We start from the raw sequence: 56,990 nt of genomic DNA on the forward strand, positions 1-56,990 counted from the left end.
TCCGGCTCGCGTGGGTCGCGTTCCACCTGCGACTGTCCGAAGGCGACGGTGACGTCGCGGCGCTCTTCGAGGCGTTCGCCGGGTCGGCCCGGCCCCTCGCCCACGACGCACACGACCGGGTGGCCGCGCTGTGGGCGGCGCTGCGGGCGACCGGCGGCGGGCCGGCGCTGCCGGGCCAGGAGGCGGCCACCGCGGCGGTCGCGCGGGCGCTGCTCGTCGCGCTCGCCCAGGCGGGTGCGGAGAGCCTGCGGCCGCGGGCGGCCGCCGCGCCCGACGCGGGAGCCGCCGCGGTCCGGCTCGTCCTGCGGTACGTGCAGGACAACCTCGACCGCCCGCTGCCGGTCGAGGAGCTGGCCCGCCACGTGCACCTCTCGCCGCGGCAGCTCTCCCGGCTCTTCGCCGTCCACGTCGGACAGTCCCCGGCCGGATACGTGGAGCACACCCGGCTCGACCACGCGGCCGCCCTGCTGGTCCGCACCGACCTGCCGATCAAGCGGGTCGCGGCGGCGGTCGGCTACGGCGACGTGGCCGGCTTCACCCGCGCGTTCACCCGCCGGCTGGGCGCTCCCCCGGGCCGCTTCCGGGCCGCCGCCGACCTCCGGCCGGTGCTCTCCGTGTCCTGACCTGCCGATGTCCTGATCTGCCAATCAGGTGGCCGGCTGGTCCAAAGACGCCGGCCCGCTGGTGGCGCAGGCTTTCCGGCATGAGCAGACTGACCACTCAGCAAGCCGATCGGTTTCGCACCGACGGCTACGTCCTGTATCGCCAACCCGTCCTGCCGGCCGAGTCGTTCGCCCGCCTCAAGGCCGTCTTCGAGGAGCACCTGGCCGGCGCCTCCCGCGGCGACAGCGGCGAGCTGGACATGCCGCACCAGCGCGACCCGCGGCTGCTCGACTTCCTCCTCGCCGACGAGCTGCTCGACCTCGTCGAACCGGTGATCGGCCCGGACATCGGGCTGTTCGCAAGCGCGTTCCTGTCCAAGGAGGCGTACAGCGGGCGGGCCACGCCGTGGCACGAGGACTCGTACTTCTGGCAGGACCGCTTCGACCGCATGGACCGCATCGCCACGGTGTGGCTGGCGCTCGACCCGGTCGACCGGGAGAACGGCTGCATGCGCGTGCTGCCCGGCAGCCACCTGAGCGCGGGCCGCGAGTACGAGTTTGCCGATCCGGACACGAACTCCTTCGACCGCGTGGTCCAGGGCGACGTCGACGAGGCCAAGGCCGTCGACTTCGAGCTCGACGCCAACCAATGCTCGCTGCACGACGCCCGCATCATCCACGGCGCCACGGCCAACCGCAGCCCGCGCCGCCGGGCGGGTTACACGATCCGGTACTTCTCCCAGGAGCTGCGCTTCGACCCCGACCACCCGCGCAACAAGGGTCACCTGCTGTGGCACGCGCGCGGCCGCAACCTCGCCGGCAACCCGGTCCAGTAGATGGCGGCCGGCGGTGTCGCCGGCGACCTCGACGGGGCCCCGGCCGCCCGCCCGGGCCGATCGGCCGGGGCTTGTCGAATCGGGCACCGCGCCACTCGTCATCGGGTAGGAGGTAAACGATGTTCGACGAGATCTTCCCGATCCTGACCGCGCGCGACCTGCCCGCCGCGCTGGGCTTCTACCGCGACCTGCTGGGCGGCACGGTGACGTACCAGTTTCCGCCGGAGGGCGAGCCGGCTTACGTCGCGGTCGACCTCGGCCGCTCCCACCTGGGCATCGGCCGTCAGGACCAGCCGGGCGACCTGGTCAACGACCGGGTCACCCTCTGGGTCTACGCCGGCGACTGCGACGCGGCGGTCGACCGCCTCCGCGCCGCCGGTGTGCCGGTGCTCCAGGAGCCGGCCGACCAGCCGTGGGGCGAGCGCATGGCCACCGTCACCGACCCGGACGGCAACCGCGTGATCGTGGCGACCCGGGCACCGGCCGGGTGACGCTCACCCGTCCGGGCGGAGGACGAGCACGGCGGCACCCGCCAGCGCGAGCAGGCCCAGCGCGACGCCGCCGGCGGCGCGGCCGGCGCCACCGCCCGGGCGGCCCCGCTCGCGCGCGAACGCGACGACCCCGGTGACCACGGCGGCCAGGCCCAGCGGGATGCCGAGGCCGAAGCAGAACAGCGTCGGGATGGCGACGGCGCCGAGCCCGAGCGACACCACGGCCAGCGGTGGCCGGCCGGAGGGAGCCGGATTGGTCATGGCGTCGACGGTATGGGCGGGTCACGCTCGCCCGGAACGCCCCGCGGAGGTATCCCGCTGTCCCCCCGCGGGAGGACGGACCGCGGCGGTGACCTCCACCTCCAGCACCGCCCCGGGCAGGAACAGCCGGCTGACCTTGACCGTGGTGCTGGCCGGCGGGACGGTCGCCGGCGCGGCCGGGAAGCGGGCGCGCCGGACCGCTCCGTACGCGGGCAGGTCGTCCAGGTCGGTCATGAACGTGCGGATGTGCGCGACGTCGGCGAGCGAGGCACCGTGTGCGGCGAGGATCCCCTCGACGATCTCGAAGATCCGCTCCGCCTGGGCACCGGCGTCGCCGGGCGCGACCACCTCGCCCGCGTCGTCGACGGCGACCTGGCCGGCGAGCATCAGCAGCGCCCCACCGCCGCCGGTGTCCAGGCGGGCCACGTGGGCGAAGCGGTCGCCGAACGGCGCGCCCACGCCGTCCGGGTTGTCCAGGGTCAGGTTCACGGCGACCACGCTAGGGCGGCCGCCCGCATGCGTCCAACGAATGTCTAGCATCACTGCCATGCGCGGCTAGCATGTGTGCGTGGAGACGCGGCTGCTGGAGGTGTTCCGAGCGGTCGCGCGGCTCGGGTCGATCACCGCCGCCGCCCGCGAGCTTCGCTTCACCCAGTCGGCCGTCTCGCGCCAGATCGCCGCGCTGGAGGCGGAGGTCGGCGCGCGGGTCTTCGACCGGCTGCCGCGCGGCGTGGCGCTCACCGAGGAGGGGCGGGCGATACTCCCGCACGCGGAGGCGGTCCTCGACCGGCTCTCCGCCGCGCGGCGCGACCTCGACGCCCTGCGCGGCCTGGGCGGCGGCCGGCTGCGGGTCGGCGCGTTCCCCACCGCCGTCGCGGCGCTCGTCCCGCGGGCGCTCGCCTCCTTCCGCACCGCTTTCCCGGAGGTGGCACTGTCCCTTGTGGAGGGCTTGACGCCGGTACTCCTGGATCGGCTGGAGGCCGGAGACGCGGATGTGGCGGTCGTGAGCTCGTCGCCCGCGGGCCTGGCGCCCGGATCCGGTTTCGACCTGCACCACCTGCTCGACGAGCGGCTGCTCGTGGCGGTCCCGCGCGACCACCGGCTGGCCCGGCGGCGCACGGTGCGCCTCGCCGACCTGGCCGGCGACGCGTTCGTCGTGGGCTCCGCGACGGCCGAGGAGACGCTGCTGCGGGCCAGCCTGCCCAGCGGCTTCCGGCCGCGGATCGACCTCGTGGCGGCCGAGTGGACCGGCAAGCTCGGCCTGGTCGCCGCCGGCCTCGGCGTCGCGCTCGTGCCGGCCCTCGCCGTCCGCGGCACACCCGCCGACATCGCGCTGCTCCGCTTGCACGCCGCCGACGAGTCGGTGCGCCGGGTCTACGCCGCGACCCGCGCCGGCCGCGGCGTCCCGCCCGCCGTGGAGCGGTTTCTCACCCACCTCCGCGCGGCGGCCGATGAGTTCGCGGGCGCCGGGCCGTCTAACCCGGCAAGCTCACGAAGGAGAAATCATGAACAGCCCTGAGACCCGCACCGTCGACGCGCCCGGCGCCACCGTCACCTACGACGTGCGCACCGCCGCGGCGAGCACCGAGCCGCCCCTGCTGATGTTCGGCTCACCGATGGACGCCAGCGGGTTCGCGGCCCTGGCCGACCAGTTCCCGGACCGCACGGTCGTGACCTACGACCCGCGCGGCACCGGCCGCAGCCAGCGGACGGAGAGCGGCGAGTGCACGCCCGAGCAGCACGCCGACGACGTGCGCCGGGTGATCGCCGCGGTCGGCGGCGGGCCGGTCGAGGTCTTCGCCAGCAGCGGCGGCGCGATCAACGCGCTCGCCCTGGTGGCCCGCCACCCGGAGCAGGTGCGCACGCTGGTGGCGCACGAGCCGCCGGCCGCCCAGCTGCTCGAAGACCGCGAGGCGGCGCTGGCCGCCATCCAGGACGTCCGCACCACGTACCTGCGGGACGGTTTCGGCCCGGCGATGGCGAAGTTCATCGCTCTGACGATGTACGACGGGCTGGTGCCGGCGGACTACACCGAGCGCCCCGGGCCGGATCCGGCCACCTTCGGGCTGCCGACCGAGGACGACGGCACGCGCGACGACCCGCTGCTCGCCCAAAACCTCATCACGTGTACCCACTACCAGCCGGACTTCGACGCGCTCGCCGCCGCGTCGACGCGGATCGTGGTCGCGGTGGGCGCCGAGTCGGGTCAGGAGCTGGCCTGCCGCGGCGGCCTGGGTGTGGCGGCACGACTCGGCACCGAGCCGGTCACCCTCCCCGGCCACCACGGCGCCTACCTGCCGCCGGAGTTCGGCATGGGCGGCGACCCGGCCGGCTTCGCCGTGGCCCTGCGGAAGGTGCTCGGCGAGAGCTGATGCCCTTGACCTGATCTGCGGATCGGGGTTATGTCAGGGTCATGGAGGAGCTGACCGTACAGGACACTAACGGCATCCTCCGCCAGCCGTGGGTGCGTCCCTCGCGCACCAGCTCGGGCCTGGGTTGGGAGCACCTGTACGTCTCGACCCAGTGCGAGCGTCCCTACCGGGCGTCGTTCGACGGTGCCCGCAGCCACCTGGTCATCCTGCACCTCAACGGGCCGGTGACCGTGCGCCGCGGGCACCTCGGGCTGACCCGCTCGCGCACGGTCCCGCCCGGCGGCCTCTTCGTGCACCCGGCCGGCAAGGACCTGACCGTCGAGCTCGGCGGCCAGCTCGACACCGTGCACGCGTACCTCACCGACGAGACGCTCCAGGAGGTGCACGACGGCGCGGCGGCGGTCGAGCTGGCCGAGGAGCTGGGCAGCCTCGACCCGCTGCTGGAGCAGCTGCTGCTGACGCTCGACGGGGTGCTGCGGCACTGGGAGCCGTCCGCGCGCACGTACGTCGACCACCTCGGGCACGCGCTCGCCGCGCAGCTCGCCCGCGCGCACAGCGTGACCCCGCGGCCCGGCCCCGTGCCGCCCAGCCGGGCCGGGCTGAGCGAGCGGCAGTGGGCGGCCGTGCGCGACCTCGTGGAGGCGCGCCTGGGCCAGCCGGTGCCGCTGCGCGCGATGGCCGGCGCGGCGGGGCTGAGCGTCAGCCAGTTCGCCCGGCAGTTCAAGACCCGCACCGGCCTCACGCCGCACCAGTTTCTCGTCCGGCGGCGCGTCGACGCCGCCTGTGAGCTGCTGCGCGACACCGTCGTGCCGATCGCCGAGGTGGCGCTGCGGTGCGGCTTCTCCCACCAGGAGCACCTCACCCGCGTCCTCAAGGCCCACCTGCACACCACGCCGGCCGCGATCCGCCGCGAGCGTTTCGTGCAGTGACGACAGCGGAAACATGCAGGACCGCACCGCCACGCCCGTCGCACACTGAGCCATGCGGTCGTTCGAGTTCACGGCGCATCCGGCCCGGGTGGTCTTCGGCGCGGGCACGCTCGACCGGCTGCGCGCCGAGGTCGAACGGCTCGGCGGCACCCGGCCGCTGATCCTGACCACGCCGGAGCTGGCCGCGGTCGCGGACCGGGCGGTTGGGGTGCTCGGCCCGCTCGCGGCGGCCCGCTTCGACGGCGCCGCCATGCACACCCCGGTGGAAGTCACCGAGCGGGCCCTCACCGTGGCGCGCGAGCACAGCGCCGACTGCCTCGTCTCGATCGGCGGCGGCTCCAGCACCGGCCTCGGCAAGGCGCTCGCCGACCGCACCGGGCTGCCGCAGGTCGCGGTGCCCACCACGTACGCCGGCTCGGAGATGACGCCGGTCCTCGGCGAGACCGCCGGCGGTGCCAAGACCACGCGCAGCTCGCCGGCGATCGTGCCGGCCGCCGTCGTGTACGACGTGGAGCTGACGCTCGGCCTGCCGGTGGCGCTCTCGGTCACCAGCGGCGTCAACGCGCTCGCCCACGCGGTCGAGGCGCTCTACGCCCCGCAGGCCAACCCGGTGGTGGACACCTACGCGCTGCGGGCGGTGGCGCTGATCGCCGGCGCGCTGCCCCGGATCGCCGACCGGCCGGACGACCTCGACGCGCGGGCGGACGCGCTCACCGGCGCGTGGTTGGCCGGCATGTGCCTCGGCACGGTCGGCATGGGCCTGCATCACAAGCTCTGCCACGTGCTCGGCGGCTCGTTCGGCCTGCCGCACGCGGAGACGCACACGGTGGTGCTGCCGCACGCCATGGCCTACAACGCGCCCGCGGCGCCGGACGCGATGCGGCGGATCGCGTCCGCTATGGGTGTGGCGGACGCGCCGGCCGGCATGTACGACCTCGTGGCAGGCCTGGGCGGCCCGACCTCCCTCGCCGCGCTGGGGCTCGCGGAGCCGGACCTGACGGCGGCGGCCGAAGAGGCGACCGGAAAGCCCTACCCGAACCCGCGCGAGGTCACGCCGGCCGGCGTCCTCGCCCTGCTGACCGCCGCCTGGCGCGGTACGCGCCCGCCGGCCGTGACCGGACAGCTCACCGAACAGGTCGTGGCCAGCTTCGCCAAGGCGCCCGACCGGCGGGTCGGCGAGCTGCTCGGCGCCCTGGTCCGGCACCTGCACGCGTACGTCCGGGAGAACGACGTCACCGAGGCGGAGTGGCGGGCCGCGATCGACTTCCTGACCCGCACCGGACAGGTGAGCGGCCCGACGCGGCAGGAGTTCATCCTGCTCTCCGACACGCTCGGGGTGTCCAGTGTGGTCGACGTGCTCACCAACTCCCGCACCCCGGACACCACGCCGTCCGCCGTGCTCGGTCCGTTCTACGTGGACGGTCCGCCGGAGGTGCCGCCCGGCACGGACATCTCGGGCGGGCTGCCCGGCGTGCCACTCTGGACGGACGTGCGGATCGCCGGCCCGGACGGCGCGCCCGTGGCCGGCGCGGTCGTCGACGTGTGGCAGTCCAACCAGGACGGTTTCTACGACGTGCAGCTGCCCGACCTGGAGGGTCCGGTGCTCCGCGCCCGCCTCCGTAGCGACGGGTCGGGACGGGTCACCTTCTGGTCGATCCTGCCGTCGGAGTACCCCATTCCGGACGACGGGCCGGTCGGGCAGATGCTCCGGGTCACCGGCCGGCACCAGTACCGGGCCCCACACCTGCACTTCATGATCTCCGCACCGGGCTACCGGCGGCTCGTCACCCAGCTTTTCGTCGCCGGTGGCGCGTACCTCGACTCGGACACCGTCTTCGGCGTCAAGGACGACCTGATCGTCGACTTCGCCGCGCGCCACGGCCCCACCCCGGACGGCCGCGCGGTCGACGGGGAGTGGCGGAGCGTGGAGTTCACCTTCCACTTAGGAGTTTCCGATGCCCGCTGACGTCGAGACCGACGTGCTGGTGGTCGGCAGCGGTCCGGCCGGCGGCGCCGCCGCGCTGCTGCTGAGCACCTACGGCGTCGCCAACATCGTGGTGACCAAGTACGGCCAGCTCTCCGACACACCCCGCGCGCACATCACCAACCAGCGCACCATGGAGGTGCTCCGCGACGCCGGCATCGAGGACAAGGTGGTCGCCAAGGCCACCCCGCAGCACCTGATGGGCGACACGGTCTTCTGCTCCAGCCTCGCCGGCGAGGAGCTGGGTCGGCTGCGCACCTGGTATACGCACCCGCTGCGCCAGGCCGAGCACGACCTCGCGTCGCCGAGCGCGATCTGCGACATGCCACAGCACCTGATGGAGCCGGTGCTCGTGGAGAACGCGATCGCGCGCGGCACCTCGTTCCGCTACCAGACCGAGTACCTGTCGCTGGAGCAGGACCCGGACGGGGTCACCGCGACGGTGCGCGACCGGCTGCGCGGCGACGAGTACCGGATCCGCGCGAAGTACCTCGTCGGCACCGACGGCGGCCGGAGCAAGGTGGCCGAGGACATCGGGCTGCCGATGGTGGGCCGGATGGGCGTCGCCGGCAGCATCAACATCGTCTTCGAGGCCGACCTCACGAAGTACACCGCGTACCGCCCCAGCACGCTCTACTGGGTGCTCCAGACCGGCTCGGACGTCGGCGGCATCGGCATGGGCCTGGTCCGCTGCGTGCGGCCGTGGCACGAGTGGCTGATCGTGTGGGGCTACGACATCGACGGCGCCCCGCCGGACCTCACCGAGGAGTACGCCCGCCGGATCGCGCACCACCTCATCGGCGACGACTCGGTGCCGGTCACCATCCGCTCGTCGTCGACGTGGACGGTCAACCACCAGTACGCCGAGACGTACCACCGGGGACGGGTCTTCTGCGCCGGCGACGCGGTGCACCGCCACCCGCCGTCGAACGGGCTCGGCTCCAACACGTCCATCCAGGACGCGTACAACCTGGCGTGGAAGCTCAAGCTCGTGCTGGACGGCGCGGCCGGCCCGGAGCTGCTCGACACGTACTCGGCCGAGCGGGCCCCGGTGGGCCGGCAGGTCGTCGAGCGCGCCAACCGCAGCATCGGCGAGACCGCCCGCATCTTCGAGGCGCTCGGCCTGCTCTCCACCGGCGACCACGCGCAGCTGCGCCGCAACATGGACGCCCGCAAGCTGCCCACCGCGGACGCGGAGAAGCAGCGCCGGCAGCTGCGCGAGGCGATCGAGCTCAAGAACTACGAGTTCAACACGCTGGGTGTCGAGCTCAACCAGCGGTACGCCTCGACCGCCGTGGTGCCGGACGGCACCCCGCCGCCGATGAACCCCCGCGACGACGAGCTGCACCACCTGGCCACCACCTGGCCCGGCGCGAAGGTGCCGCACGCCTGGGTCGGCCGCGACCGCACCCGGGTATCCACACTGGACCTGGGTGGGCGGGGCCGGTTCACGGTGCTGACCGGCGTCGGCGGCGAAGGCTGGGTGGCCGCCGCGGCGGCGGTCGGCGCCGAGCTCGGCGTGCCGGTCGCCGCGGTGACGATCGGGCCGGGCGCCGACTACGAGGACCTGTACGGCGACTGGGCCCGGCTCCGCGAGGTCGACGACGGCGGCTGCCTGCTGCTCCGCCCCGACAACCACGTCTGCTTCCGCGCCCGCGCCGCCGCCCGCGACGAGACGACTACCCTCCGTGACGCCCTCCGCCAGGTACTCAGCCTGGGTCCGTGACGGATTGGACGGATCGGCCAGCGGGTATCCCTCCGGTAAGCGACGCCCGTCAGGGCTTCGACGACGGAAGGGGCAGGCCATGGGCCTGGACGACAAGATCGACAACAAGACCGAGGAAATGGGCGGCAAGGTCAAGGAGCACGTGGGCAAGGCCACGGACGACGAGGACCTCGAGGCCGAGGGCAAGGTGGACCAGAGCGCCGCCGACCTCAAGCAGGCCGGCGAGAAGGTCAAGGACGCCTTCCGCGACTGAGCACGCCCACGGAGAGGGCCGCGGCGCTGGCCGCGGCCCTCCGTCGTGCGGTGACTTGGCCGGCCGACTAACCCGAACGGATCAACCTGGGTGGGCCATTGGGCCAGGTTCCGGGCGCCGGCCCGGCCGCCGGCCACCGCATTGACCTCGTGAAATGCGTCGATCCGGCGGGTCGACCGGGCCGACCGCGCGGCGTTGACAGGCCCTCACCCATGGCTAGACTGCTGTCTACCGCAAGCTATGGGAGCGCTCCCACACGGCTCCCGCGTGGGCGCGACACGAGGGGGCCTCTACATTGGACGAACTGTGCGTTGCCGTGGCCGCCAGCTTCACGGCAGACCCGGTCGACGAGTCGCTGCGCCACTGGTGGGACGAGCTCGGCGTGCCGGCCCGCACCGCTTTCGCGCCGTACAACCAGGTCTTCCAGGCGCTGCTCGACGGCGACGGACCCCTCGCCGCCAACCGGCACGGCGTCAACGTGGTGCTGGTCCGCCTCGACCGGTGGCGGGACGCCGAGGCCGACGACCTCGCCGCCGCCGTGCGGCACAGCGCCGGCCGCGCGCCGGTACCCCATCTCGTGGTCTGCTGCCCACCCCCGCCCGGCACCTCCGCCGCGGCCGCCGAGACCCGCCTCGCCGCGGCCCTCTCCGCCGACCCGCGCGTGCGGGTCGTGACCAGCGCCGACCTGGCCGCGCTCTACCCCGTGGCCGACTACTTCGACGCCTACGGCGAGCGGTCCGCGGACGTGCCGTACACGCGGGCGATGTTCGCCGCGCTCGGCACCGTGGTGGCCCGCGCGGCGCACGCGTGGCTCACACCACGCCCCAAGGTGATCGCGGTCGACGCCGACAACACGCTGTGGGACGGCGTCGTGGGCGAGGACGGCACGTTCGGCGTGCGGGTCCCGGCCGCCCGCCGCGCGTTCCAGGAGCTGCTGCTCGCCCAGCGGGCCGCCGGCCGGCTCATCGCCATATGCAGCAAGAACACCGAGGCCGACGTGCTCGCCGTGCTGGCCGACCACCCGGACATGGTGCTGCGCCCCGAGCACGTGACCGCGCACCGGATCGACTGGCGCCCCAAGTCGGCCAACCTCGCCGCGCTCGCCGCCGAGCTCGACCTCGGTCTCGACGCGTTCGTCTTCCTCGACGATAACCCGGTCGAGGTCGCCGAGGTGCGCGCCGCCCACCCGGAGGTGCTCGCGCTCACCCTGCCCCTCGACGGCGTCGCCGACTACCTGCGGCACTGCTGGCCGCTCGACCACACCGCGGTCACCGACGATGACCGCGAGCGGGCCGAGCGCTACGCGGTGGAGGCCCGCCGCCGGGCCGCGCGCACCGCCGCGCCGTCGATGGCGAGCTTTCTCGACGGGCTCGGCCTCGTCGTCGACGTGCGGCCGATGGCGCCCGCCGACCTCGCCCGCACCGCGCAGCTCACCCAGCGCACCAACCAGTTCAACCTCACGACGGTACGCCGGACGGCGGCCGAACTGTCCACGGTGGACGTGCTCGTGGTCGACGTGGCGGACCGGTTCGGCTCGTACGGCCAGGTCGGCGTCGTCGTCCACGAGGTCTGGGGCGACCGGCTGGCCGTGGAGACGTTCCTGCTGAGCTGCCGGGTGCTCGGGCGCGGCGTGGAGCACCGGGTCCTCGCCATGCTCGGCGCGCACGCCGCCAACTGGGGGCTCACCGAGATCGCCCTCGCCTACGCACCTACCGACCGCAACCGCCCCGCGTACGACTTCCTGACCGGGCTGCCCGGCGTACGCCGCGAGGGGGACGCGTTCGTGCTGTCCACCGTGGACGCGCTCGGGGCACGGTACGAGCCGCCCGCGGCCGCGCCGCCGGCCGCCGTCGAGTCGACGGCCGTGCCGGGCCGGCCCGCCGACGCCGAGCGCGTGCACCGGATCGCGAGCGGGCTCACCTCCGCCGCCGCGGTGCTGGCCGCGATCGACTCCCGGCACGCCGCCGCCACCGTCGAGACCGACGACCCGACCGAGGCGCGGGTCGCCGCGATCTGGGCCGAGCTGCTCGACTTCCCGCCGACGTCGGTGCACGACAACTTCCACGAACTGGGCGGCCACTCGCTCGCGCTGGTGCGCTTCGCCGTCCGGGTCCGCGACGACTTCGGCGTGGAACTGCCGGTCGACGCGCTGTTCACCGACGCGTTCACGGTGGCCGACATCGCCCGCACGATCAAGCGGCACGAGTCGGCCGGCCTCGACGACCTGCTCGCCGAGCTGGAACAGCTGTCCGACGACGAGGTCCGCGCGCTGCTCGATGCCGACCGCTGAACCATGGGCACGTTCCTGGTAACCACGTACGGCACGAACGGCGACGTGCTGCCGTTCATCCGGATCGGGCAGGCGCTGCGCCGGCGCGGCCACGAGGTCGTCCTGCACACGCACGCGTACTACGGCGCCACCGCCCGCGCGGCCGGCCTCGACTTCGTGGCGGTGGACACCGAGGAGGAGTACGCCCGCACCCTGCACGACTCCCGGCACCTGCTGCTCGACGTGCTCGCGGACGTCAACCACCTGGCCGAGTTCTACGAGCGCAACGGCCTGTGGGAGCAGATCCGCCGGGAGTACGAGTCGATGGCCGCCCTGGCCCGGGCGCGCGAGCTGGGCCAGGTGGTGGCGGTGAGCCGGCACACCTCCGGCCTGTCCGCGCTGATGCTGCGCGAGTCCCACGGCGTGCCGGCGGCCTGGCTCGCCCTCTCCCCCACGCTCTTCATGGCCGTGCCGCTGACCGAGCGCCTCTTCCCGCAGACCCTCGCCGGTCCGGCCGGCCGGGTCCGCGCCGCCGTCGGGCTGTCCACCGTGGACGACTGGGCGACCTGGCTCTCCTCGGCCGACCTCCAGATGGGGCTCTGGCCGGACTGGTTCGACACGGCGGGCGAGCCGGCACCGGCCGGTGCGGCGCTGCCCGGCTTCGTGACGCACGACGACGCGGAGACCGGCGACCTGCCGGCCGAGGTGACCGCCCTTGTCGAGTCCGGCCGCGGCCCGGTGCTGCTGACCGGCGGCTCAGGGCAGCTGCTGCACCGGGAGTGGTACCGGGTCGCCGCCGAGGCCTGCGCGCTGGCCAGCCGGCCGGGCATCCTGGTCTGCCGCCACCGCGACATGGTGCCGGACCCACTGCCCGAGGGCGTGATCTGGCAGCCGTCGCTGCCCTTCCGCACGTTGATGCCGCGGGTCGCCGCCGTCGTGCACCACGGCGGGGTGCTCACCTGCGCGCGGGCGATCGCGTCCGGCACGCCGCAGGTGATCCTCGCGCACGGCACCGACCGGCCGGACAACGCCGCCCGGCTGCGGCGGCTGGGCCTCGCCGAGTGGCTGCCGGCCGCCCGCTGGACCCCGGACGCGGCCGCCGGCCTCATCCGGAAGGTGCTCGACGACCCCGGGTACGCGGCCCGCAACCGGGATCGGGCACCGCTCGTCGACTCGACCGCCGCCGTCGAGGCGGCGTGCGACCGGCTCGAAGGTTTGCTCGGGGCCCGGGTGACGGCGGCACCGGTCACGACCGCGAAGGAGGCATCCGTGCGCGACCGGATCCAGCGGCTCTCGCCCGAGCAACGCGCCGCGCTCCTCAAACGCCTGCGGCCGGTGCCGCGTCCACCCAGGACGGAGGGCGAGGAGGAGTTCGAGTGCTCGTACCACCAGCGGCGCGCCTGGCTCGCCGCCCAGGTGGACCCGGACGGCGCGAGCGCGCACGTGGCGACCGCGATCCGGCTGCGCGGGCCGGTGGACGTGGCCGCCCTCGCCGCCGCCGTCGACGAGGTGGTGGCCCGGCACGACGGCCTGCGGACCGTGCCGGTGCCCGGCGCGGAGGAGCCCCGGCAGCGGGTCGTCGGCGGCCTGCGCTCCCCGCTGCGGGTGGAGTCCACGGTGGACGTCGACGCCTTTCGCGCCGAGCCGTTCGACCTGCGCGACGGGCCGCTGGTCCGGATGGGGCTGCTCAAGGACGGCGTCTTCGTGCTGGTCGGCCACCACTTCGTCATGGACGCCGCGTCGCTCGGCATCGTCGCCGGCGAGGTCGCGGCCGCGTACTCCGCGCGGGTCACCGGCGCCGAACCGGCGTTCGACGGGCCGCCGGTGCAGTACCCGGACGTCGCCGTGCACCAGCGCCGCCGGCTCGCGGGCGGCGGGCTGGAGCGGTCGATCGCCTACTGGCGCTCCACTCTGGACGGAGCCGGCCCGCCCGCCGCGCTGCCGCTGCCGCCGCCCGCCACGCCCCGGGATGGTACCGGCGAGGCGGTCCGCATGCTCGCGCCCGACCTCGCCAAGCGGCTCGCCACCGCGGCCGGCGGCGCTGGGCGGCTCAGCCTGGCACCGATCCTGCTGACCGCGTACCAGCTGCTGCTCGGGCGCTACCTGGGCCGCCACGACGTGCCGATCGGCGTCTTCGTCGGCGGGCGCACCGAACCCGGCGCCGAGCGGGTCGTCGGCGACTTCACCAACATCGTCGCGGTCCGCGCCGACCTCGGCGGCGAGCCGTCGTTTCCGGACGCGGTGCGGTGGGTCGGCGAGGCGTTCGCCGGGGCGCTGGCGCACCAGGACGCGCCGTTCGAGGCGGTCGTCGCCGCGCTCGCGCCGCCGCGGGTGCCGGGGCGGCCACCGCTCGTCGGGTTCGGCTTCAGCATGCAGGACCACCGGCTGCACGACATCCCGTGGGCCGGACTGACCGCCGAGGTGCTGCCCGTGGCGGCCGGACACTCCCATGTGGACCTCACGCTGATCGCGATGCCGACGGCCACCGGCGAGGTCAAGCTCGTCTTCGAGTACCCCGCCGGCCGGTTCGCCGCCGAGCCGGTGGAGGCGCTCGCCACCCGCTACCACGACCTGCTGCGGCTGCTCGCCGGCGGGCCGGACCGCATCGTCGACGAGGCGGTGCTGGCGAGCGTGCCCGAGCCGGTGGCGGTGCCACTGGCGGCCGCCGCTCCCCCGCCGCTTCCCGTGGAGTACGTGCCGCCCCGCACCGAGGGCGAGGAGCTCGTCGCCGGCGTGGTCGCCGAGGTGCTCGGCCTGGAGAAGGTCGGCACCCACCACGACTTCTTCGCGCTCGGCGGCCACTCGCTGCACGCCATGCGGGTGATCGGCCGGATCAACGCGGCGACCGGGCTGGACGTGCCGGTCCGGCTGCTCTTCACCCACCCGACCGTCGCCGGCCTGACCGAGGCCCTCGAGGAGCTGGCCCGATGACGTCGGCGCTGGCGCGGCGCTGGAAGGCGGCCGCCCCCGCCATCACGCGCGAAGGCGGGCCGCCGCCGCTTTCCTACGCCCAGGAGCGGATGTGGTTCCTGGAGCAGTACTCCCCGGGCACCGCGACGTACCACATGTGGCTGCCGCTGCGGGTGTCCGGCCCGCTCTCCCTGCCCGCCCTGCGGGCCGCGCTCGACGCGCTCGCCGCCCGGCACGACAGCCTGCGGATGCGTTTCCCGTCCACTGTGGATGGCCAGCCGCTGGTCGAGGTGGCCGCGCCCGCGCCGGTCCCGCTCGACGTCCTGCGCGCCGACGGCGAGGCGGAGGCCCGCGCGGTACTCGCCCGGGCGGTGGCCGCGCCGTTCGACCTCGCGGCCGGGCCGCTCTTCCGCGCCGCGCTCGTCCCGCTCGCCCCGGACGACCACGTGCTCTGCCTGACGATGCACCACATCGTCAGCGACGGCTGGTCCACCGAGCTGATCCTGGACGAGCTGGGCGCGCTCTACGACGCCGCGCGCACCGGCGTGCCGGCCGGCCTGGCCGAGCTCTCCATCGGGTACGGCGACTGGGCCCGCTGGCAGCGCGCGCTCGGCTCGACCGAGCGCGACCTGGCGTACTGGCGGGAGCGGCTGGCCGGCGTGCCCGCCCTGGAGCTGCCCACCGATCGGCCCTACCCGCCGGAGCAGACGTCGTCCGGGGCGGTGCACACGTTCCGGCTCGACGCCGCGCTGACCGGGGCGCTCGCCGCCGTCGGCCGGGCCGGCGGCGCGACCCCGTTCATGGTGCTGCTCGCCGGTTTCCAGGCCCTGCTCGGCTGGTACGCGGGTCAGGACGACTTCGCCGTCGGCGTGCCGGTCTCCGGGCGCGGGCAGCCGCAGGCCGAGGGCCTCGTCGGGCTGTTCGTCAACACCGTCGTGTTCCGCGCCGACCTCGACGGCGACCCGTCCTTCGCCGAGCTGCTCGGCCGGGTGCGGGAGGCGGCGATCGACGGGTTCGCGCACCAGGAGCTGCCGTTCGAGCGGCTGGTCAGCGAGCTGAAAGTGACCCGCGACGTGCGGCGGCCGCCGGTCTTCCAGGTCAGCTTCGCGATGCAGAACTACACCAAGGGCCGGGACGGGCGGCTCGGGTCGCTCGCGGTGGCCCCGTTCGACGTGGCGCCGTCGACGACCCGGCACGAGCTGGCGCTGTACCTGCACCACGACGGCGACGACCTGACCGGCACCGTCACCTACAACACCGACCTCTTCGACGCGGCGACGGTGGCGACGCTCTTCGCCCGCTACCGCGCACTGCTGCGCCAGGTCTCCGCCGCGCCGTCGGCACCGCTGTCCACACTGGACCTACTGACCCCCGCCGAGCACGAGCGGCTGGCGTCGCTCTCCGGCGAGCCGGGAGAGGCGCCGCCGCCGGCCCTGCTGACCGACCGGTTCGACGAGTGGGTCGCCCGCACGCCGGACGCGCCCGCCGTGGACACGCTCACCTACCGGCGCCTCGACCGGCTCGCGAACGGCCTCGCGCTACGGCTGCGCGGGTTGGGCGTCGGGCCGGACGCGCGGGTCGGCATCTGCCTGGCCCAGTCGACCGCCTCCGCGGTGGCCGTACTCGGCGTGCTCAAGGCCGGCAGCGCCTACCTGCCCCTCGACCCGGAGCAGCCGCCGGCCCGCCTGGCGTACCTGCTCGCCGACGCGGGCGCCGAGGTGCTGCTCACGTCACCGGACCTGGCCGGCCTGTTCGAGGCCTTCGGCGGCACGGTCCTCACCGACGTGACCGGCGGCGAGTCCGGGCCGCTCCCGCCGGTCGCCCAACCCGACAACCTCGCCTACGTCATCTACACCTCCGGCTCGACCGGCCAGCCCAAGGGCGTCGCCGTCCAACACCGCCAGCTCGTGCGCTACCTCGACGGGGTGCGCGAACGGCTGGACATCGTGGACGGTGCCGCCTACGGGCTGATGCAGTCGCTGTCGTTCGACTTCGCGGTCACGATGTTCTACCTGGCGCTCGCCACCGGCGGCCAGGTGCACCTGATCCCCCGCCGGGCCACCGCGCAGGAGGTGGCCGCACACCTGGCCGTCGCCCGGATCGACTACCTCAAGCTGACCCCGTCGCACCTCGCCGCGCTCGCCGCCGAGGTGCCGGCCCGCGACCTGCTCCCGCGCCGGGCGCTGCTGCTCGGCGGGGAGGCGTCCCGCGCCGACTGGACCCGGGAGCTTGCCGGCCTCTCCCCCGCAGCGGTGGTCAACCACTACGGACCGACCGAGGCGACGGTCGGCGTCACCACGTACGAGGTGCGACCCGACGTCGACCCGGGCTCGGTCACCACGCCGATCGGCCGCCCGCTGCCACACGCCCGCGTGTACGTGCTCGACCGGCTGCTGCGGCCGGTGCCGGAGGGCGCGGTCGGCGAGCTGTTCCTCGGCGGCGACCGGCTGGCCCGCGGCTACCTGGGCCGCCCCGAGCTGACCGCGTCACGGTTCGTGGAGACGGCGGCGTACGGCCGGCTCTACCGCACCGGCGACCTGGCCCGCTGGCTGCCCAGCGGCGACCTGGAGTTTCTCGGCCGGCGCGACCACCAGGTGAAGCTCCGCGGCTACCGGATCGAGCTCGGCGAGATCGAGGCCGCCCTCGCCGCCCTGCCCGAGGTGACCCAGGCCGCCGTCGTGGTGCACGGCGAGCGGCTCGTCGCCTACCTGGAGCGGGCCGGCGCGACCGAGCCGCCGATCAGGGAGCGGCTGGCCGGCACGCTGCCGGAGTACATGCTGCCGGCCCAGGTGGTGTGGCTCGACGCGCTGCCCCGGATGGCGCACGGCAAGGTCGACCGGTCCGCGCTGCCGGCGCCGTCCGCGGCGCCAGGCGCCGCGTTCGTCCCGCCGGACGGACCCGTCGAGGAGGCGATCGCCGAGGTCTGGCGGGATCTGCTCGGCGTCGAACGGGTCGGCGCGCACGACGACTTCTTCGCGCTCGGCGGGCACTCGCTGCTCGCCATCCAGGTGGTGAGCCGGCTGCGCGGGCGGCTGCCGGCCCCGGTCACCGCGATGGACCTGTTCAAGCACCCGACCGTGCGCGGGCTGGCCCGCCTCGGCTCGCGATCGGGCCCCCGCCCGCTGCTGCACGAGCTGACCCGCGGCTCAGCGGCCGCGACCCGGTCGCTGGTCTGCGTGCCGTACGGCGGCGCCAGCGCGGTGGTGTACCAGCCACTCGCCGACGCGCTGCCGGACGGCGTGCGGCTCTGGTCGGTCGCCGTGCCCGGCCACGACCTCGGCGTCGCGGAGGAGGCGCAGCCGCTCGACGAGGTGGCCGCGCGGGTGACCGAGGAGGTGCTGAGCCGGGTCGGCGGCCCACTCGTCCTCTATGGACACTGCGGCCCCGGCGCCGCGCTGACCGTCGAGGTGGCCCGCCGGCTGGAGGCGGCCGGCCGCACCCTCGACGCGGTCTTCCTCGGCGGCGTCTTCCCGTTCGCGCGCCCCAAGGTGGCCTCGCTCTTCCGCTTCGAACGGCTCCGCTCCGACACCGTCTACGCGAACTGGCTCCAGTCGATGGGCGCCGACGTCGGCGCGCTCGAACCGGACCAGCGCCGGCACCTGATCCGGGCCATGCGCCGCGACGCCGAGGAGGCGGAGGCGTACTTCACCCGCCTGCTCGCCTCCAGCGTCGCCCCCCTCGACGCCCCGATCGTCTCCGTCGTGGGTGAGAAGGACCCGGGCACCGACTACTACCAGGAGCGCTTCCGGGAGTGGGGCTTCCTCTCCCCGCGCACCGGCCTCGTCGTGCTGGACGAGGCGGGGCACTACTTCCTGAAGTACCGGGCGGCCGAGCTGGCCGGCATCGTGACCGGCGAGGTGCCGGTAGCGGCCTCGGACGTGCCGGCTGTCGCGGGACCGCGGCCGAGCATGGGCCGCTTCCTCGCCGTCGCCGCCGGCCAGCTCGTGTCCATGACCGGCACCGCACTGACCGAGTTCGCGCTGCCCATCTGGGCCTACCTGGAGACCCAGTCACTGCTGCGCTTCGCGCTGTTCGCCGTGGCGGGCGTACTGCCCGGCATCCTCGTGGCACCGGTCGCGGGCGCGCTGGTCGACCGCGGCGACCGCCGCCGCGCGCTGATCGGCGCGAGCGTCCTGGCCGGACTGATCCAGGCCGCCCTCGCGGTGCTGCTCGCCACGGGCGCGCTCGGCTCGGCCGTCCTCTATGGACTGCTGGCCGCGCTGTCGGTGGCGCTCACCTTGCAGCGCCTCGCGTACACGTCCGCCGTGCCCCAGCTCGTGCCCAAACACTACTTAGGACACGCGAACGGGGTGGTGCAGCTGGCGACCGGGGCGGCGCAGTTCCTGGTGCCGCTCGTCGCGGTGGCGCTGCTGCACTCGCTCGGCATGCTCGGCATCCTGCTGCTCGACGTGGCCAGCTACGCCGCCTGCGTGGCCGTACTGCTGGCGATCCGCTTCCCGCGCACGATGGCGTGGCGCCGCCGGGAGACCGTGCTCGCCGAGATCCGCGGCGGCTACCACTACTTCTTCCGCCGCCCCGGCCTGCGCGCGATGCTGCTCTTCTTCGTCGGCCTCAACGCACCCCTCGCCGCGGTACTCGTGCTTGTCTCCCCACTCGTGCTGGCCGTCGGCTCACTGGCCGACGCCGGCCGCGTGGCGATGGTGTCGGCGGCCGGCGCGATCGCCGGCGGCCTGGTGATGGCGCTGTGGGGCGGCCCCAAACGCCACCGGATGCGCGGCCTGCTGTGGGCGGCGGCCGGCATAGCCGCGGCCGCCGCGGTGACCGGCCTGCGCCCGTCGGTAGCGCTGATCGCCGCCGGCACGTTCTGCCTTTCGTTCGCGCTGGTGCTGGTCAACGGCGCCTGGATCACGATCATCCACACCAAGGTGCCGCAGCGCTTCCACGCCCGCGTGATCGCCCTCAACCAGATGGTCGCGCTCTCGGTGCTCTCCCTCGGCTACCTGCTGGCACCCCTCGCCAGCGCCGCGCTGCAACCCCTCGTCGCCCCGGACGGCCTCCTCGCCGGCTCGGTCGGCGCGCTGATCGGCACCGGCGCCGGCCGCGGCACCGGCCTGCTCTACCTGCTCTGCGCGGTCGCGATGGCCACACTCGTCGCGGTGTCGCTGCGCACGCCGGTGCTGGCCCACTTCGACCGCGACGTCCCCGACGCCGAACCCGACGACCTCGTCGGCCTGGCCGCCCTCTCCAACCGCACAACGCCCCACTAGATCTTTCGGTGTCGAGGACGGCCAACGGCGGACGGGTGAGGCCGCGGGAGCAGCGGTCTGGACCACGACGGACATCGCGGTAGCTCAATCTCTCTCCAAATGAGGGATTCGATGGTCGAAGCCACCCCGGCTCCGAATCTGGCGGCGCCTCTAGGGTGAGGGCTGACGAGGGGGCGACCGATGATCGTGGTGTCGAAGGACGGGACGCGGATCGCGTACGAGCGGGCGGGGAGCGGCCCGGCGGTGATCCTGGTGGGTGGGGCGCTCGACGACGGTGCGGAGAACGCGCCGCTGGTGCCGGCGCTGGCGGGGCGCTTCACCGTCTACAACTACGCGCGCCGCGGCCGGGGTGGGAGTGGCGACACGCCGCCGTACGCGGTCGGGCGGGAGGTCGAGGACCTCGGGGCGCTGATCGCCGTGGCTGGCGAGCCGGTCCGCCTCTACGGTGTGTCGTCGGGCGGCATGTTCGCGCTGGAGGCGGCCGCGGCCGGGTTGCCGGTCGCGAAGCTCGCGCTCTACGAGGTGCCCTACGACCCGTCGCCGGGCGCGGCGGCGCGCTACGACGAGTACCGCGCGCGGCTGGCGGAGGCGCTTGGCGGTGGGCGGCGGGACGAGGCGTTGGCGTTGTTCATGCGGCTGGCCGGCTCGTCGGACGCGGACGTCGAGGGTGCGCGGCGTTCGCCTTACTGGTCCGGCCTCGAGGCGCTCGCGCCGACGCTCGCGTACGACGCCGCCCTCTACGGGCCGCCGCCGGCCGCGCGGTTGGCGGCGGTCACCCAGCCCACGCTCGTCGCGACTGGGGGCGGCGACGAGTTCTTCGGGTACGCGGCCGACGCGGTCGCCGCGCTGCTGCCGAACGGGGTGCGGGCGACGTTCGCCGGGCAGGGGCACGTCGCGGATCCGGCCGCCGTCGCGCCGGCGCTGGTGGAGTTCTTCGGCGATTGACAGGGCGTTGGTGAGCGGCGCCGACGTCGCCGTGACGAACCTGAGCTGGAACGGTGCGCTCGCGGCCAACGCGACCACGACGTTCGGCCTGACCGGCGGCTCGAGCGGGACGCCGGTGACGCCCACACCCATCTGCCGCGTCACGTAGGCGCGCCCGAGCGCGTCACGTGGGCGCGCCCGAGTGACCGCTCGGCGAGTTGTCGATCTAGAAAGCGCGATACTTCGATTTATCCGTAGTATGGTCCGGCTATGTCCGAAAGGCGGGACGCCGCACCCCGCTCTGCCGACCCGCCCGTGTCCATAGTGGAAGACGGGCGGCCCGGCGAGCCCACCGTCGTGTACGACGACGAGGAGCGACCCGCGCGGCGGCTCACCGGGCCGGTCGAGCGCGGCGTGGCCGTCGTGGCGTTCGCGGTGGCGGTGCTCGTGCTGTGGCAGGTCTTCCGGCCGCTCGCCCAAGGCAGCCAGTTCTACCTGATCATCTTCCTGGCCGGGGTGCTGCCGCTCGTCTTCCTCAGCTACCGCAGCGGCATCCCGCTCCCGGCGCGGCTCCGCCGGGCGAAAGACGCGGACCGCGCGGGAGACCTCCCCACGCCCGTCGACTGGGCGCTCGCCGCCGTCACGCTCGCCGTCTGCCTGTACCCCGTCCTGCCCTTCGCCAGCGGCGGATACGACGCGTTCCTGGACCGCCAGGCGCTGCTGGACCCCGCGGACATCGCGATGGGCGGGGTCCTGCTGCTGCTCGTCGTCGAGGCCTGCCGCCGCACCACGGGTTGGGTGCTGCCGGCCGTCTGCCTCGCCTTCCTCGCGTACGGCTACTACGGCGGCCTCCTCCCGCAGACCTGGACGATCGCGCACGCCGGCCTCGACTTCAGCCAGATCGTCGACGCGCTCTACAACTCCGGCAGCGGCTTCTACGGCACCCCGCTCGACGTGGCCGCCTCGTACGTGGTGCTGTTCACGATCTACGGCGCGGTGCTCGACCTCTCCGGCGCCGGTCGGTTCTTCGTCGACCTCTCGGTCGCGGCGTTCCGCCGCTCCCGCAGCGCCGCCGGGCGCACGGCGGTCGCGTCCGGCTTCCTCCTCGGCACGGTCTCCGGATCGGGTACCGCCACCGCCGTCAGCGTCGGCGCGGTCACCTGGCCGATCCTGCGGCGCGCGGGGTACCCGGCCGAGCAGGCGGGCGGCATGCTCGCGGCGGCCGGGGTCGGTGCGATCCTCTCCCCGCCCACGCTCGGCGCGGCCGCGTTCATCGTCGCCGAGTACCTGGAGGTCTCGTACCTCACCGTGCTCGGCTGGGCGATGATCCCGACCGTCCTGTACTACCTCGGCATCCTGCTCGCGGTCGAGATCGACGCACGCCGCTTCCGGGTCCGGCCGGTGGACGTGGCGGTCGACTCGCCGTGGCGGCTGCTCGCCCGCTTCGGATACCACTTCTCCTCGCTCGCCGCGATCGTCGTGCTGCTCGCGGTCGGCGTCAGCGCGACGAAGGCCGTCGTGTACGCCACCGTGCTCGCCTTCGCGCTGTCCTTCTTGGACCGGCGCGGCCGGCTCACCCCGCGCCGCCTATTCGAGGCGCTGTCGGCCGGCGTGCGCGGGGTACTGCCGGTCGCGGCCGTCTGCGCGGCGGCGGGCGTCATCACCGCGGTCACCACGAAGACCGGCCTCGGCGCGCAGCTCGCCTCCCTCCTGGTACGCACCGCCGAGTCGCTGGCCGACAACCGCACCGCCGTGCTCGCGCTGACGGTGGTGTTCGCGGCGGTCGCGCTCTCGCTGCTCGGGCTGGCGGTGCCGGTGACCGCGTCGTTCATCATCGGCTGGGTCATCATCGGCCCGGCGCTGCTCACGCTCGGCGTGCCCGGTCCGGCCGCGGCGATGTTCGTCTTCTACTACTCGGTGCTCTCGGAGGTCACCCCGCCGACGGCGCTGGCCGCGGTCGGCGCCTCCGCGGTCACCGGCGGCCGTCTGGTGCCGACGATGTGGCAGGCGCTCAAGTACGCGCTGCCCGCGTTCCTGGTGCCGATCACGTTCGTGCTCACCGGACCCGGCGAGTACCTGCTCGGCCGCGGCCCGGTCTGGGGCGTGGTCTGGACGACCGCCGTGGCCTGCCTCGCCGTCGCCGCGCTCGCGATCGCCACCGGCGGCTGGGTGCTCGGCCTCGGCCCCGCCGCCGTGCCCGAGCGGACCGTCACCGCGGTGGCCGGTCTGCTGTTGCTCTACCTGCACCCGGTCACCATCACGGCCGGTTGCGCACTGCTGGCGGCGGCGCTCGTCGCGGTACGACTGCGCCGCCCACCCCTGGGGAAGGAGTCGACATGAGAGCTGTACTCGCTTTGGTCCTGGTGGCCGCCGGCCTGACGGCGTGCGGCGGGCGGCAGGACGCCGCCGGCACCGACACGGGCGGCGACGTCACCTGCGAGGTGGCCGGCGACGTGCGGGTCGGCATCGCGACCGGCAACGCCACCGGCGTCTACTTCGCGCTCGGCAACGCCTACGCCGAGCAGATCGCCGCGGCCACCGGCGGCAAGGTACAGGCGACCGCCGCCGAGACCGGCGCCTCGGTGCAGAACATCCAGCAGCTGGTGGCCGGCACGTACCAGGTGGCGTTCTCGCTCGCGGACAGCGCGGCCGACGCGGTGCGGGGCACGGGCAGCTTCGACGCGCCCCAGCCGGTGCAGGCGCTGTCCCGCATCTACACCAACTACACGCAGGTCATCGCCCGCACCGACGCCGGCATCACGACGGTCGAGCAGATGAAGGGCAAGCGCGTCTCGACCGGCTCGCCCAAGTCGGGCACCGAGGTGATCGCCAACCGCCTGCTCACCGCCGCCGGCCTCGACCCCGCCAAGGACGTCTCGGCCCAACGCCTCGACCTCACCAAGACCGTCGACGGCATGAAGGACGGCTCGATCGACGCGATGTTCTGGTCGGGCGGCCTGCCCACGCCGGGCGTCACCGACCTGTTCACGACGGCCAAGGGCGAGGTGCGGTTCATCGACATCACGCCGCTGCTGCCGAAGATGAAGGAGGTCAACCCGGTCTACGAGGAGAGCGCGATCCCGGCCGCCACGTACGGCCTGCCCGCGGACGCCAAGACCATCGTCGTGCCCAACCTGCTGCTCGTGAAGCAGGACACCGACGCGAACGTGGTCTGCGCCCTGACCAAGGCGCTCTTCGACCGCAAGCCCCAGCTCGAACAGGCCAACGCCGCCGCCAAGGAGATCAGCCTCGACAAGGCCCGCAAGACCGACCCCGTCACCCTCCACAGGGGAGCGGTCAAGGCCCTGGACGACCTGGGCGCCCCGACCTGACGGTAAATCTGGCGCGGTGGGCCGAGCTCGACTACATCGAGGTCGCCTAACGCGGTGGCCGCGAACGTCGGCCGGCTTCGCCGGCCCGGGTGAGCGGCGGCCGAAGGCCGCCGCTCACCCGATGAAGGTTCGTGGCCACCGCACTGGGGCGCGGGAGCAGCAGCGGGGTGGCCAGGATCAGCAGCCCCGCGACCGCGATGGCCGTGCGTGGGCTGGTGGCGCCGGCGAGCAGGCCGCCGAGCGCGCTGAGGACCGCGATGGCCGCACCGCTGCCGACCGTCCAGGCCGACAGGGCGCGGGCGACGCGGTCGCCGGGCGTCTGTTCGAGCCGGTAGGTGGCGAGCACGGGGTTGTACAGGCTCATGCTGACGATGATCGCGAGCTCGACGGCCATCACCGTCGCGAGGCCGGCGACGCCGGGCTGGACGAAGGCGAGGCCGATCAGCCAGACCGCGCGCAGCGTGCCGACGGTCCGGATGACCCGGTGCTGGCCGTACCGCGCCACGACCCGGCGGGCCAGCCGCGAGCCGACGAGCCCACCGACGCAGGGTGCGGCGAAGGCGAGCCCGTACTGCCACGGCGGAAAGCCGAGCTCGCGGAGCAGGAGCACGGCCAGGAGCGGCTCGGTGGCCATGATCAACCCACTGACGAGCAGCTGGTTGAGGTAGAGCGCCCGCAGGTCGGGATGGCCCAGGATGTGGCGCCAGCCGTCGAGCAGCTCGCCGGCGCGGACCCGGCCCCCGCCGGCGCGCCGCGGGCGCTCTTCCCGGTCTCGGATGGCGGCGATCCCGAGCGCGGACAGCAGGTAGCTGAACGCGTCCACCAGCACCGTGACGACCGGCCCGAACAAGCCGATCGCCGCCCCGCCCAGCGGCGGCCCGACCGCGATGGAGCTCCACGTCGTCGACTCGAGCCGCGCGTTGGCCACGAGCAGGTCCTCCGGCCGCACGATCGCCTTGAGGTACGCGCCGCCGGCCGCGACGCGGGCGATCCGGGCCGCGGCGACCACCGCCGAGACGGCGAGGAGCTGGACGAAGGTGAGCCGGCCGAAGGCGTACGCGACCGGGATCGTCACCATGACCGCGAACCGGGCCAGGTCCATCGCGACCATCACCGGGCGCTTGCGGCGAAACTCCACCCACGGCCCGAGCGGCAACGCGATCAGCGCGCCCACCGCCGGCCCCACCGCGGACAGCGCGGACACCTGGGCGGGGCTGGCGTGCACCACCAGCACGGCGATCAGCGGGAGCGCGCCGAAGCCCAACCCGGAGCCGTAGGCGCTGACCGCGTACGAGGCCCAGAGCCATCCGAACCGCCGTCCGAGGGATCGCCTGCCAAACACGGGCGGATCAAAGCAAGCCCCGGGAACGCGGATCAAACAACGGAACCGGCGGCGAGCCACAACCAGCCGTTGTACGGGTACCTTGTGGCGCGTGGATCTCGACGCCGTGCGCACCTTCGTCGCCGCCGCGGACGCCGGCCAGTTCCAGGAGGCCGCCGCCACCCTGTCGGTCACCCAGCAGGCCGTCTCCAAACGCATCGCCGCGCTGGAACGAGACCTCGATGTGCGCCTGTTCACCCGCACGGCCCGCGGCGCCCAGCTCACCGTCGACGGCCAGGCGTTCCTGCCGCACGCCCGCGAGCTGCTCCGGGTGGCGGCCCGGGCCGACGCGTCCGTGCGTCCCGGCCGGCGCGCGCTACGCGTCGACGTGCACAGCCGGCGGATCGCGCCAGCCGTGCTCCTGCAAGACTTCCACCGCGCGCACCCCGAGATCGCGCTGGACGTCGTGACCCTGAGCGGCGACGTCGACACCGCGACCGCCGCCGTCGAGGCCGGCACCGTCGACGCCACGTTCCACGCGGTCCGGGCCTCCACGCGCCGCCCGCCGGGCCCGATCGAGACCGCCCGCGTGATCGACGAGAGGCACCAGCTGCTCGTCGGCCCCCGCCACGCGTTCGCCGCCGCCCGCGCCGTCACGCCCGCGCAGCTGGCCGCGCACCGGATCTGGATGCCCGGCATGGACGCCGGCACCGAGTGGGCCGACTACTACGACGAGCTGGCCGCCGCGTTCGGCCTCACGATCGACGTGGTGGGGCCGGCATTCGGAAACGAGGCCCTGATGGCCGAGATCGCCGACTCCGCGGAGCTGGCCACCCTCGTCGGCGAACGCTCGCGCTACCTGTGGCCGGACAGCTACGACCTGCGCCGCGTACCGGTGCGCGACCCGGCGCCGATCTACCCGATGTCACTGATCTGGCGCGCCGACAACCCGCATCCCGGGCTCGCCGCGCTGCGCGCTTACCTCACCGCCCGGCGAGCGCCCGCACCCGACACCGAGATCTGGCTGCCCAGCTGGAGCCCCGGCTCCTTCAAGCAAATTTCCCGGGTCCGCGTCAGCCGCTGACCGTCGCTCCCGCCGGAGAACGCGGAGGTCGGCGGCTCGCAGCGCTCGCCGATATCTCCGACCTCCGCTGCCAGCTCCGCGCGCGTCGCGGTTACTTCGGCGCCTCCGGCGGGGCCTCGGGCTCCGGCCGTGGCCGTCCCCGGCTTGTTTCACGATGTTGGGTGAATGGATGCGGTGGGAACCGGGCTTCGCACTCCTGCTGCGGCTGGGGGGGTTGGCCCGCCTTCCCACTGGTTGGGGAGGTGGCTCAGCATGTGGGCGGCGTGACCGCGACCAACCGCGCAGGGTGAGGCCGCGGGAGCAACGGTCTGGACCACGACGAACGTCGCGGTAGCCCAAATCTCCGTCCTAACAGGAATCCAGAGCCAGGCCACCCCGACTCCGAAAGCTCCCTAGAAGCCGGATACCGGGTTCTCCCGGTTCATCTCGCTCATCGCGGTGTCCGTCCACTCGCCATAGTCCTCACTGGAGTGGAGGATGCGCCGGGTCCAGCGGCCGCCGTGGAGCAGGCCGGCGCCTCGGGCCTCGGGCATGATGGCGAGCAGCGCGGCGTCGCCGTAGAGCGCGACGATCGCACCCACCCGCCGCGGTGACCACTCCGCCACGTCGGCCGCGCCTGACTCGAGGGCGGCGACGTCGGCCGCGTACTCGTCGCGGAGCCGGCGTAGCGCACGCGCGCCGGCGACGGTGCGGCGGGGCAGAAACCAGATCGCGGCGGCGGCGCAGGCCACGACGGCGAAGACGCCACCGGCGGGCGGCACGGCGCCGAGCGACACCAGCCGGGCCACGACGACGCCCGGTACGACGGCGAGCGCGAACGGCACGACGAGGCGTTTCCAGGCGGGGCGCAGCAGTCCGCGCCGCTCGAGTGCGCGGCGGGTGTCGCGCAGCACGGCGCGGACGCGGGGCTTTTCGCCCACCTCGCGCGCGCCGCTCCAGCCGAGCAGCCCGGCGAACAGCGCCTTCTCCAGCGGCTCACCATCGCGCGGGGAGCTCCCGACGCGTTCGACGCGGCCGCGGCGGTTGGTGTTGAGCAGGCCGCGCCGCAGCAACATGACGAGGCCGGCGCGGATCGTCGCCCAGCGGCCGCCGACCAGGCAGGCGATCTCCGTCACCAGCATGTCCTCACGCCCCATGTCGACAGTGTGGACCATGGGCGCTCGCGGCCGGATTGCGGAAAAGCGCGATTTACGCATTGATGTCGATCAAGTACTATAAGCGTCAATGTCTCGGTGTCGTGCCCTTCTGGGCGTTCTCGTGACCGTATCGCTGGCCGCCGGCTGTGGCGGCGACGACCCGGGTGACGGCGGCGGCGCCGGCCTGGAGCGGCCGACCATCAAGGTGGCGGTGCTCTCCCTCCCCATGAACGCGCCGTATTACATCGCGGTGAAGGAAAAGCTCTTCGAGGCCGAGGGGCTGAAGGTCGAGACCCAGCCCGTCCAGCAGAGCACGCAGGCCTACCCCGCGCTCAAGAACGGCACGATCGACGTCGTCTTCGCCAACAACTCCTCGATGCTGCTCGGCCACGACAAGGGCGACCTGAGGATCAACCTGATCGTCGAGGGCACCCGGCTCACGCCCGGCTTCATGGGCGTGCTGGTGATGCCCGGCTCGCCGATCCAGACGGCCAAGGATCTCGAAGGCAAGAGCGTCACCGTGCACGTGCTCAACAACATCCAGGCCATCACGCTCAACGCGATCGTGAAGGCCGGCGGCGCCGACCCCTCGAAGATCGACTATCGGCAGGTGGTCTTCCCGCAGATGGCGGCCGTGATGCAGAAGGGTGACGTGGACGCGATCCACGTGACCGAGCCGTTCCTCACCGACGCCAAGCAAAAGCTCGGCGCCCGCGTCGTCGTCGACGGCGGCGGCACCCCGGTCACCGACCTGCCGCTCGACGGATACTTCGCGCTCGACGGGTGGGCCGAGCAAAACCCGAAGACCGCCGCGGCGTTCCAGCGGGCGATGCGCAAGGCCCAGCAGATGGCCGCCGACCGCAAGGTGGTCGAGGCGATCCTGCCCACCTTCGTGCGCAACGTCTCGACGGAGGTGGCCAGCACGATGACCATGCCGGCCTTCCCCGTCGCGAACGACGCCGCGCACGTCCAGAAGCTCATCGACCTCATGCGCGAGCAGGGCCAGCTCACAAACCCGTTAGACGCGAAGTCCATCGTGTACGAAGCGGGTTGACGTGCCGCTCCGCCGGCTCGCCCGCGGCGCCGTAGGGGTCGGCCTCGTCGTCGGCGTCAGCGAGGCGCTGGGCCGGGCCGGCATCGTGCACGAAGACTTCCTGCCGCCCGCCTCGACGATCCTGGCCCGCGCCGCCGCGCTCGCCGCCGACACCGGCTTCCTGACCGACGTGCGCGCCACGCTCACCGCCTGGGCGCTGGGGCTGCTCATCGCGGTCGGCGTCGCGGTGCCGCTCGGCCTGGTGCTGGGCAACATCCCGCTGGTCGGCAACGCGGTCACCACGATCGTCGAGTTCCTCCGGCCGATCCCGTCGGTGGCGCTCGTCCCGCTGGTGGCGATGCTCCTCGGCAGCGGGCTGGAGATGAAGCTGACCGTCATCGTGTACGCCTCGGTGTGGCCGGTGCTGTTCAACACCGTGTACGGCCTGCGCGAGGTCGACCCGGTCGCGAAGGACACGTTGCGCGCGTTCGGTTTCGGCCGGCTCGCCGTGCTGTGGCACGTGGCGGTCCCGGCGACGGCGCCGTTCATCGCGACGGGTGTGCGCCTGGCCGCCGCGGTCGCGCTGATCCTCGCGGTGACGGCGGAGATGTTCGGCGGCTTCGGCGACGGCATCGGCATCTTCATCGCCGAGGCGGCCAACTACCCCGGCGGCACCACCGACACGCTCGCCGCCACCGTGTGGGCGGGCGTGCTCGGGCTGCTCATCAACACCGCGCTGGTACGGGGCGAGCGGCGCGCGTTCCACTGGGCCCGGCCGCGATGAGGGCCCTGCTGTCCCGCTGGGGCGTGTTCGTCGCCGGTGTGGCGGTGTGGCAGGTCGCGACCGCGGCGGCCGCCGACCCGTTCTTCCCCACACCCCAAGTCATCGCCGGGCGGATGTACGACCTGTGGTTCTCCGGGCCCGCCACGCGCCTGTTCCTGACCGACGGGGCGGTCGGCAACATCCTGCCGAGCCTGGCCCGGCTGAGCGCCGGCTTCGCCATCGGCGTGCTGGCCGGGGTCGCGCTGGGCCTCGCGGTCGGCCGCTCCGCCTGGACCTACGACCTGCTCGACCCGGTGCTCCAGTTCTTCCGGGCGATCCCGCCACCGACGCTCGTACCGGTCTTCATCGTGCTCTTCTCGCTCGGCCCGCAGATGCAGATCGCGTCGATCGCGTTCAGCGTGCTGTGGCCGGTGCTGCTCAACGCCGCCGACGGCGCCCGCACCGTCGAGCCGGTGCAGCTGGACACCGCGGCCGTCTTCCGGCTGACCACTGTGGAGCGGCTCCGGCTGGTCATCGTGCCGTCCGCGCTGCCGAAGATCTTCGCCGGGCTGCGGCTGTCGCTGTCCCTCTCGCTGATCCTGATGGTCTTCTCCGAGCTCCAGCCGGGTGCCGCCGACGGGATCGGCTTCCAACTCGTCGAGGCGACCACGCGCTTCGACTACGAGACGGTGTGGGCGGCGATCGTGCTGCTCGGCGTGCTGGGCTACGTCCTCAACATGGGTTTGCTGGCAATCGAGAGGCGGGTGCTGTCATGGCAACGGCCGGCCTGAGCGTGCGCGAGGCCTTCTTCGACGTGTGCCGGCGGGCGGGGATGACGACCTGGTTCGGCAACCCGGGCTCGACCGAGCTGCGCATGTTTCGCGACTGGCCGGGCGACTTCGCGTACGTGCTGGCCCTCCAGGAGGCCTCCGCCGTGGGGATCGCCGCCGGCCACGCCATCGCCACCGGGCGGCCGTCGCTGGTCACGCTGCACTCGGCCGGCGGGGTCGGGCACGCGCTCGGCGCCGTCTTCGACGCGTACCGCGACCGGGTGCCGCTCGTGGTCGTCGCCGGCCAGCAGTCCCGGTCGATGCTCGCCGCGCGGCCGTTCCTGTCCGCCGACGAGCCGGCCACGTTCCCCCGCCCGTACGTGAAGTGGGCCCGCCAGCCCGAGCTGCCCGCGGCCGTGCCCGCGTTTCTGGCCGAGGCGATCCGGGTCGCGGCGACGCCGCCGTGCGGGCCGGTGTTCCTGTCCGTCCCCGACGACGACTGGGACGCGGCCGCCGAGCCGGTGCCCGAGCGCACCGTCCACACCGGATTCGCCGCCGACCCGGCCGCGCTGCGCGAGGTGGCGAGCGCACTCGACGCGGCCACCGCGCCCGCGATCGTCGCCGGCCCGGGCGTCGACGAGGACCGCGCGTGGGCCGAGCTGACCGCGCTCGCCGAGCGGCTGCGGGCGGCGGTGTGGGGCGCGCCGATGACCAGCCGCGCCGCCTTCCCCGAAGACCACCCGCTCTTCCAGGGCCACCTGCCGCCGGTGCGGGCCGGCATCGCGAAGCTGCTCGCCGGCAACGACGTCGTGCTGGTCGTCGGTGCGCCGGTCTTCACGTACCACGTGGACAGTGCCGGGCCGCCGCTCGCGGAGGGCACCCGCCTCTTCCACCTCGACTGCGACCCGGCCACCGCGGCGTGGGCGGTGGCGGGCACGAGCGTGCTGACCACGGTGCGCGCGGGCACCGCCGCACTGCTCGCGCTGGTGGGTGAGCGGGACCGCCCCGCCCCGCCGCCGCGCGTACCCCCGCGACCACCCCCGCCGGGCGACCCGCTCGACGCGGCCGCGGTGCTCGCCGCGCTGCGCACGGCCATCCCGCCCGGCGCGGTCGTCGTCGAGGAGGCGCCGTCCCACCGCGACGCGCTGCACGACCACCTGCCGATGACGAGGCCGCGCGGCTACACCACCACGGGCGGCGGCGCGCTCGGCTGGGGCCTGCCGGTCGCGGTCGGCCGGGCACTCGCCGGCGAACGCGTGGTCTGCGTGGTCGGCGACGGCTCCGCCCTCTACTGCGTCCAGTCACTGTGGACGGCCGCGCGGCACTGCGTGCCGCTCACCGTGGTGGTGCTCGACAACGCCCGCTACGAGTCGGTCGCCGGGCTGGGCCGCCGCCTCGGCATCCCGGCGATCCCCGGCACCGACCTGCCCGGGCTCGACCTGACCGCGCTCGCCACCGGCTTCGGCGTCGCGTCGGGCCGAGTGTCCACCGCGGACGGTCTGGCGCCGGCGCTGGAGCGCGCCCTCTCCCACGCGGGCCCGTACCTGCTCGACGTGCACGTGCGGGCGACCGACACCGCCATCTACTGAACCGTCTCCGCCCGCTCCCGCACCAGCCGCCCCACCTCGGCACGCAGGTGCACGAACGCGGGCAGCTCCCGGGTGGCGATCTGCTCGCGCGGCCCGGGCAGGTCGACCGGCAGGTCCGCCCGCACGGCGCCCGGCGCGCCGCTGAGCACCACGACCCGGTCCCCCACGTACACGCTCTCGTCGATGTCGTGCGTGACCAGCAGGATCGTCATGCCGGGGCTCGCGCCGCGGACCCGCAGCAGCAGATCTTCGAGGTCTTCGCGCGCCTGTGCGTCGACCGACCCGAACGGCTCGTCCATCAGCAGCAGCCGCGGCCCGTAGGCCAGCGCGCGGGCGATCGCCACCCGCTGCTGCATGCCGCCGGAGAGCTGCATCGGATGCCGGCGGGCGGCGTCGCCGAGCCCCACCTGGGCCAGCGCCTCCTGCGCCGCCGCCCGCCTTGCCCGCCGGTCGAGACCGCGGCGCCGCAGCGGCAGCGCCACATTGTCGCGGATGGACAGCCACGGGTAGAGCGAGCGCCCGTAGTCCTGGAACACGAACGCCAGGTCGTCCGGCACACCCTCCACCGGCCGCCCGTCGAGCACGATCCGCCCCTCGGTGGGCCGCACGAGGCCGGCGACGCACCGCAGCAGCGTCGACTTGCCGCACCCCGAGGGACCCACGATGCTGACCAGCTCGCCCGCCGCCACCTGGAGCCGCACACCCCGGATCGCGACAAGCCCGTCGGCGTACGCGTGCGTGACGTCCTCAATATCGAGCACGGTCCCTACTCTAGGCACTCCCGCCCGCCCTGCCGTTTACACGTCTGGGCGGGTATACGGGAGCCCTCCTCGGAATTCACACCCAAGAGGGCTGCCCTCTTGGGGCGGGCCTGGGCGGTGGTCGGAGCGCGGAGCCGGCAGTGGAGGCCGGGGCTACTTGGGGCGGGTGGACAGGTCGGTGGTGGCGGTGGCGCCGGCCTCGGTGGTCCTGCGGAGGAAGTCGGCGAGGAGCTGGAGCTGGGCCTCGTCGTAGTCGGCGCAGAGGTCGTCCATCGCGCCGTTCATGCCGGCGTAGAGCTGGAACACCTCGCGGCCGCGGTCGGGCAGCGCGCGCACCGTGACCGCGCGGCGGTCGGCCGGGTCGCGTTCGCGGACGACCCAGCCGGCGCGTTCGAGGCGGTCGAGGATGCCGGTCATCGTCGCGGGGTGGAGGCCGGCGGCGCGGGCGAGCGCGGTCGGGCTGAGGGGGCCGTGGCGGCTGACCAGGTCGAGGCAGTCGAGGTCGACGTCCTTGAGGTCGAGGTGGATGCCGACCTGGCGGTTGAGCATCGAGAGCTGGTTGCGCAGGTCGCGGAGCGAGTCCTTGATCTCGTTGGTGAGCTGCCGGCGAGCACGCTGGTTTCCAGATGTTACGGGAGTCATATTGTCTCGGCCCCAAACTCAAATACTATGGTTCTCGTATCATACGGCAGCGAGAGGACAGGACCATGAAGCTCACCGTCGTGGCCGCCACCGGCGGCATCGGAAGGCATCTGGTGGAGCAGGCGGTCGCCGCCGGGCACGAGGTCACCGCGGTGGCCCGCCGCCCGCGGGACCTGCCGGAGGGGGTGCGCGTGGTCGCCGTCGACCTCGCCTCCCCCGACATGGCGGCGCTGCGGGCGGCCGTGGGTGGCGCCGACGCCGTGCTGTCCGGGCTGGGCCCCCGCGACCCGCGCGCGGACGCCGGCGTCACCTCGCGCGGCACCCGGGCCATCGTCGCGGCGATGCAGGCCGAGCACGTGCGGCGGGTCGTCGTGGTCAGCGCCGCGCCGGTCGGGCCGGTGCCCGTGCCGGGCGAGCCCCGGCCGCCCAAGCACGACCCCGGCGACGGGTTCTTCATGCGGCACCTGTTCAGTCGCATCGCCCGCGCGCTGTACGGCGCGCACTACGCGGACCTCGCGCTCGCCGAGCAGGCCCTGCGCGAGAGCGGTCTGGAGTGGACGGTCTCCCGCCCGCCGAAGCTCACCGACAAGCCGCTCACCGGCCGCTACCGGGTCGCGCTCAACCGCAACATCCGGGGTGGCTTCTCGGTGCCGCGCGCCGACGTCGCCCACCACATGCTCCGCATGGTCGACCAGCCGGAGACGGTCAAGCAGGTCGTGGGCATCGCCACCTGACCAGCCATTGAGCTCAACCGCTGGATCCAGACCGAAGGCCTGCTGATGATCGCCGCGCGTACGGTCCGCCACTGACGCGGACGCGGACAATCTGCCTCGAGGACGCCACGACGGGCGGCGACCCTACCCCGAAAGGTCTCTAGGACTAGGGTTACCTCGGCCGCGGCAATGGGCGGCCGGCCGCGGGTCCGGGGCGGCACGCTGTGGGGCATGTCACTCACGCTTGACGATCTGGTCGCCGCGCTCGACGCGCTGCGGCCGCGCATGGACGAGGTCAGCCTCGCGATCCACGCGCGCCCCGAGCTGAAGTTCGCCGAGTTCCACGCCCACGAGCTGCTCACCGCCTGGCTGGGCGAGGAGGGGTTCGCGGTGCGCGCGCCGGTTGGCGGGCTGGCGACCGCTTTCGTGGCCGTACACGAAGGACGGTCGCCGGGCCCGTACGTCGCGGTGCTCGCCGAGTACGACGCGCTGCCCGGGGTGGGGCACGGCTGCGGGCACAACCTCATCGCCGCCGGGGGCGCGGCCGCCGTGATCGCCGTGGCCCGCGCGCTCCCCGACCACCCGGGCACGGTGGCCGTCATCGGTACCCCCGGTGAGGAGATGGGCGGCGCCGGCAAGATCCGGTTGGCCGACGCGGGGATCTTCGACGGGGTGGACGCCGCGGTGATGGTGCACCCGGGCGACCGCTCGTTGACCGCCCGGCCGGGGCTGGCCGCCGCCCACCTGCGGGTCGACTTCACCGGGGTGAGCGCGCACGCCGCCGTGTCACCCTGGCTGGGCCGCAGCGCGCTCGCCGGCGCACAGCTCTTCCTCCAGGCGCTCGACGCGATGCGCCAGTTCGTGCCACCGACCGCGCGGCTGCACGGCATCGTCTCCGACGGCGGGCAGGCCCCCAACGTGGTGCCGGCACACGCCGCGGTCGACCTCTACGCCCGGGACACGACGGCGGTGTCGGTCGAGTCGCTGGTGCGGCGGATCACCGACGCGGCCGACGGCGCGGCGCTCGCCACCGGTACGAAGGCGGCGGTGGCCGAGACCGGCCCCCGGTACGCGGAGCGGCGCAACAACACGGTGCTGGCCGAGCGCTTCGGCGAGACGGTGCGCGCGCTCGGCGTCGACATCACCGCCGACGGCCCGGGCAGCCCGGCCGGCTCCTCCGACATCGGCAACATCTCGCATCTGCTGCCGGTGATCCATCCGTACATCCAGGTCGCGGACGCCGGTACGCCCAGCCACTCGGAGCCGATGCGGGAGGCGGCGGCCACCTCCTTCGCCCACGACCGCACCCAGGTCGCCGCGGCCGGGCTGGCCCGGGTGGTCGCCGACCTGTTGACCGAGCCGGAGCTGCTGGCCGCGGCGCGGGCCGAGTTCGACGGCGCGGCCGGCGGACAATAGGGCCATGTCGGTGGTGATCGTGCTCGGCGGGGTGGGGCCCGAACGGTTCAGCGTGACCGTCGCCCCGCTCCCCGAGCTGGCCGCCTGCCTGCACGTGCTGAGCGGGCCGGACCACCACACCGAGCACGCGCCGTGGGTCGACGAGGTCACCCGCGCCGCACCGCCCGCCTTCCGCGCCGGCCTGCACCGCTTCGCTCCACTGTGGAACGCCTTGCGCTGGCGCGGCTTCTACCCCGGACTCGACGCCCTCGACCTCGACACGTTCGCGGAGCTGACCGCGTACACGTGCGCGAGCGGCTACTCCGGCTTCGACTTCGGCCATGTCCTGCACGACCCCCGCCAGGCCGCGCTCCTGCGCCAGACCGCCTCCCGCCTGCCCGAGCCGCACCTGCGCCTCGCCGACGACCTGCTCCGCGACCCCGAGGCGGTGCGGTCCGACCTGCACGCCTTCGTCGACCTGTGCCGCGACGTCTTCTTCGCCGGCGTCTGGGCCCGCACCGAGCCGCTGCTCACCGCCGCCGGCCACCGCGTGCGGCAACGCCTCGCCGACCAGGGACCGGCGGCCGCACTGCTCTCCCTCAGCCCGTCCGGCGCCCGCCTCGTCACCCCGGCGACCGGGCCCGCGCGGGTCGTCTTCGACAAAGTGCACCACGCGGTGGTCAGCCCGGCCCGCACGCCGGTCACGCTGATCCCGACCCGCTACGGCGCGCCGCACCTGCTGGTCAAGAACGAGCCGGGCCTGGCGCCGGTCGTCCACTTCCCGGTCGACGCCCCCGACGTGGGTGTCACGCTGGCCCGCAGCCGCCTGCTGGGGCTCACCGACCCGCGCCGGGTCCGGCTGTGCCGGCTGATCGCCCGCCAGGCGATGACCACCGCCGACCTCGCCGACCGCCTGTCGATGACCCGCCCCCAGGTCTCCCGCCACCTGCGGGTGCTGCGCGACTTGGGCCTGGTGCGGGTCGAGCGCCACGGCCGGTACGTCCACTACGGACTCGACCTCGCCGCCGTCGAACGCATCGGCCAGGACGTGGCCACCGCCTTGCAGTTCTAGCGACCTTTCGACGTCAAGGTAGCTTTCCTCCGAGTCCCTTCAGGACGGGATTTTGGGCTACCGCGACGTCCGTCGTGGTCCAGACCGCTGCTCCCGCGGCCTCACCCATCCGCCGCTGGCCGCGCTCACCCCGGCGGCTGCGCCGGGCCTTACGGCCCCGGCCGGGGGTAGGCGCGCGGGATGCCTTTGCTCTGCTTCCCTGGAGTGGCCACCCCCATCGGCCCACCGCCGTACGCACGACGGCGTGAACGCGGCGGTGCGCTCAGCCCGACAGCCGAGATGGGCGCGGCGGCCGCCACGGTGCTGGCGGAGCTGCGGGCGGTGGCCGAGCACCCGTGGTGCCCGTTCCTCGACGACTTCGACAGCCGCACCCGGCGCGGCCTCGGCCACCGCGACGGCGCCTTCCGCGCCGCGGCCCGCTCCACTGTGGAGCGGGTCAGCCCCGGATGACGGCGGCCAGCGCGTCGATGTCGCGGGCCAGCACCGACCGCACGCCCGCGTCCGGCACCAGCGCCGGGTCGGTGGCCAGCTCGCGGAGCGCGGCGAGCTGTCGCAGCGCCCGCTGGTCGTCGCCGGCCGCCTCGGAGGTGCGGGCGGCGTCCAGCTTGCCCGACAGCTTGCGATGCGCGACGGCGGAGAGCTGGCTCGTCGCGCGGAAGCGGTCGAGCAGCGCCCGCACGTCGCGGAACGACGTGGTGACGTAGAACCGGACCGTCGTGGTCGTGTGGTTGCCGGCCTTGTCGGTGGCGGTCACGGTCATCTCGTGAAGGCCCAACCCCAGGTCGTACAGGGGTTGCAGCCGCCCGCTCGGGTAGGCCGCGCCGTCCATCGTGCCGGCCGTCGTGGCGATGCCGGACGTCGGGTCGACCGCCTGGTAGGTGATCCGCACGTCCTGGCTGTCGCCGTACAGCGCACCCTCCGCGACGCCGGACACGATCGTGGTCGGCTTCGTGCCGTCGATCTTCAGGGTCGCCGCCCGGAGCGGCTCGGTGTTGCCGGCCGCGTCGGTGGCCCGGTAGCGCAGCTCGTGCGTGCCGTCTCCGGTGACGCCGACCGGCCCGGTGTAAGCGGTCCAGGGGCCGCCGTCCAGCGACCAGTCGACGGCCGTCACGCCGGCGCCGCCGTCGGTCGCGGTGAGCGTCACGGGCACGGCACCGGCGTGCCAGCCGTCGTCGTTGGCGGGCGCGAACGTCGCGGTCGTCCGCGGCGGCGTGCCGTCGGTGCGCAGCGTCGCCGTGCGGGTCGGCTCGACGTTGCCGGCCTTGTCGGTGGAGCGGTAGCGCACCTCGTGCCCGCCGTCACCGGCCACCTCGAACGGTCCGGTGTAGACGGTCCACGCCGTCGCGCCGTCCACCTGGTACTGCGTCGACGCCAGGCCGCTGCCGCCCGGCTCGTCGGAGGCGGTCAGCGTGACCGTGGCCGGGCCGATGTACCAGCCGCCGGACTCCGCGCCGGCCAGCGAGACGTCCGTCGACGGGGCGGTCGTGTCGGTACCGCCGGTGGGCGCGCCGTAGACGTTGAGCTCCCACAGCGAGTAGCCCCACTGGGTGCCCCGCTCCGCGCAGTAGACCCGCACGTAGCGGGCCTCCCCCGCGACCTCGACGTCGTCGATGCCGCCGTTGCCGGCCGTGGTGCTGTAGACCGGTGCCCAGTCGATGCCGTTGGTGGACGCCTGTATCTCGTACGACTTCGCGTACGCCGCCTCCCAGTTGAGGCGGACGCGGCTGAGGTCGTACGTCGCGCCGAGGTCGACGCTGATCCACTGTGGATCGCTGTGCTCGCTCCCCCACCGGGTGGCGGCGTTGCCGTCGACGGCGTTCGCCGCGACGTGCGAGCTGCCAGGCTCCACAGTGGACGCCTGGGTCACCTTTCCGCGGGCCAAATCCTCGCCGGTGGTACCGCCCGCCCGCACTCGGATGTTTCGGTAGCTGATGTCGAGGCCGGCGCCGTCGTTCTGCACACCGATGTAGCCGTCGGCGATCGCCCGCTCGCTCGTGTAGTCGTTGATCTTCACGCCGTTGAGGTAGACCTCGACGTGCTGGCCGCTGACCCGGATGTCGTAGGAGTTCCACTCGCCCGGCTCGTTGAGGTTGGCCTCGCGCAGGGCGGTGTCCGGCGCCTTGAAGCTGTACACGCTGCCGGTCGTGCGGGTCGGGTCGGCGTCGGTGGCGTCGATCTGGATCTCGTGGCCGGCCGAGACCGGTGCCCACGGGTCGTCGCCGGGGTTGGGGAAGCCGACGAAGACGCCGCCGTTGTCGTCGCCCGGCATCATCCAGTCGACCTTCAGCGAGTAGTCGCTGAACGTGCGGACCGGGAACCACAGCAGGCCCATCCCGCCGACCGAGCTGATCGTGCCGTTTTCCAGCGTGAAGCCGCCCGGCCCGGCGTGCAGCCACTGGTCGAGGCTGGCCTGGGTGCCGTCGAAGAGCGGCGTGTAGCCGGTCTCCGGCCGGCAGTCGCCCGCCGCGTCACCGGCGGCCAGCCGGATGCCGCCGAGCAGCATCTTCAGGTAGCTCTCGTCCGCGTAGGACTCGGCGGTGTGGCCCATGCCGGTGTACCAGGAGCGGCCGCCGTCGTAGCGCTGGCACCAGGTGATCGGGTGGTCGGCGCCCATGCCGCCGCCGTTGTAGCTGGACTCGTCGAGGCTGGCGAGCACCTTCACGTTGGCCCGCGGGTTGGTGCGGTAGTCGTACCACTCGTCGGTGCGGGTCCAGGTCGGCGCGAAGTGCGCGGTCGACGGGTTGGCCCGGTCTTCGAAGCGCACGGTCGCCTGCTGGGTCGCCGGGTGCGACCGGAAGTACGCGCCGACGAGTCCGCCGTACCACGGCCAGTCGTACTCGGTGTCGGCCGCCGCGTGGATGCCGGCGAAGCCGCCGCCGCCCCGGATGTACCCCTCGAACGCGGCCTGCTGCCCCGCGTCGAGCACGTCACCGGTCGTGGAGAGGAACACCACCGCCTTGTACCGCGCGAGGTTTTCCGGGGTGAACGCGGCCGCGTCCTCGGTGGCGTCGACGGCGAAGCCGTGCTCCTCGCCGAGCCGCTCGATGGCCGCGACGCCGGCCGGGATCGAGTCGTGGCGGAAGCCCGCGGTCTTGGAGAAGACCAGCACCGGATTGCCCTCCGCCGCGCGCGCGGACGCCGGGCTGGCCGGCGCGGCGAGCGCGGTGAGGACGAGGGCGGCGCAGGCCAGCGACGCCAGCAGGCGAAGGCGCATCGTGCGCTCCTTCCCACCGAGGGGTGGCTCAGCGGATCGAGTGGGACAGGGCGCGCCGCCGCACCTGGGTCGTCTGGCCACTGTGGACAGACTGGCAGCGGCCGCCGAGCCACCGCGCCACCAAATTTACGGCGGCGCGGACGGAGCGTCAACGCGCGGCGACCTATCGGGTAAGCAGCGTGGCATAGTCGGCCGCGGTCGCCGGCGCGTGCGACAGCGAGCCGTCCGCCCGCGGCACGCCCACCGGCTGCCGCTCGTGGGTGAACGCGACCGACGTGATGCCCGCCTTCGCGGTCAGCGTACAGACGATCTGGGCGAACGCGAGCACCTGGTCGGTGCGGCCGCCGCCGTCCAGCACGCCGGTCAGCTCGACCACGGCCCGACCGCCGCTGACCTGCACGCCGGCGACGTCGGCCGCGCGCAGCGCGGTGGTCATCCCCGCGCCCCGCTCGGCCGGCGTCGGGCCGGCGAGCAGGTCGTCGACGAGCTCGTCCACGGTCGGTTCGGCGGGCAGGTGGCGGGTGACCGCGACGAGCCCGCCGCCGCGGACGAGGAAGACCCGCTCCGGGACGCTGCCGGTGCCGTTCTCCGGCGGGGTGGGGGTGGCCCAGGCGTGCGCGACGCCGCTGGGCGGGTTGACCCGGCGGGCGTGCTCCTCGGTCTCGACGCCGCAGCCCGCGACGGCCAGCACCGCGCAGCTCGCGCCGGCCAGCAGGTCGGTGACGAGGTGCTGGAAGCGCTCCACCTCGCCGGATAGCAGGGTGACCGCCGTGGCCGTCCGGCTGTCCAGGCGGCCCCGGTTGCGGTCGAGCACGCTCGTCGCGGCGGCCAGCGTCTGGAGCGGCGAACGCAGCTCGTGGCTCACGTCGGCGGCGAACCGGCGGTCCCGTTCCAGGCGGGCGGAGAGCTGGTCGACCATCTGGTTGAACGACGTCGTGAGGCGTTCCAGATCGGGTTCGGTGGCCGGGTCGAGACGGGCGTCGAGGTCGCCGGCGGTGATCTCGCGCGCGGCGGCCGTGACCGTGTCGAGGGGGCGCAGCGCGCGGCGGGCGAGGTACCAGCCGAGGCCCGCCCCGGCGGCGGTCGTGCCGGCCGCGACGAGCGTGAGTACCAGCGCGAGCACCCGCAGCGTGTTGTCGAGCTCGTGCAGCGAGTCGATCACGTAGAAGCCGGTCGACGAGGGCAGCGGCACGCCGACGACCACCGCCGGCCCGGTCTCGGTGCGCACCCGCTGCATGCCCAGCTCGCCCCGCTCGACGAGCTGCCGCAGGCCCATCGGGATCGTGTCGGTGACGCCGGCGTCGGCGTCCCGCGCGTACCAGCGGCCGTCGCGGTGCAGGAACGCCCGCCGGGTGGTGCCGGTGTTGAGCGCGCGGAGCACGCCCACGATGTCCGGCTGGGGTGTGGCCAGCCCGGTCTGCACGACGCCCGCGTCGAGGTAGGCCGAACGCAGCGCGTTTCGCTCGCGGCCGGCCATCAGGGCCCGCTCGGTGAACTGGTACGAGAGCGCCGCCATCGAGGCGGACAGCGCGAACGCGCCGGCCGCGAACGCCGCCGCCACCCGGGTGCGCAGCCCTGGCCGCTTCACGGTGCCACCTTCGCTCGCTCGTGCGGCGCTGAAGGCGACGTCTTCCCTCGCCGGCCCGAAACCCCGACTTCGTCGGCGGGCCGGCTCAGTCCAGACGCCGCCGCGCCAACTCGCTCGCTCATCGGGGCAGCTTGTAGCCCATGCCGCGGACGGTCACCAGGTGCCGCGGCGCGGCCGGGTCGGCCTCGATCTTCTGCCGTATCCGTCCGATGTGGACGTCAACGAGGCGCTCGTCGCCGTACGCGTAGTCCCACACCCGCTCCAGCAGCTGGGCCCGGGAGAGCACGCGGCCGGGGTGCTGGGCCAGCTCGCACAGCAGCCGGAACTCGGTGCGGGTCAGCGCCACCGGCCGCCCGGCCACCGACACCTCGCCGGCCTCGGGGCGGATCTCCAGGTCGCCGAAGACGAGCGCGGGCACGACCGACGCCGCGCTGGCCGCGCGCGCCCGCCGCCGCAGCGCCCGCAGCCGCGCCGACAGCTCCTTGACCGCCACCGGCTTGACCAGGTAGTCGTCGGCGCCGGCCTCCAGCGCGGCCACGATGTCGTGCGTGTCGTCGCGCGCGCTCACCACCACGATGGGTACGTCGTCGCGGCTGCGCAGCTGGCGGATGCACTCGAAGCCGTCGACGCCGGGCAGCATCAGGTCGACCAGCACCGTGTCGGCCGGCTCGCGCCGCTGCGCCACGAGCCCCTCCTCGGCGGTGGCCGCGCCGCGGACCGCGTAACCCTCGTCTTCGAGGCCGAGCGTCAACGACAGCCGGATGCGGTCGTCGTCTTCGATCAGCAGCACCTGTTCCATCCAGGCATCATGGACCACTCGCCGCCGCGCGGCACAGTGCGGACGGTTGTCACACGACCGTCATATAACCGCGGAATGATCGCCATATCCGGGGTCGAGGCTTACTTCGAGGTCTTCGCAGCCGCTCCGGGAAATTGCCGGCAGCGGCTTTTCGGCGTACCCTTTTCTTTGTGTCAGAATGCGCTCGCATCAGCCGTGCGGGCGAGCCGCCCGGATCAATCTCAAAGCACAATTCTTCCTTAAGAAAACACTATTTGACTTGGTCGTCCAAGGCGCTTTACCGTGCCCTCGGAAACAGTTTCTTAGTGCTTTTCTCGCGGAGGTGATGGTTGCCGTGACCGCCCCACGCATCGCGGCCGTTCTCGTCGGCCTGGCGCTCGCGTTGGCGGCACCCGCGGCCGCGGCGAGTGCGCAGCCGGTAGGTCCCGCGCAGCTCGGCGCGACCGACCTCGCCCTGCTCAACGGCGTGCGCCTGGCCGGCCTGTGGGAGATGCCGGCCGGTCAGATGGCCTCCGAGCGGGGCAGCTCGCAGCGGGTGCGCGAGGTCGGCGCGGAGATCGCCGCCCAGCACGCCGAGCTCGACCAGCTCGTCGTCGACGCGGCCAACAAGCTCGGCGTCCAGCTCCCCACCGAGCCCAATGCACAGCAGCAGGGATGGCTCAACGAAATGCGCGGCGCGTCGACCGACCGCGAGTTCGACCGCATCTTCGTCGAGCGCCTACGGGCCGCACACGGCAAGATCTTCCCGGTCATCGGCGCGGTCCGCTCGGGCACCCGAAACGAAATCGTGCGCAAGCTCGCGCAAGACTCCAACGGCTTCGTGATGACCCACATGACGTTGCTGGAAAGCACCGGCCTGGTCCGCTACGGCGACCTGCCGCCGGCCGTCATGCCCGCCGACCAACCCAAGATCGACTCGATTCAGGAGGCGGCGCTCGCCAAGACCGCCGCGGGCAGCGGCCTCGACCCGCTGGTCATCTGGGTCATCGTCCTGGCCGCCGCGGTCCTGGGCGTCGGCGGCACGTGGCGCCTCTTCAAGCCCCGCTAAACCGCGGCGCCGCTGATAGCCGCCCACCGCGGCCCCGGGGTCAGCCCGCACCGCGGCCCCGGGGTCAGCCCGCACCGCGGCCCCGGGGTCAGCCCGCACCGCGGCGCCGGGGCCAGCCGCGCACCGCTGCTCCCGCCGGAGACCGCGCGGGCCGGCGGATCGGCGGCCCACCTTCCCCCTGTTTGGGGATGTGCCGCGGCAACCCCGCATCTCCCACGTGACGGGACGATCGGGTCAGGATGTGGAAGGCGTGGTGATCGTTAGCCCAGAACCCGTGTGACACGCGGGCACGAACGCGGGTTTTGGGCTAACGATCACGAGCGCGGTGGACGCCGCCGGGCCCCGCACCGAGAGCGCTATTCAGAACGGTTTATCCCCACGTGCGGTAGATCTCAAGTCCGGTGACGGTGCGTAGTACTTCGGGGAAGTCGGTGAGGCGTCCGCGCCAGCCGGTGTCGAGGACCTTCCAGTTGACCAGGTAGGCGATCGCGCGTTCGACTCCCGCGCGGGTGCTGTTGATCGCTCGGTTGCAGGCGCGTTGGATCTCGGTCAGTTCGGCGTTGTGGGGGTTTGCGGGTGCCGGTGATCGCCCCGGTGCCCAGGTAGCCGAGGTCGGCGAGCATGCCGGGCCCGCCCGGTTGCAGGTGGTTGGCCCAGCGGTCGGCGATGCCGGACTCGGCCAACGCCTTGCTGTCGTGGCGGGCGCCGGGTACCGGTAGGCCGGTGTCGATCAGCCTGCCGACCAGGTCGGATACGGCTTGGACGTTGAGGCCGGCGGTGTGGCGCTTGCCGGAGTACAGATCCGCGACGCCGGCGCGGTTTCCGGTCGGTGCCAGGAACCCGTCAACCAGCACGGCCGACCGCTTGGTCTGCTGCCGTATCTGACCGGCGAAATCCGCAGTGACCGCGCGCAGCAGCGGCCGCAACCGGCGCACGATCCGAGACACCGTCGATTGTGAGCAGCCGAACAGCTCGCCGGCCACCGCCTGGGACTCGTTGCGGCGCATTAGGAACAGGGCCAGCACCACCGCTCGGTACAGGCCCAGCACCCGACGTCGTCCCTTCACCGGCTGCCATACCCCGTCCAATAGTTCGAACACCGCGGTCACCAGGTCGGCGACTTGATCGCCGCGTAGCCCGGTCATAGCCTGGCAGCGCGGCGGTTGCCCCATGTTGATCTCTTTGGTCCACACAACCCAGGTGATCTACTGCCAGGCTGCCGCCGTTACCCGTACCGACACCCGTGTTATCGACCACAGTGGACCGTCAGACGTTCGGAGAACAGCGCTCATGGCACAGCCGCGAACCAAGGCCGGCACGTGAACGTGCGGGAGGCGGTCATCGAGCGGCGCTGCTGGTCGTGTGGATTGATGGCGTCGTGCCGGGCGTACGAGTCGGTCGTGCAGAGCCGGCTCCAGTGGGGGATCTTGTATCAGTGCGCCTCGTGTGACGAAACCGCGGAGGAGTGCGGCTGGGACCAGACCCCCGCCGAGGTCCGGCAGGCGCTACTCGACCAGTGCGGCGTGTACCGCTTGCAGGTCGCGCAGGGCACCACGCGGATGCCTATGCTGCGGGTCTTCCGAGCCCGTGGCGTACCGGTCCGCGAAGTGTCCACCCTGGTCGAAAGCATCATAAACGCAGGTCAACCGGGCACCGAGGCGGAGTTGGAACTGCTCCGGCTGCACTTGGCAGCAGCCGGCGTGCGGGCGACCGTCACGCAGGACGCTCCTCCACCACCGTAACGTGACCACGCTCCAGGGGCCCGCGCAGCCCGCCGTAACGCGTAGTGGCAACGCGCGTTTAGCCCATAGTGGACCGTCAAACGTTCTGAATAGCGCTCCGACCAACCGCCAAAGTCGACGGGCCATTGGATACCAAGATCTGGCGGCGGGCCTTCCGAACCAAGGTCTTGCCCGGGGGCTTGCACCGCGGGCCGGCAGTGGACGGCCGGGGGTTTCGGCGAGCGCTGCGAGCCGCCGGCCGGGAGCGGTGCCCGCAGGAGCATACGGTCTACAGCTGGCGCGGACCGGGGCAAATATATCTCCAGACACTCACAAAAGGGCGAGACACCCCGGATCCGAAGCTTCAGACCTCGACGGTGATCTGCTCGTCGCGGGTGCCTTCGTCCAGGAGCAGCCTGGGGACGACGCCGGCGGCGAGCACCTGGTCCCGGCTCGGCCGCGGCGCCGGTCGGCGCGAGGGGCCGGGCATCGGGGTGCTCACGGTGCGGTCTCCCCGGCCGGGGCGGCGTCCGCCGGGACGATGCTCAGGACCTGGTCGACCCGGGCGATGCGCAGGATCCGGCGCAGTCTCGGGGTGGGCGCGCGCAGGGTCAGGCGGGCGCCGGCCCGCCACATGTCGCGGTGCACGTCGAGCAGCAGGCCTATCCCGGCGGCGTCGATGGTCGCGCAGCCGGCCACGTCGAGCACCAGGCTGTCGGGGCGCAGCCGGACCGCGGCGTCGAGCACGGGGCGCAGCGCGGGCAGGCAGGCGACGTCGAGGCGCTCGGTCACGTAGACCTCCACCACCGGGACGTGGCACGGTGCGGTCGCCATCATGCGGACAGTCTCCGGCCGGGACATGGTGGCGCCCCCGCGGCTCCATGACGGTCTGGTGACGGCCCCGAGCGGTCAGCGGGAGTCGAGGAAGGCGAGCACGGCCAGCACGCGGCGGTGGTCGTCGTTGGCCTCGGCGAGGTCGAGCTTGGCCAGGATGTGGCGCACGTGCTTTTCCACCGTGCCCTCGGTCAGCCACAGGCGGCGGGCGATGCCGGCGTTGGAGCGTCCCTCCGCCATCAGGGCGAGCACCTCGCGCTCCCGCGCGCTGAGCGCGGCCAGCGGGTCGTTGCGGCGGCGGGCGCTGACCAGCTCCTGGATGAGCGCCGGGTCGACCACCGAGCCGCCGCGGCCGACCCGGCCGAGCGTGTCGATGAACTCGGCCACGTCGCTTACCCGGCTCTTCAGCAGGTAGCCGACCGCGCGGCCGCTGGCCAGCAGCTCCATCGCGTGGTCGAACTCGGCGTGCGCGGAGAGGACCAGGATCGCCGTGTCGGGGTGTTGCTGCCGGATGGCGCGGGCCGTGTCGAGGCCCTCGGTGGTGTGGGTCGGTGGCATGCGGATGTCGATGACCGCGAGGTCGGGCCGGGTCTCGCGGACCACCTCCAGCAACGCGGCGCCGTCGCCGACCTGGGCGACCACCGTGAGGCCGGAGCGCTCCATCAGGCTGGCCAGGCCCTCGCGGAGCAGGACGTCGTCATCGGCGATGACGACCCGCATAGGGGTCGTCTCGCCGGTCTCCGTCATGGTTCAGCATTATCGACCATCGGACAGCGCCCGCTGCCCCCGCATCAGCCACCGCGCCCAGAGCAGGAGCAGGCCGACCGCGGCGACCCCGGCCATCAGGCCCCAGTTGAGGATCGTGTACACGTGCACCTGGGCCTGGGTGACGCCGGGCTGCTGGCCCAGCTCGATCATGCGCAGCTGGGCGGTGGTGCCGGTCAGCAGCAGCGTCAGCCACACCGCGACGATGCCGGCCGCGTCCCACATCGCGTGCAGGGCCGAGACCAGCAGGTACCAGCCGAACACCGAGCCGCGCGCCTTGGGCCGGCCGTTGCGGGCCCGCGCGGCGGTGGCGAAGAGCGCGCCGCCCAGGATCGCGGTCCACAGGCCGTGGCCGACCGGGGCGAGGGCGCCGCGCAGGGCCTCGGTCTCCACCACGTTCAGCAGCGACAGGCCGTTGGGCGTGAAGAGCGATGTGAACGCGTAGCCGGCGCTCTCCAGCGCGGCGAACCCGAAGCCGACGGCGGCGCCGAGCACCATCCCGTCGCGGACGGTGTAGCGGTTCAGGCGGCGGGCCAGCAGCCACAGCGCGCCGAGCTTGACCGCCTCCTCGATGAGGCCGACGCCCACGAAGCCGAGCGCGGAGGGCTTGCCCAGCAGCGCCGACTCCAGCACTGAGGCGCCCAGCACGCCGAGCACGCCGCCGACCACGAACGCGGTGAAGATCCGCTGCGGGGTCAGCACGCCGTCGGCGCGGGCGAACGCGAACACCACGAACGTGACCGGCACCAGGAAGCTGCCCAGCAGTATCACGGTCGGTACGAGGTTGACGTTTCCGGTGGCGAACGTGATCAGCACGGTCGCCACCCACAGCGCGGCGCCCGCGAGGAAGGTCTTCAGCCAGCTCGGGACGTGGCGGCGGCGGTGGGTCACGGCCTGCGTGTAGACCGCCGGCGGGGCGAAGGAAGTCATAGCGCTCATAGACAAAGGCTGGCAGCGAAGGCGCCTTCCGCGCTTCGCCGCCAGCCTCCCTTCCGGGTACCGGCTAGCCGGTATTCAGGTCTGCCGGATGGCTTCGTCGACGTCGGTGCCGTCGATGGTCTCCCGGTCGAGCAGGACCCGGGTGAGCCGGTCGAGGGTGGCGCGGCGGTCGGTGAGGGTGGCGACCGCGCGCTCGTCCGCTTCCCGCAGCAGGCGGCCCACCTCCTCGTCGATGACGCGCTGGGTGGCCTCCGCGTACGGGCGTACGGTGTCGAGCCCGCCGAGGTAGGACGGGCCGCCGCTGGTGAAGCCGACCGGCCCGAGGGCGGCGCTCATGCCGAACTCGCGGACCATCCGGGTGGCCAGCTCGGTGGCGCCGGCGAGGTCGTTGGCGGCGCCGCTGGACACCTGCCCGAACACCACCCGCTCGGCCGCGCGCCCGCCCATGCGTACCGCGAGGGAGTCCTTGAGGTAGCCCTCGCTGTACAGGTGGCGCTCGTCGACGGGCAGCTGCTCGGTCACGCCCAGCGCCTGCCCGGCCGGCAGGATCGTCACCTTCGCCACCGGGTCGGCGTGCGGCGACAGCGCGGCCACGAGCGCGTGCCCGGCCTCGTGTACGGCCACCGCGCGTTTCTCCTCCGGCAGCAGCGCGTTGGTGCCGTCGCGGCGGCCGAGCAGGATCCGGTCGCGCGCCTCGGCGAAGTCGAGGGCCTCGATGACGTCCCGTCCCGCGCGGACCGCGAAGATGGCCGCCTCGTTGACCAGGTTGGCGAGGTCGGCGCCGGAGAAGCCGGGCGTGCCGCGGGCCACCACGTTGAGGTCCACACCGGACGCGAGCGGTTTGCCGCGGCTGTGCGCGACGAGGATCGCCTCACGCTCCCGCTGGGCCGGCAGCGGGATCGCCACCTGCCGGTCGAAACGCCCGGGCCGCAGCAGCGCGGGGTCGAGCACCTCGGGCCGGTTGGTGGCCGCGATCACCACCACGCCGCCGGCGGGGTCGAAGCCGTCCATCTCCGCGAGCATCTGGTTGAGCGTCTGGTCGCGCTCGTCGTTGGCGAACAGCTGCCCACCGCGGCGCTGCCCCAGCGCGTCGATCTCGTCGATGAACACGATGGACGGTGCCTGCCGCCGCGCCTCCTCGAACAGGTCGCGCACGCGCGCGGCGCCGACGCCCACGAACATCTCCACGAAGCTGGAACCGGTCACCGAGATGAACGGCACGCTCGCCTCCCCGGCCACCGCGCGGGCGAGCAGGGTCTTGCCGGTGCCGGGCGGCCCCACCATGAGCACGCCCTTGGGGCCGACCGCGCCGGCCCGCCGGTAGCGGTCCGGGTGCTTGAGGAAGTCGACCACCTCGCTGACCTCGCGCTTGGCGCCCTCGTAGCCGGCGACGTCGGCGAACGTGGTGCTCGGCCGCTCCCGGTCGAACAGCCGCCCGCGCGAGCGCCCGATGCCCATCAGCCCGCCGATCTGCCGGCGGGCCGTCCGCCCGGTCCACAGGAAGAGGGCCACGATCAGCAACAGCGGCAGGAAGCTCAACACCAACGACCAGACCGGGGTACCGGACGGCTTGGTGCTCACCTGCACGTCGTGCTGGTCGAGCAGCTGGGTGAACTGCGGGTCCTGCAAGCCCACCGGATAGCTGGAGGTGAACGTGGTGCCGTTGGTGAGCTTGCCGGAGACACTGCCGTCCTGGCCGAGCGCCACCGAGGCGACCTGGCCGGCGCCGATGTCCGTCTTCAGCTGCGAGTAGGTGAGGCTCTCCGGGTGGTGCGCGGCCGGGTTGGGCACGAAGAACAGCGCCATCGCGACGAGCACGCCGGCCAGCAGCAGCCACACGCGCCAGCGCGGCGGGCGGGGCGGCGGTGCCTGCGGCGGCCCAGGCCTCGTCGTCCCGCGGTCCAGGAGCTGACCGCCGGTTTCTCTCTTCATCGCGTTCTCCGTCTACAGTGGAGTGCCGTCGCGCACGGCGGCGGCCTCGGCGGGGGTGAGCTTGATCGCCACGGCGGCCACGTTGTCGTCGAGGTGGGACACCGTGCCGGTGCCCGGGATCGGCAGGATGGCCGGCGACCGGGCCAGCAGCCAGGCGAGCACGATCTGGCGCGGCGTCGCGTCGTAGCGCTCGGCCAGCGTGGTGATCGCCGGGTTGCCGTCGAGGTCCTGGATCGGCGCCCACGGCAGGAACACCATCGACTCCTGCTCACACAGGTCCACAAGGGACTCCGAGCGGCGGTCGTCCACGTTGTACCTGTTCTGGACCGACACCACCGGAGTCAGCGCCTGGGCCGTCCGCAGCTGCTCCTCGGTGACGTTGGAGACGCCGATGTGCCGGATCTTGCCCTGCTCCTTGAGCTGTACGAGCGCGCCGATCGAGTCCTCGTACGGCACCTGGGGGTCGGGCCGGTGGTGCTGGTAGAGCGGGATCTGCTCCAGCCCCAGCCGCCGCAGGCTGCCCTCGCACGCCGCGACGAGGTGCTCGGGCCGCCCGTCGGCCGGCCACGGCCCGCGGCCGCGCCGCACCAGGCCGCCCTTGGTCGCGATGACCAGATCTTCCGGGTACGGGTGGAGGGCCTCCCGGATCAGCTCCTCGCTGACGTGCGGGCCGTACGAGTCGGCGGTGTCGATGAACGTGACGCCGAGCTCGACGGCCCGGCGCAGTGTCGCCTTCGCCTCCTCGCGGTCGGCCGGCTCGCCCAGGATGTAGGGGCCGGTGATCCGCATGGCGCCGTAGCCGAGGCGGTTGACCGTCAGGTCGCCGCCGACGTCGATCGTGCCGGCCATCGAGGCGTGCACCGTGTTCCGCGCTGGCATGGGTCAGGACCCCCTTCGTCGGGAAACTCGCTGTGCGTTCCAGCCTCGCCCCGCCCGGGCGGTGGGCCATCGCGGTCAGCGGGAATGTGGCGATACCCGCTAGCGGGTAGACGAACCTATACCTGCTACCAGGAATGCGCCGGTGGCGGGCCGGATGCCATGCTCTGGGCATGGTAAGGCGCTGCCTGATCGTCGACGACAACGAGCGGTTCCTGGCTGTCGCCCGCACGAGCCTCGAGCGGGACGGCCTGGAGGTGGTGGGCACCGCGACCACCGTCGCGGACGCCCTCGACAAGACCGACCGCCTGCACCCGGACGTGGTGCTGGTGGACATCGCGCTCGGCGCGGAGAGCGGCTTCGACCTGACCCGCCAGCTCGTCGAGCGCCACCCCGACCTGCGCGCGCGGGTCGTGCTGATCTCGACCCGCCGGGAGGACGACTACGCCGACCTGATCGCGCTCAGCCCGGCCGCCGGCTTCGTGTGGAAGGCGCAGCTGTCCGGCGGTGCGGTGCGCGAGCTCGTGCCGGAGACCTCTTGACGGCCCGCTGGCTCCGCGGCCTGCTGGCCGGTGCGGTCGGCGTCGCCGCGGTCACCGCCGTGGTCGCCCTGGTCGAGCCGCACCTGCCCGCGATGAGCCTGCTCGTGCTGTACCTGCTGGCGATCCTGCCGGTCGCGGTCCGCTGGGGTGCCGGGCCGGCGGCGGTGGTGTCGGTGGTGAGCACGGTGCTGTTCGGGCACCTGTTCCTCCCGTCGAGCCGGCGCTGGTGGTTCACCGAGGTCGACAACGCCGTGGCGATCGGCGTCTTCCTCGTCACGGCCGTGGTGGTCGGCGACCTCGCGGCCCGGCAGCGCCGGGCGGCGGAGCACTCCGCGCGGCTCTCGGCCGAGCAGGCGGCGCTGCGGCGGGTGGCCACCCAGGTGGCCCGCGAGGTGCCGCCCGAGGAGGTCTTCGCGACCGTCGTCGACGAGGTCGGCCGCCTCCTCGGCGCCGACTCCACCACCGTCGAACGCCTCGAACCGGACGGCCGGCGCACCGTCGTCGCGCGCAGCGGCTCCGCGGCGGACGGAGCGGACGAGCTGGTGATCCCGGTGGTCGCCGGCGGCCACACCTGGGGCGCCCTCACCGCGCGGCGGGGCAGCGACGGGTTCCCGGCCGGCGCCGAGCGGCGGATCGCGGAGTTCAGCGAGATCGTGGCCATCGCGATCGCGAACGCGGAGAGCCGCACCCAGCTGGCCGCCTCCCGCGCCCGGGTCATCGCCGCGACCGACGCCACCCGTCGCCGGCTGGAACGCGACCTGCACGACGGCGCCCAGCAGCGGCTCGTCTCGCTGGCGCTGGAGCTGCGCCAGGTGGAGAGCGCCGTCCCCGCCGACCTGGCCGGATTGCGGACGGACCTCGACCGGATGGCCGGCGACCTCACCGACGCCCTCGACGAGCTGCGCGAGCTCTCCCGCGGCATCCACCCGGTGATCCTCTCGGAGGGCGGCCTCGGCCCGGCCCTGCGCACGATCGCCCGCCGCGCCGCGGTCCCGGTCGAGCTGGACGTCCGCACGACGTCACGGTTTCCGGAGCCGGTCGAGGTAGCCGCCTACTACGTGGTGTCGGAGGCGGTCACCAACACCACCAAACACGCCGCGGCCACGCACGTCCAGGTCACCCTCGACGCCAGTGGCGGCACCCTGACCCTCCGGGTACACGACGACGGCGCGGGCGGCGCCGACCCGGCCCACGGCTCGGGCCTGACCGGCCTGCGCGACCGCGTGGAGGCGCTGGGCGGCGCGATCCACGTCACCAGCCCGCCCGGCGCCGGCACCACGGTCGACGTCTCGCTCCCCCTGTGACCGTCAGCCGATCTCGGCGACGATGTTGCCGTCGGGGTCGCGGATCCGCGACTTCACGATCCGCACGGACAGGTTGGGCGCGCTCGGCAGCCGGTAGGTGCCGGCGACCGGGCGCAGCGCGCCGGCCAGCTCGGCCAGCACCGGCGGCGGCACCTGGATCTCCGCGAAGCCCTCGCCCCGGTCGGTGACCGTCACCCGCTCGCCCGGCTGGAAGCCGACCGCGCCGTTGGGGCCGTCGACCAGCAGCCCCCGGCCGAACGGCAGGCGGGCGGCCAGCACCCGGCCGACGCGGGCGGCGGCGTTCGCGCCGAAGGTGAGCGTGGTGCCGGCGGCCGGCCCACTCTCCCAGCTCGCCTCCGCCACATACATCGAACCGGTCGACGAGCCCTCGCGCCGCACGCCGTCGGCGATCGCGGCCGCCACCGCCGGGTCGTCGGTGAGCGTGCCGCGGGCGAGGTCGGTCACGAAGAGCGGCAGGTGCGGCGCCAGCGCCTGGAGCAGCGCGGCCGCGTCCCACAGCTCGATCGTCGCGTACTCCTCCAATGTCAGCCCCACCACCTGGAGGAAGCGCAGCCGCCCGTGCGGCGTGCCGATCACGCCGAGCTCCGGGTCGTCGACGAACGTGATCGCGCGGATCGCCGTGTCCGGCGCGGCGAGCGAGATGGGCCCGTTGAGGTCGACGTGGTGGCCGGGCGCGAACGGGTTGCCACTGCTGAACACGTAGCGGGCGAGGTTCTGGAGGAAGTTGAGCGCCCACACCGGCGGCTCGGTCTCCGCGCCCCGCGCGACCCGGAAGGTGAGCTCGAAGCCCCACCCCGACTCGTCGGGGTCGTCGGACTCCTTGTCGTACAGCTCGGACATGCCGTAGCTGACGAAGTGCCAGTGATCGTCGCGGGGGTAGACGCTGAGCCCGTCGAGCGGATCCGGCCCACCCAGCCGCCACTTGACGACCGTGCCGTAGTGGAGCGGCTCGACGCCGGGGTAGATCCGGCCGAGCGCCCCGTCGATCGCGTCCCAGCCCGCGGGCATCACGGCGTCCCGGTCCTGCGGCGGCGCAGGACCATGCCGGCGATCGCGGCGAGGAGCAGGACCGCCGCGCCGACGATCCACCACACGGTCGACGAGGAGGAGTCGTCGTCGCCGGCCTGGGCGACCGGGGTCGGTGAGGGCAGGGTGGCGGCCGGTGGCGGCGCGGCGGTCGTGGCCTCGGCGCTCGGGGTGGGGAGGGCGCTGGGGCTCGGCGACGGCGCCGCGGCCCGGTTGGTGAACGTGAAGCTGCCCTGCATCGGGTGCCCGTCGGCCGCCGTCGTGCGCCAGGTGACCGTGATGACACCGACCGCGAGCCCGTCGACCTTCTGGGTGATCGTCTTGTCGAGCACCTCGGCGGCGCCGGCGCTGTGCGACGTCTTGTCCGGTCCGGTCACCGCGACCGTGGTGCCCGGCTTTTTGACCAGCCCGGTGAACGTGAGCGTAACCTCGGTGACCGGCTTGGTCGTGGTGCTCTTGGCCGCCGGCACCGTGCTCTTGAGCTCGGTGTGCGCCGCGGCGGGCGCGGCCGGCACGACGATCCCGAGGGCGGCGGCGAGCACGGCGGCGGAGGCGGCCAGCAGTCGGTGACGGTTGTCCACGGCGCCCACCGTAGCGGCTCCCGGTGCAAAGGTCCCGGGAACTTTTCGGCGCTTCGGGACGACGCGGCCGATCAGTATCCTCCGATCCGCGGCCACTCCGGCTCCACGCCCCCGCGTACCAGCGACGCGCGGAAGTCGTCGAACCGCCGCGGGTCGGCTCGCACCTGCCGCGGGGCCAGGCCGGTGTCGAGGCAGTGCGCGGCGAGCGCGCCGGCCACTTCGCCGATGTTCCACTCGGTGGGGTGCATGCGGTAGCAGCCGTTGGTGATGTGCGTGGTGCCGATGTTCTTCCCGGCCGGCAGCAGGTTCTCCATCCGCACCGGCAGCAGCGCGCCGAGCGGCAGGTGGTACGGCGTCGCGCCGACGTCGATGTACGTGTCGAAGCCGGTCGAGGGGTGCAGGTCGATCCGGTACGCGCCCACGCCGACGCTGTCCGGGTACACCACCGAGCCGTGCTCGCCCCGCACGTCCAGGGACAGGTCCTGTTCGACCACTGTGTACTCGGCGCGGACGCGGCGGGACTCGCGGATGTACGGCGCCTTGGCGAAGCCGTCGGCGGTGCCGAGCACGTCGCCGCGCGGCCGCAGGCCGGGCCAGCCGGTGCCGCCGTCGGGGCGGGGCGCCTCGGTCTGGAGCCAGTACAGCATGCTGAGGCTGAGCTGCCGGGACGAGGCGAGGTGCTTGGCCTGCTCCGCCTCGCCCACACCGATCAGCGGCCCGAGGAAGTAGTCGATCATCGGCCAGTTGACCAGCGTGACGTCGCTGCCGACCGTGCCCGCCGGAAACGTACGGCGCGCGACGATCCGCCGGAAGACCCACAGCTCGCTGTCGCCCGCGCTGACGCTCTGGTCCGCCACGACGTCGCTCTCGTCGGCGGGGTTCGGCACGAACGAGCGGGGGTACCGCCGCAGCGTCCGCGGGTCGGGCGCGGTCAGCGACACGAGCTCGCCGCCCCAGAAGTCCGGGCTGAACCCGCGCCAGAAGTCGTACTCGGCGGGCTTGTCGACGGTGTGGTCCTCGCCGGCCCGGTGCTCGATCGCGAAGCACCACGAGAACGCCTGCATGTTGTCCGGCTGCGCCCGCGCCGGGGCGTGCGGCTCGCCGGTCTCCGCCCGCGACTCGAAGCCGGTGACGTGCTCTGTGCCGGTCAGCGGCAGCAGGTCGCCCAGCTCGGTGGCGTCCAGGACGTACGGTGCGGCGAGCTCCGTCCGGTTGCCCTCGACGTCCTCGACCACGACGGCGCGCACCCGGTCACCGTCCACATCGGCCGCGATCGGCCGGGTCCGGAGCAGCACCCGCAGCCGGCCGGCGGCGGTCCAGGGGGCGAGCATCGCCTCGATGACCGCGGCGGCCACCCGCGGCTCGTGACACAGTGGACTGACCGTGCCCTCCCCCGGGTTGAGATAGCGGGCCCCGCGGGCCCGGTCGCTGAGCGGGTACCACCGGCGGTAGTACTCCCGGATGCCGTCGCGCAGCTCCCGGTAGCTGGCCGTGCAGCCGAACCGCTCGATCCACGGGTGCTCGTCCGGCGGCACCGCCTGCGCGGTCAGCTGGCCGCCGAGCCAGTCGGTTTCCTCGGTGAGCAGTACGGTGCGGCCGCGGCGCAGCGCCGCGAGCGCCGCCGCCACACCGCCCAGGCCGCCGCCGACGACGAGCACGTCCGCGCTGGTCATGCGTTCACCTCGCGGAAGTACTCGACGGATCCGCTCTCGATCAGCGGGATCAGGCTCAGCAGCGCGCCCCACGAGTGGAACGGTTCGCTGTTGGCCTTGTCGCAGCCCTCGCCGGTGTTCGCCGAATAGTTCTCGTGCACGTGACGCGCCTCGCTCCATTCCTTCATCGCCAGTTCGGCGCTGCGCTCGGCGAGCCAGCTCCGTTCCTCGGTCAACCCGGCCCGCCGGAGTCCGATGTAGACCAGGAAGTTCATCGGCGGCCACACCCGCCCGTGCCAGTAGTAGCTACGCGACGCGGACTCGGCGTCGGTGCGGGGCGTGGACGGCACCGACCAGCGGCCGCCGAAGTACCGCTCGTCGCGCAGGTAGCGCTCGACCATCCGCCGGTCGCGGCCACCGGCCCCGATCCCGGCGAGCAGCGGGTAGAAGCTCATCGGCGAGATGTCCGCGGTGAAGTCGCCGGTGTCGGTGCGGCGGCTGCGGTACGAGCCGGTCTCATCCGACCACAGTAGACGCTCCATCGCCTCCGCCACCGCGGTGCCGCGCCCGCGCAGCTCGTCGCGCTCGGCGTCGCGCCCGAGCACGGCGGCGATGTCCGCGAGCGCCGCGCAGTCCATCGCGTACTCGCTGTTGAGGCTCACGTCGTGCGCCATCAGCAGGCCGACCGTCGGGTCGTACGGGATGTCCGCGAAGATCGGATGGTCGTCGCAGCCGCTCTCGCAGGTGGCGCCGAAGTGCTGGTTGATCCGCGGGATGTCCTGCGGCGACGGCCACTCCGGCTCGAAGGCGGTGGAGCCGAGGCAGAGCAGCTCGCCGTCCCGCCGCGTGTTCCACCACCACCTGTTCCAGCTGAGCAGGCCGGGGAACACCTCTTCGAGGAACCAGCGGTCGCCGAACCGCTTGTACAGCTCCAGCGCGGCGAGGGAGCCCACCGGCGGCTGCGAGCCGTCGTACGTGCGCCGCCCGGTGCCCTGCTCCACGTTCGGCACGAAGCCGGCCGGCGTGAGCGCACGGGTCATTTCGACCGCGTTCGCGTACGCGAGGTCGGCGCTGAACAAGCCGGCGAGCAGCGCATTGAAGTAGTTGTCCCAGCAGAAGAGGGCGTAGCCGCCGCGCTTGCCCACGTTCCACAGTCGACTGACCGTGGTGACGACGCGTTCGCCGGCCGGCTCGTAGACGGTGTTCCAGGCGATGGCGTCCCGGATCAGCTCCCGGTGCTCCCCGTCGGCGTCCTCCGGACGCGCGAGCCGCGCGCCGGCGACGATCCGCTGGACGGTGGCCAGGTCGCGCGGTGCCCCGGTCGAGACGCCGACCGGGCCGTCCAGCCGCACCGCGAGGTACGGCCCGGTCAGGTCGACGTACGGGTCGTGGTGCCCCGGCGCGGTGGCGGAGACGGTGACCGCACGGCCAGGCAGTTCGGCCGTGACCCCGTCTCCGGACCGCCGCACCGCGCCGGGGCGGCCCCACAGCAGTCCGACCGCGACGGTCAGCGTCGCCGGCTGGACCTGGTTGGCGAGGGGCGTGGCGAGCAGCACCAGGTCGGGCCCGTCGTGCGCGCTCTCGACCAGCACCTCGACGCCGCGCCAGCGCACGGTCACGGAGGTGTAGCTCCCGTCGATCGCGTGCGGGCCGAGCGTCACCTCCTCCGCGTCCTGCTCGCGCCGTCCGATCTGGACCCGGTTCAGGACGTTTCCGCGGTAGTACTCCTTGAGGCCCAGCGATACGGCGAGC

At 73.6% G+C, this 56,990-nt stretch carries 49 protein-coding genes (2 of these 49 running past the window's edge); 29 read left to right on the forward strand and 20 right to left on the reverse strand.

Annotated elements, in window-relative coordinates; genetic code table 11:
- The 3 genes from AC5L36_RS22425 to AC5L36_RS22435 form a co-directional block, all read left to right on the forward strand.
- Positions 1–623: the 3' portion of a helix-turn-helix domain-containing protein gene (locus tag AC5L36_RS22425; protein ID WP_441218643.1), read on the forward strand. It extends 262 nt beyond the left edge of the window; the window shows 623 of its 885 coding nt (coding positions 263–885); its start codon lies off the left edge, out of view; it ends in the stop codon at positions 621–623.
- Between the two features lie 80 nt (positions 624–703).
- Positions 704–1,438 carry a phytanoyl-CoA dioxygenase family protein gene (locus AC5L36_RS22430; RefSeq protein ID WP_441218644.1) on the forward strand — a complete coding sequence of 245 codons (735 nt, stop codon included), beginning with the start codon at positions 704–706 and terminating at the stop codon, positions 1,436–1,438.
- A 119-nt stretch (positions 1,439–1,557) separates the two neighbouring features.
- A complete protein-coding gene (locus tag AC5L36_RS22435) occupies positions 1,558–1,929 on the forward strand; it encodes a VOC family protein (protein ID WP_441218646.1) in 372 nt (123 codons plus the stop codon).
- Positions 1,930–1,932: 3 nt separating this feature from the next.
- Here the strand turns inward: AC5L36_RS22435 and AC5L36_RS22440 are convergent, their stop codons facing one another.
- Positions 1,933–2,190, reverse strand: coding sequence for a hypothetical protein (locus AC5L36_RS22440; RefSeq protein WP_441218648.1), 258 nt, complete (start codon positions 2,188–2,190; stop codon positions 1,933–1,935).
- 21 nt (positions 2,191–2,211) lie between these two features.
- Complete coding sequence (locus tag AC5L36_RS22445) at positions 2,212–2,679, reverse strand: RidA family protein (protein ID WP_441218650.1); 468 nt, start codon at positions 2,677–2,679, stop codon at positions 2,212–2,214.
- A 79-nt stretch (positions 2,680–2,758) separates the two neighbouring features.
- Between AC5L36_RS22445 and AC5L36_RS22450 the strand changes: the two genes are divergently transcribed.
- From AC5L36_RS22450 to AC5L36_RS22510, 13 genes are all read left to right on the forward strand, one after another.
- Positions 2,759–3,709: a LysR family transcriptional regulator gene (locus AC5L36_RS22450; protein ID WP_441218652.1), complete on the forward strand. Its 951-nt coding sequence runs from the start codon at positions 2,759–2,761 to the stop codon at positions 3,707–3,709.
- The gene (locus tag AC5L36_RS22455; protein ID WP_441218653.1) at positions 3,696–4,562 is read left to right on the forward strand and encodes an alpha/beta fold hydrolase; all 867 of its coding nucleotides are present in this window, start codon (positions 3,696–3,698) and stop codon (positions 4,560–4,562) included. The genes AC5L36_RS22450 and AC5L36_RS22455 overlap by 14 nt, the downstream gene beginning before the upstream one ends.
- A gap of 41 nt (positions 4,563–4,603) precedes the next feature.
- On the forward strand, positions 4,604–5,491 hold the full coding sequence (locus AC5L36_RS22460) for a helix-turn-helix domain-containing protein (RefSeq protein WP_441218655.1): 888 nt from the start codon (positions 4,604–4,606) through the stop codon (positions 5,489–5,491).
- Between the two features lie 52 nt (positions 5,492–5,543).
- Positions 5,544–7,457, forward strand: a complete 1,914-nt coding sequence (locus AC5L36_RS22465; RefSeq protein ID WP_441218657.1) for a maleylacetate reductase and hydroxyquinol 1,2-dioxygenase domain-containing protein — start codon at positions 5,544–5,546, stop codon at positions 7,455–7,457.
- The gene (locus tag AC5L36_RS22470; RefSeq protein WP_441218658.1) at positions 7,447–9,201 is read left to right on the forward strand and encodes an FAD-dependent oxidoreductase; all 1,755 of its coding nucleotides are present in this window, start codon (positions 7,447–7,449) and stop codon (positions 9,199–9,201) included. The genes AC5L36_RS22465 and AC5L36_RS22470 overlap by 11 nt, the downstream gene beginning before the upstream one ends.
- A gap of 79 nt (positions 9,202–9,280) precedes the next feature.
- Complete coding sequence (locus AC5L36_RS22475) at positions 9,281–9,454, forward strand: CsbD family protein (protein ID WP_441218660.1); 174 nt, start codon at positions 9,281–9,283, stop codon at positions 9,452–9,454.
- Positions 9,455–9,770: 316 nt separating this feature from the next.
- Entirely contained in the window at positions 9,771–11,744 is a 1,974-nt protein-coding gene (locus AC5L36_RS22480) for an HAD-IIIC family phosphatase (protein WP_441218662.1), read from the forward strand.
- 3 nt (positions 11,745–11,747) lie between these two features.
- The gene (locus AC5L36_RS22485) at positions 11,748–14,654 is read left to right on the forward strand and encodes a condensation domain-containing protein (RefSeq protein ID WP_441218664.1); all 2,907 of its coding nucleotides are present in this window, start codon (positions 11,748–11,750) and stop codon (positions 14,652–14,654) included.
- Positions 14,651–19,861: a non-ribosomal peptide synthetase gene (locus AC5L36_RS22490; protein ID WP_441218665.1), complete on the forward strand. Its 5,211-nt coding sequence runs from the start codon at positions 14,651–14,653 to the stop codon at positions 19,859–19,861. Before AC5L36_RS22485 ends, AC5L36_RS22490 begins: the two co-directional genes overlap by 4 nt.
- 180 nt (positions 19,862–20,041) lie before the next feature.
- Positions 20,042–20,806, forward strand: coding sequence for an alpha/beta fold hydrolase (locus AC5L36_RS22495; RefSeq protein ID WP_441218667.1), 765 nt, complete (start codon positions 20,042–20,044; stop codon positions 20,804–20,806).
- 10 nt (positions 20,807–20,816) lie between these two features.
- A complete protein-coding gene (locus AC5L36_RS22500; RefSeq protein WP_441218669.1) occupies positions 20,817–20,954 on the forward strand; it encodes a cellulose binding domain-containing protein in 138 nt (45 codons plus the stop codon).
- Between the two features lie 101 nt (positions 20,955–21,055).
- Entirely contained in the window at positions 21,056–23,125 is a 2,070-nt protein-coding gene (locus AC5L36_RS22505) for a TRAP transporter permease (protein WP_441218671.1), read from the forward strand.
- Positions 23,122–24,117, forward strand: a complete 996-nt coding sequence (locus AC5L36_RS22510) for a TAXI family TRAP transporter solute-binding subunit (RefSeq protein ID WP_441218673.1) — start codon at positions 23,122–23,124, stop codon at positions 24,115–24,117. Before AC5L36_RS22505 ends, AC5L36_RS22510 begins: the two co-directional genes overlap by 4 nt.
- A 46-nt stretch (positions 24,118–24,163) precedes the next feature.
- Here the strand turns inward: AC5L36_RS22510 and AC5L36_RS22515 are convergent, their stop codons facing one another.
- Positions 24,164–25,459, reverse strand: coding sequence for an MFS transporter (locus AC5L36_RS22515; RefSeq protein ID WP_441218675.1), 1,296 nt, complete (start codon positions 25,457–25,459; stop codon positions 24,164–24,166).
- A gap of 91 nt (positions 25,460–25,550) precedes the next feature.
- Here AC5L36_RS22515 and AC5L36_RS22520 point away from each other — a divergent pair, with 91 nt between their 5' ends.
- Entirely contained in the window at positions 25,551–26,522 is a 972-nt protein-coding gene (locus tag AC5L36_RS22520; protein WP_441218677.1) for a LysR family transcriptional regulator, read from the forward strand.
- 392 nt (positions 26,523–26,914) lie between these two features.
- Here the strand turns inward: AC5L36_RS22520 and AC5L36_RS22525 are convergent, their stop codons facing one another.
- The gene (locus AC5L36_RS22525; RefSeq protein WP_441218678.1) at positions 26,915–27,658 is read right to left on the reverse strand and encodes a TIGR04222 domain-containing membrane protein; all 744 of its coding nucleotides are present in this window, start codon (positions 27,656–27,658) and stop codon (positions 26,915–26,917) included.
- 121 nt (positions 27,659–27,779) lie between these two features.
- Between AC5L36_RS22525 and AC5L36_RS22530 the strand changes: the two genes are divergently transcribed.
- The 4 genes from AC5L36_RS22530 to mdlC are packed head-to-tail and all read left to right on the forward strand — an operon-like array spanning position 27,780 to position 31,813.
- Complete coding sequence (locus tag AC5L36_RS22530) at positions 27,780–28,712, forward strand: ABC transporter substrate-binding protein (protein WP_441218680.1); 933 nt, start codon at positions 27,780–27,782, stop codon at positions 28,710–28,712.
- Between the two features lies 1 nt (position 28,713).
- The gene (locus AC5L36_RS22535; protein ID WP_441218682.1) at positions 28,714–29,475 is read left to right on the forward strand and encodes an ABC transporter permease; all 762 of its coding nucleotides are present in this window, start codon (positions 28,714–28,716) and stop codon (positions 29,473–29,475) included.
- A complete protein-coding gene (locus tag AC5L36_RS22540) occupies positions 29,472–30,245 on the forward strand; it encodes an ABC transporter permease (RefSeq protein WP_441218684.1) in 774 nt (257 codons plus the stop codon). The genes AC5L36_RS22535 and AC5L36_RS22540 overlap by 4 nt, the downstream gene beginning before the upstream one ends.
- Positions 30,227–31,813 (forward strand): benzoylformate decarboxylase, encoded by a 1,587-nt coding sequence (gene mdlC / locus AC5L36_RS22545; protein WP_441218686.1) that lies wholly within the window; start codon positions 30,227–30,229, stop codon positions 31,811–31,813. Before AC5L36_RS22540 ends, mdlC begins: the two co-directional genes overlap by 19 nt.
- On the opposite strand, the gene AC5L36_RS22550 is transcribed toward mdlC, so the two are convergent.
- Positions 31,807–32,574 carry an ABC transporter ATP-binding protein gene (locus AC5L36_RS22550; protein WP_441218688.1) on the reverse strand — a complete coding sequence of 256 codons (768 nt, stop codon included), beginning with the start codon at positions 32,572–32,574 and terminating at the stop codon, positions 31,807–31,809. The genes mdlC and AC5L36_RS22550 overlap by 7 nt on opposite strands.
- Positions 32,575–32,727: 153 nt before the next feature.
- The gene (locus AC5L36_RS22555; protein ID WP_441218690.1) at positions 32,728–33,216 is read right to left on the reverse strand and encodes a MarR family winged helix-turn-helix transcriptional regulator; all 489 of its coding nucleotides are present in this window, start codon (positions 33,214–33,216) and stop codon (positions 32,728–32,730) included.
- Between the two features lie 65 nt (positions 33,217–33,281).
- Here AC5L36_RS22555 and AC5L36_RS22560 point away from each other — a divergent pair, with 65 nt between their 5' ends.
- The 4 genes from AC5L36_RS22560 to AC5L36_RS22575 all read left to right on the forward strand — a co-directional run bounded on the left by AC5L36_RS22560 (position 33,282) and on the right by AC5L36_RS22575 (position 36,846).
- Positions 33,282–33,950: an NAD(P)-dependent oxidoreductase gene (locus tag AC5L36_RS22560; protein WP_441218692.1), complete on the forward strand. Its 669-nt coding sequence runs from the start codon at positions 33,282–33,284 to the stop codon at positions 33,948–33,950.
- Positions 33,951–34,160: 210 nt separating this feature from the next.
- Entirely contained in the window at positions 34,161–35,345 is a 1,185-nt protein-coding gene (locus tag AC5L36_RS22565) for a M20 family metallopeptidase (protein WP_441218694.1), read from the forward strand.
- A gap of 4 nt (positions 35,346–35,349) precedes the next feature.
- Entirely contained in the window at positions 35,350–36,396 is a 1,047-nt protein-coding gene (locus AC5L36_RS22570) for an ArsR/SmtB family transcription factor (protein WP_441218696.1), read from the forward strand.
- A gap of 204 nt (positions 36,397–36,600) precedes the next feature.
- Positions 36,601–36,846, forward strand: coding sequence for a hypothetical protein (locus AC5L36_RS22575; RefSeq protein WP_441218698.1), 246 nt, complete (start codon positions 36,601–36,603; stop codon positions 36,844–36,846).
- Here the strand turns inward: AC5L36_RS22575 and AC5L36_RS22580 are convergent.
- The 3 genes from AC5L36_RS22580 to AC5L36_RS22590 form a co-directional block, all read right to left on the reverse strand.
- Positions 36,833–39,610, reverse strand: a complete 2,778-nt coding sequence (locus AC5L36_RS22580) for a ThuA domain-containing protein (RefSeq protein WP_441218700.1) — start codon at positions 39,608–39,610, stop codon at positions 36,833–36,835. The genes AC5L36_RS22575 and AC5L36_RS22580 overlap by 14 nt on opposite strands.
- 163 nt (positions 39,611–39,773) lie before the next feature.
- Positions 39,774–41,198 (reverse strand): HAMP domain-containing protein, encoded by a 1,425-nt coding sequence (locus tag AC5L36_RS22585; protein ID WP_441218702.1) that lies wholly within the window; start codon positions 41,196–41,198, stop codon positions 39,774–39,776.
- Positions 41,199–41,316: 118 nt separating this feature from the next.
- A complete protein-coding gene (locus tag AC5L36_RS22590; RefSeq protein ID WP_441218703.1) occupies positions 41,317–41,997 on the reverse strand; it encodes a response regulator transcription factor in 681 nt (226 codons plus the stop codon).
- Positions 41,998–42,322: 325 nt separating this feature from the next.
- Here AC5L36_RS22590 and AC5L36_RS22595 point away from each other — a divergent pair, with 325 nt between their 5' ends.
- Complete coding sequence (locus tag AC5L36_RS22595; protein ID WP_441218775.1) at positions 42,323–43,045, forward strand: DUF4142 domain-containing protein; 723 nt, start codon at positions 42,323–42,325, stop codon at positions 43,043–43,045.
- A gap of 392 nt (positions 43,046–43,437) precedes the next feature.
- On the opposite strand, the gene AC5L36_RS22600 is transcribed toward AC5L36_RS22595, so the two are convergent.
- On the reverse strand, positions 43,438–44,238 hold the full coding sequence (locus tag AC5L36_RS22600; RefSeq protein ID WP_441218705.1) for a transposase family protein: 801 nt from the start codon (positions 44,236–44,238) through the stop codon (positions 43,438–43,440).
- Between the two features lie 126 nt (positions 44,239–44,364).
- On the opposite strand from AC5L36_RS22600, the gene AC5L36_RS22605 reads away from it, so the two are divergent.
- A complete protein-coding gene (locus AC5L36_RS22605; protein WP_441218706.1) occupies positions 44,365–44,787 on the forward strand; it encodes a hypothetical protein in 423 nt (140 codons plus the stop codon).
- A gap of 343 nt (positions 44,788–45,130) precedes the next feature.
- On the opposite strand, the gene AC5L36_RS22610 is transcribed toward AC5L36_RS22605, so the two are convergent.
- From AC5L36_RS22610 to AC5L36_RS22635, 6 genes are all read right to left on the reverse strand, one after another.
- The gene (locus AC5L36_RS22610; protein WP_441218708.1) at positions 45,131–45,268 is read right to left on the reverse strand and encodes a hypothetical protein; all 138 of its coding nucleotides are present in this window, start codon (positions 45,266–45,268) and stop codon (positions 45,131–45,133) included.
- Positions 45,265–45,603 (reverse strand): STAS domain-containing protein, encoded by a 339-nt coding sequence (locus AC5L36_RS22615; RefSeq protein WP_441218709.1) that lies wholly within the window; start codon positions 45,601–45,603, stop codon positions 45,265–45,267. Before AC5L36_RS22615 ends, AC5L36_RS22610 begins: the two co-directional genes overlap by 4 nt.
- A gap of 72 nt (positions 45,604–45,675) precedes the next feature.
- The gene (locus tag AC5L36_RS22620; protein ID WP_441218777.1) at positions 45,676–46,320 is read right to left on the reverse strand and encodes a response regulator; all 645 of its coding nucleotides are present in this window, start codon (positions 46,318–46,320) and stop codon (positions 45,676–45,678) included.
- 36 nt (positions 46,321–46,356) lie between these two features.
- Positions 46,357–47,304 (reverse strand): PrsW family intramembrane metalloprotease, encoded by a 948-nt coding sequence (locus AC5L36_RS22625; protein ID WP_441218711.1) that lies wholly within the window; start codon positions 47,302–47,304, stop codon positions 46,357–46,359.
- Positions 47,305–47,379: 75 nt separating this feature from the next.
- Entirely contained in the window at positions 47,380–49,236 is a 1,857-nt protein-coding gene (ftsH, locus tag AC5L36_RS22630; RefSeq protein WP_441218713.1) for an ATP-dependent zinc metalloprotease FtsH, read from the reverse strand.
- A gap of 12 nt (positions 49,237–49,248) precedes the next feature.
- The gene (locus tag AC5L36_RS22635) at positions 49,249–50,115 is read right to left on the reverse strand and encodes an aldo/keto reductase (protein ID WP_441218715.1); all 867 of its coding nucleotides are present in this window, start codon (positions 50,113–50,115) and stop codon (positions 49,249–49,251) included.
- A 170-nt stretch (positions 50,116–50,285) separates the two neighbouring features.
- Here AC5L36_RS22635 and AC5L36_RS22640 point away from each other — a divergent pair, with 170 nt between their 5' ends.
- A complete protein-coding gene (locus AC5L36_RS22640) occupies positions 50,286–50,654 on the forward strand; it encodes a response regulator transcription factor (RefSeq protein WP_441218717.1) in 369 nt (122 codons plus the stop codon).
- Positions 50,651–51,958 (forward strand): DUF4118 domain-containing protein, encoded by a 1,308-nt coding sequence (locus tag AC5L36_RS22645; RefSeq protein WP_441218719.1) that lies wholly within the window; start codon positions 50,651–50,653, stop codon positions 51,956–51,958. Before AC5L36_RS22640 ends, AC5L36_RS22645 begins: the two co-directional genes overlap by 4 nt.
- Positions 51,959–51,961: 3 nt before the next feature.
- Here the strand turns inward: AC5L36_RS22645 and AC5L36_RS22650 are convergent, their stop codons facing one another.
- The 4 genes from AC5L36_RS22650 to AC5L36_RS22665 all read right to left on the reverse strand — a co-directional run.
- On the reverse strand, positions 51,962–52,987 hold the full coding sequence (locus AC5L36_RS22650) for a suppressor of fused domain protein (protein WP_441218721.1): 1,026 nt from the start codon (positions 52,985–52,987) through the stop codon (positions 51,962–51,964).
- Complete coding sequence (locus tag AC5L36_RS22655) at positions 52,987–53,586, reverse strand: copper resistance CopC family protein (RefSeq protein ID WP_441218723.1); 600 nt, start codon at positions 53,584–53,586, stop codon at positions 52,987–52,989. Before AC5L36_RS22655 ends, AC5L36_RS22650 begins: the two co-directional genes overlap by 1 nt.
- Positions 53,587–53,657: 71 nt before the next feature.
- Positions 53,658–55,259, reverse strand: a complete 1,602-nt coding sequence (locus tag AC5L36_RS22660; protein WP_441218725.1) for an FAD-dependent oxidoreductase — start codon at positions 55,257–55,259, stop codon at positions 53,658–53,660.
- Positions 55,256–56,990, reverse strand: partial view of an MGH1-like glycoside hydrolase domain-containing protein gene (locus tag AC5L36_RS22665; RefSeq protein WP_441218727.1) — the 3' portion only. Its footprint extends 95 nt past the window's final position; the window shows 1,735 of its 1,830 coding nt (coding positions 96–1,830); the start codon falls outside the window, past its right edge; it ends in the stop codon at positions 55,256–55,258. The genes AC5L36_RS22660 and AC5L36_RS22665 overlap by 4 nt, the downstream gene beginning before the upstream one ends.

It is taken from the genome of Phytohabitans sp. LZ39 (genome assembly GCF_059359075.1).

What these genes read in the sequence shown, in the direction of transcription:
- AC5L36_RS22490 (WP_441218665.1), top strand. Translation starts at nt 14,651, where the DNA reads ATGACGTCGGCGCTGGCGCGGCGCTGGAAGGCGGCCGCCCCCGCCATC.
- AC5L36_RS22590 (WP_441218703.1), bottom strand. Translation starts at nt 41,997, where the DNA reads ATGGAACAGGTGCTGCTGATCGAAGACGACGACCGCATCCGGCTGTCG.
- AC5L36_RS22650 (WP_441218721.1), bottom strand. Translation starts at nt 52,987, where the DNA reads ATGCCCGCGGGCTGGGACGCGATCGACGGGGCGCTCGGCCGGATCTAC.
- mdlC (WP_441218686.1), top strand. Translation starts at nt 30,227, where the DNA reads ATGGCAACGGCCGGCCTGAGCGTGCGCGAGGCCTTCTTCGACGTGTGC.
- AC5L36_RS22625 (WP_441218711.1), bottom strand. Translation starts at nt 47,304, where the DNA reads ATGAGCGCTATGACTTCCTTCGCCCCGCCGGCGGTCTACACGCAGGCC.
- AC5L36_RS22540 (WP_441218684.1), top strand. Translation starts at nt 29,472, where the DNA reads ATGAGGGCCCTGCTGTCCCGCTGGGGCGTGTTCGTCGCCGGTGTGGCG.
- ftsH (WP_441218713.1), bottom strand. Translation starts at nt 49,236, where the DNA reads ATGAAGAGAGAAACCGGCGGTCAGCTCCTGGACCGCGGGACGACGAGG.
- AC5L36_RS22620 (WP_441218777.1), bottom strand. Translation starts at nt 46,320, where the DNA reads ATGCGGGTCGTCATCGCCGATGACGACGTCCTGCTCCGCGAGGGCCTG.
- AC5L36_RS22635 (WP_441218715.1), bottom strand. Translation starts at nt 50,115, where the DNA reads ATGCCAGCGCGGAACACGGTGCACGCCTCGATGGCCGGCACGATCGAC.
- AC5L36_RS22505 (WP_441218671.1), top strand. Translation starts at nt 21,056, where the DNA reads ATGTCCGAAAGGCGGGACGCCGCACCCCGCTCTGCCGACCCGCCCGTG.
- AC5L36_RS22435 (WP_441218646.1), top strand. Translation starts at nt 1,558, where the DNA reads ATGTTCGACGAGATCTTCCCGATCCTGACCGCGCGCGACCTGCCCGCC.
- AC5L36_RS22510 (WP_441218673.1), top strand. Translation starts at nt 23,122, where the DNA reads ATGAGAGCTGTACTCGCTTTGGTCCTGGTGGCCGCCGGCCTGACGGCG.
- AC5L36_RS22440 (WP_441218648.1), bottom strand. Translation starts at nt 2,190, where the DNA reads ATGACCAATCCGGCTCCCTCCGGCCGGCCACCGCTGGCCGTGGTGTCG.
- AC5L36_RS22455 (WP_441218653.1), top strand. Translation starts at nt 3,696, where the DNA reads ATGAACAGCCCTGAGACCCGCACCGTCGACGCGCCCGGCGCCACCGTC.
- AC5L36_RS22460 (WP_441218655.1), top strand. Translation starts at nt 4,604, where the DNA reads ATGGAGGAGCTGACCGTACAGGACACTAACGGCATCCTCCGCCAGCCG.
- AC5L36_RS22465 (WP_441218657.1), top strand. Translation starts at nt 5,544, where the DNA reads ATGCGGTCGTTCGAGTTCACGGCGCATCCGGCCCGGGTGGTCTTCGGC.
- AC5L36_RS22580 (WP_441218700.1), bottom strand. Translation starts at nt 39,610, where the DNA reads ATGCGCCTTCGCCTGCTGGCGTCGCTGGCCTGCGCCGCCCTCGTCCTC.
- AC5L36_RS22495 (WP_441218667.1), top strand. Translation starts at nt 20,042, where the DNA reads ATGATCGTGGTGTCGAAGGACGGGACGCGGATCGCGTACGAGCGGGCG.
- AC5L36_RS22660 (WP_441218725.1), bottom strand. Translation starts at nt 55,259, where the DNA reads ATGACCAGCGCGGACGTGCTCGTCGTCGGCGGCGGCCTGGGCGGTGTG.
- AC5L36_RS22570 (WP_441218696.1), top strand. Translation starts at nt 35,350, where the DNA reads ATGTCGGTGGTGATCGTGCTCGGCGGGGTGGGGCCCGAACGGTTCAGC.
- AC5L36_RS22615 (WP_441218709.1), bottom strand. Translation starts at nt 45,603, where the DNA reads ATGATGGCGACCGCACCGTGCCACGTCCCGGTGGTGGAGGTCTACGTG.
- AC5L36_RS22595 (WP_441218775.1), top strand. Translation starts at nt 42,323, where the DNA reads ATGGTTGCCGTGACCGCCCCACGCATCGCGGCCGTTCTCGTCGGCCTG.
- AC5L36_RS22555 (WP_441218690.1), bottom strand. Translation starts at nt 33,216, where the DNA reads ATGACTCCCGTAACATCTGGAAACCAGCGTGCTCGCCGGCAGCTCACC.
- AC5L36_RS22470 (WP_441218658.1), top strand. Translation starts at nt 7,447, where the DNA reads ATGCCCGCTGACGTCGAGACCGACGTGCTGGTGGTCGGCAGCGGTCCG.
- AC5L36_RS22525 (WP_441218678.1), bottom strand. Translation starts at nt 27,658, where the DNA reads ATGGGGCGTGAGGACATGCTGGTGACGGAGATCGCCTGCCTGGTCGGC.
- AC5L36_RS22475 (WP_441218660.1), top strand. Translation starts at nt 9,281, where the DNA reads ATGGGCCTGGACGACAAGATCGACAACAAGACCGAGGAAATGGGCGGC.
- AC5L36_RS22430 (WP_441218644.1), top strand. Translation starts at nt 704, where the DNA reads ATGAGCAGACTGACCACTCAGCAAGCCGATCGGTTTCGCACCGACGGC.
- AC5L36_RS22640 (WP_441218717.1), top strand. Translation starts at nt 50,286, where the DNA reads ATGGTAAGGCGCTGCCTGATCGTCGACGACAACGAGCGGTTCCTGGCT.
- AC5L36_RS22485 (WP_441218664.1), top strand. Translation starts at nt 11,748, where the DNA reads ATGGGCACGTTCCTGGTAACCACGTACGGCACGAACGGCGACGTGCTG.
- AC5L36_RS22565 (WP_441218694.1), top strand. Translation starts at nt 34,161, where the DNA reads ATGTCACTCACGCTTGACGATCTGGTCGCCGCGCTCGACGCGCTGCGG.
- AC5L36_RS22560 (WP_441218692.1), top strand. Translation starts at nt 33,282, where the DNA reads ATGAAGCTCACCGTCGTGGCCGCCACCGGCGGCATCGGAAGGCATCTG.